This window comes from Mycobacterium sp. PDNC021, from assembly GCF_048282635.1.
Lineage (GTDB): Bacteria > Actinomycetota > Actinomycetes > Mycobacteriales > Mycobacteriaceae > Mycobacterium > Mycobacterium llatzerense.
In genome coordinates this window covers 2,227,530-2,282,765 of record NZ_CP182502.1, presented here as the reverse complement: position 1 = coordinate 2,282,765, position 55,236 = coordinate 2,227,530, and the positions used below count along the sequence as shown (strand labels likewise).

Annotated in this window: 57 protein-coding genes, 2 pseudogenes and 1 riboswitch (1 of these 60 cut by a window edge); of the genes and pseudogenes, 28 read left to right on the top strand and 31 right to left on the bottom strand. The window is 66.5% G+C overall.

All coding sequences use genetic code 11. The annotated features are described in order from the left end of the window. Nucleotides 1-31: 31 nt before the first annotated feature. Nucleotides 32-1,177 (bottom strand): acyl-CoA dehydrogenase family protein, encoded by a 1,146-nt coding sequence (locus ACNO8X_RS10720; RefSeq protein ID WP_418005263.1) that lies wholly within the window; start codon nt 1,175-1,177, stop codon nt 32-34. Between the two features lie 107 nt (nt 1,178-1,284). Here ACNO8X_RS10720 and ACNO8X_RS10715 point away from each other — a divergent pair, with 107 nt between their 5' ends. Next, a complete protein-coding gene (locus ACNO8X_RS10715; RefSeq protein ID WP_418005262.1) occupies nt 1,285-1,995 on the top strand; it encodes a TetR/AcrR family transcriptional regulator in 711 nt (236 codons plus the stop codon). Nucleotides 1,996-2,016: 21 nt separating this feature from the next. On the opposite strand, the gene ACNO8X_RS10710 is transcribed toward ACNO8X_RS10715, so the two are convergent. Together ACNO8X_RS10710 and ACNO8X_RS10705 are read right to left on the bottom strand one after the other, a co-directional pair. After that, nucleotides 2,017-3,144 carry a sensor histidine kinase gene (locus tag ACNO8X_RS10710; protein WP_418005261.1) on the bottom strand — a complete coding sequence of 376 codons (1,128 nt, stop codon included), beginning with the start codon at nt 3,142-3,144 and terminating at the stop codon, nt 2,017-2,019. Then, complete coding sequence (locus tag ACNO8X_RS10705; RefSeq protein WP_418005260.1) at nt 3,141-3,863, bottom strand: response regulator transcription factor; 723 nt, start codon at nt 3,861-3,863, stop codon at nt 3,141-3,143. Before ACNO8X_RS10705 ends, ACNO8X_RS10710 begins: the two co-directional genes overlap by 4 nt. Before the next feature lie 153 nt (nt 3,864-4,016). On the opposite strand from ACNO8X_RS10705, the gene ACNO8X_RS10700 reads away from it, so the two are divergent. Genes ACNO8X_RS10700 through ACNO8X_RS10690 form a run of 3 tightly spaced genes read left to right on the top strand, consistent with a single transcriptional unit; the run spans nt 4,017 to nt 5,222 of the window. After that, a complete protein-coding gene (locus ACNO8X_RS10700; RefSeq protein ID WP_418005259.1) occupies nt 4,017-4,475 on the top strand; it encodes a DM13 domain-containing protein in 459 nt (152 codons plus the stop codon). After that, nucleotides 4,475-4,972, top strand: a complete 498-nt coding sequence (locus tag ACNO8X_RS10695; RefSeq protein WP_418005258.1) for a DoxX family membrane protein — start codon at nt 4,475-4,477, stop codon at nt 4,970-4,972. Before ACNO8X_RS10700 ends, ACNO8X_RS10695 begins: the two co-directional genes overlap by 1 nt. A 1-nt stretch (nt 4,973) precedes the next feature. Further along, nucleotides 4,974-5,222: a hypothetical protein gene (locus ACNO8X_RS10690; RefSeq protein ID WP_418005257.1), complete on the top strand. Its 249-nt coding sequence runs from the start codon at nt 4,974-4,976 to the stop codon at nt 5,220-5,222. A gap of 12 nt (nt 5,223-5,234) precedes the next feature. Here ACNO8X_RS10690 and ACNO8X_RS10685 read toward each other — a convergent pair whose 3' ends face one another. Continuing rightward, a complete protein-coding gene (locus ACNO8X_RS10685) occupies nt 5,235-6,329 on the bottom strand; it encodes an NmrA family NAD(P)-binding protein (protein ID WP_418005256.1) in 1,095 nt (364 codons plus the stop codon). A 68-nt stretch (nt 6,330-6,397) separates the two neighbouring features. Next, complete coding sequence (locus ACNO8X_RS10680) at nt 6,398-6,838, bottom strand: MarR family winged helix-turn-helix transcriptional regulator (protein ID WP_418005255.1); 441 nt, start codon at nt 6,836-6,838, stop codon at nt 6,398-6,400. 138 nt (nt 6,839-6,976) lie between these two features. On the opposite strand from ACNO8X_RS10680, the gene ACNO8X_RS10675 reads away from it, so the two are divergent. Beyond that, nucleotides 6,977-8,215: an oxygenase MpaB family protein gene (locus ACNO8X_RS10675; protein WP_418005254.1), complete on the top strand. Its 1,239-nt coding sequence runs from the start codon at nt 6,977-6,979 to the stop codon at nt 8,213-8,215. 4 nt (nt 8,216-8,219) lie between these two features. On the opposite strand, the gene yhjD is transcribed toward ACNO8X_RS10675, so the two are convergent. From yhjD to ACNO8X_RS10660, 3 genes are all read right to left on the bottom strand, one after another. After that, nucleotides 8,220-9,242 (bottom strand): inner membrane protein YhjD, encoded by a 1,023-nt coding sequence (gene yhjD / locus ACNO8X_RS10670; RefSeq protein ID WP_418005253.1) that lies wholly within the window; start codon nt 9,240-9,242, stop codon nt 8,220-8,222. Between the two features lie 76 nt (nt 9,243-9,318). Beyond that, the gene (gene trpS, locus ACNO8X_RS10665) at nt 9,319-10,347 is read right to left on the bottom strand and encodes a tryptophan--tRNA ligase (RefSeq protein ID WP_133759829.1); all 1,029 of its coding nucleotides are present in this window, start codon (nt 10,345-10,347) and stop codon (nt 9,319-9,321) included. A gap of 75 nt (nt 10,348-10,422) precedes the next feature. Further along, nucleotides 10,423-11,139 carry a GntR family transcriptional regulator gene (locus ACNO8X_RS10660; RefSeq protein WP_418005252.1) on the bottom strand — a complete coding sequence of 239 codons (717 nt, stop codon included), beginning with the start codon at nt 11,137-11,139 and terminating at the stop codon, nt 10,423-10,425. A gap of 100 nt (nt 11,140-11,239) precedes the next feature. Between ACNO8X_RS10660 and ACNO8X_RS10655 the strand changes: the two genes are divergently transcribed. Genes ACNO8X_RS10655 through nagA form a run of 4 tightly spaced genes read left to right on the top strand, consistent with a single transcriptional unit; the run spans nt 11,240 to nt 15,748 of the window. Further along, nucleotides 11,240-12,640, top strand: coding sequence for a sugar porter family MFS transporter (locus ACNO8X_RS10655; RefSeq protein ID WP_418005251.1), 1,401 nt, complete (start codon nt 11,240-11,242; stop codon nt 12,638-12,640). Then, entirely contained in the window at nt 12,637-13,548 is a 912-nt protein-coding gene (locus ACNO8X_RS10650) for an N-acetylglucosamine kinase (RefSeq protein WP_418005250.1), read from the top strand. Before ACNO8X_RS10655 ends, ACNO8X_RS10650 begins: the two co-directional genes overlap by 4 nt. A gap of 29 nt (nt 13,549-13,577) precedes the next feature. After that, on the top strand, nt 13,578-14,585 hold the full coding sequence (locus ACNO8X_RS10645) for an SIS domain-containing protein (RefSeq protein WP_418005852.1): 1,008 nt from the start codon (nt 13,578-13,580) through the stop codon (nt 14,583-14,585). After that, complete coding sequence (nagA, locus tag ACNO8X_RS10640) at nt 14,582-15,748, top strand: N-acetylglucosamine-6-phosphate deacetylase (RefSeq protein WP_418005249.1); 1,167 nt, start codon at nt 14,582-14,584, stop codon at nt 15,746-15,748. The genes ACNO8X_RS10645 and nagA overlap by 4 nt, the downstream gene beginning before the upstream one ends. Here nagA and ACNO8X_RS10635 read toward each other — a convergent pair. After that, entirely contained in the window at nt 15,711-16,133 is a 423-nt protein-coding gene (locus ACNO8X_RS10635; RefSeq protein WP_418005248.1) for a MarR family winged helix-turn-helix transcriptional regulator, read from the bottom strand. The genes nagA and ACNO8X_RS10635 overlap by 38 nt on opposite strands. Nucleotides 16,134-16,184: 51 nt before the next feature. Here ACNO8X_RS10635 and ACNO8X_RS10630 point away from each other — a divergent pair. Next, a pseudogene (locus tag ACNO8X_RS10630) lies at nt 16,185-16,784 on the top strand (TIGR03086 family metal-binding protein). A 217-nt stretch (nt 16,785-17,001) separates the two neighbouring features. Continuing rightward, the gene (gene fdxA, locus ACNO8X_RS10625) at nt 17,002-17,343 is read left to right on the top strand and encodes a ferredoxin (RefSeq protein ID WP_418005247.1); all 342 of its coding nucleotides are present in this window, start codon (nt 17,002-17,004) and stop codon (nt 17,341-17,343) included. An 80-nt stretch (nt 17,344-17,423) separates the two neighbouring features. On the opposite strand, the gene ACNO8X_RS10620 is transcribed toward fdxA, so the two are convergent. Together ACNO8X_RS10620 and ACNO8X_RS10615 are read right to left on the bottom strand one after the other, a co-directional pair. Beyond that, a complete protein-coding gene (locus ACNO8X_RS10620) occupies nt 17,424-18,227 on the bottom strand; it encodes an exodeoxyribonuclease III (RefSeq protein ID WP_418005246.1) in 804 nt (267 codons plus the stop codon). Between the two features lie 78 nt (nt 18,228-18,305). Further along, on the bottom strand, nt 18,306-20,543 hold the full coding sequence (locus ACNO8X_RS10615; protein WP_418005245.1) for an NADP-dependent isocitrate dehydrogenase: 2,238 nt from the start codon (nt 20,541-20,543) through the stop codon (nt 18,306-18,308). Nucleotides 20,544-20,803: 260 nt separating this feature from the next. Beyond that, nucleotides 20,804-20,924, top strand: a riboswitch (SAM riboswitch). A gap of 119 nt (nt 20,925-21,043) precedes the next feature. Here ACNO8X_RS10615 and ACNO8X_RS10610 point away from each other — a divergent pair. The 3 genes from ACNO8X_RS10610 to ACNO8X_RS10600 are packed head-to-tail and all read left to right on the top strand — an operon-like array spanning nt 21,044 to nt 24,230. Continuing rightward, a complete protein-coding gene (locus ACNO8X_RS10610) occupies nt 21,044-22,381 on the top strand; it encodes a bifunctional o-acetylhomoserine/o-acetylserine sulfhydrylase (RefSeq protein ID WP_418005244.1) in 1,338 nt (445 codons plus the stop codon). Continuing rightward, nucleotides 22,378-23,517, top strand: coding sequence for a homoserine O-acetyltransferase MetX (gene metX, locus ACNO8X_RS10605; RefSeq protein WP_418005243.1), 1,140 nt, complete (start codon nt 22,378-22,380; stop codon nt 23,515-23,517). Before ACNO8X_RS10610 ends, metX begins: the two co-directional genes overlap by 4 nt. Next, nucleotides 23,514-24,230, top strand: a complete 717-nt coding sequence (locus tag ACNO8X_RS10600) for a class I SAM-dependent methyltransferase (RefSeq protein WP_260937742.1) — start codon at nt 23,514-23,516, stop codon at nt 24,228-24,230. Before metX ends, ACNO8X_RS10600 begins: the two co-directional genes overlap by 4 nt. Here the strand turns inward: ACNO8X_RS10600 and ACNO8X_RS10595 are convergent. Then, the gene (locus ACNO8X_RS10595) at nt 24,227-24,736 is read right to left on the bottom strand and encodes a winged helix-turn-helix transcriptional regulator (RefSeq protein WP_418005242.1); all 510 of its coding nucleotides are present in this window, start codon (nt 24,734-24,736) and stop codon (nt 24,227-24,229) included. The genes ACNO8X_RS10600 and ACNO8X_RS10595 overlap by 4 nt on opposite strands. An 82-nt stretch (nt 24,737-24,818) precedes the next feature. On the opposite strand from ACNO8X_RS10595, the gene ACNO8X_RS10590 reads away from it, so the two are divergent. Then, nucleotides 24,819-25,238 carry a nuclear transport factor 2 family protein gene (locus tag ACNO8X_RS10590; RefSeq protein WP_418005241.1) on the top strand — a complete coding sequence of 140 codons (420 nt, stop codon included), beginning with the start codon at nt 24,819-24,821 and terminating at the stop codon, nt 25,236-25,238. Here the strand turns inward: ACNO8X_RS10590 and ACNO8X_RS10585 are convergent. Further along, nucleotides 25,228-26,754 (bottom strand): FAD-dependent monooxygenase, encoded by a 1,527-nt coding sequence (locus ACNO8X_RS10585; RefSeq protein WP_418005240.1) that lies wholly within the window; start codon nt 26,752-26,754, stop codon nt 25,228-25,230. The two genes, ACNO8X_RS10590 and ACNO8X_RS10585, sit on opposite strands and share 11 nt — an antisense overlap. 2 nt (nt 26,755-26,756) lie before the next feature. Beyond that, nucleotides 26,757-27,392, bottom strand: coding sequence for a TetR family transcriptional regulator (locus ACNO8X_RS10580; protein ID WP_418005239.1), 636 nt, complete (start codon nt 27,390-27,392; stop codon nt 26,757-26,759). Nucleotides 27,393-27,513: 121 nt separating this feature from the next. Here ACNO8X_RS10580 and ACNO8X_RS10575 point away from each other — a divergent pair, with 121 nt between their 5' ends. The 6 genes from ACNO8X_RS10575 to ACNO8X_RS10550 all read left to right on the top strand — a co-directional run bounded on the left by ACNO8X_RS10575 (nt 27,514) and on the right by ACNO8X_RS10550 (nt 31,861). Next, the gene (locus ACNO8X_RS10575; RefSeq protein ID WP_418005238.1) at nt 27,514-28,122 is read left to right on the top strand and encodes a TetR family transcriptional regulator; all 609 of its coding nucleotides are present in this window, start codon (nt 27,514-27,516) and stop codon (nt 28,120-28,122) included. A gap of 130 nt (nt 28,123-28,252) precedes the next feature. Next, entirely contained in the window at nt 28,253-29,776 is a 1,524-nt protein-coding gene (locus ACNO8X_RS10570; protein WP_418005237.1) for a nitric oxide reductase activation protein NorD, read from the top strand. Beyond that, a complete protein-coding gene (locus ACNO8X_RS10565; protein WP_418005236.1) occupies nt 29,773-30,579 on the top strand; it encodes a CbbQ/NirQ/NorQ/GpvN family protein in 807 nt (268 codons plus the stop codon). The genes ACNO8X_RS10570 and ACNO8X_RS10565 overlap by 4 nt, the downstream gene beginning before the upstream one ends. Nucleotides 30,580-30,616: 37 nt before the next feature. Next, nucleotides 30,617-30,745, top strand: coding sequence for a hypothetical protein (locus ACNO8X_RS10560; protein WP_256370088.1), 129 nt, complete (start codon nt 30,617-30,619; stop codon nt 30,743-30,745). Next, nucleotides 30,742-31,431, top strand: a complete 690-nt coding sequence (locus tag ACNO8X_RS10555) for a hypothetical protein (RefSeq protein ID WP_418005235.1) — start codon at nt 30,742-30,744, stop codon at nt 31,429-31,431. Before ACNO8X_RS10560 ends, ACNO8X_RS10555 begins: the two co-directional genes overlap by 4 nt. 10 nt (nt 31,432-31,441) lie before the next feature. After that, a complete protein-coding gene (locus ACNO8X_RS10550) occupies nt 31,442-31,861 on the top strand; it encodes a hypothetical protein (protein ID WP_418005234.1) in 420 nt (139 codons plus the stop codon). Between the two features lie 5 nt (nt 31,862-31,866). Here the strand turns inward: ACNO8X_RS10550 and ACNO8X_RS10545 are convergent. The 5 genes and pseudogenes from ACNO8X_RS10545 to ACNO8X_RS10525 all read right to left on the bottom strand — a co-directional run. Next, nucleotides 31,867-32,442, bottom strand: a pseudogene (locus ACNO8X_RS10545) (alpha/beta hydrolase); the annotation flags it as partial. A gap of 12 nt (nt 32,443-32,454) precedes the next feature. Next, the gene (locus ACNO8X_RS10540; protein ID WP_418005233.1) at nt 32,455-32,814 is read right to left on the bottom strand and encodes a hypothetical protein; all 360 of its coding nucleotides are present in this window, start codon (nt 32,812-32,814) and stop codon (nt 32,455-32,457) included. 81 nt (nt 32,815-32,895) lie between these two features. After that, a complete protein-coding gene (locus ACNO8X_RS10535) occupies nt 32,896-33,270 on the bottom strand; it encodes a DoxX family protein (protein ID WP_418005232.1) in 375 nt (124 codons plus the stop codon). A gap of 158 nt (nt 33,271-33,428) precedes the next feature. Further along, nucleotides 33,429-33,722, bottom strand: a complete 294-nt coding sequence (locus tag ACNO8X_RS10530) for a DUF3017 domain-containing protein (RefSeq protein WP_043397716.1) — start codon at nt 33,720-33,722, stop codon at nt 33,429-33,431. After that, nucleotides 33,719-34,570 (bottom strand): bifunctional methylenetetrahydrofolate dehydrogenase/methenyltetrahydrofolate cyclohydrolase, encoded by an 852-nt coding sequence (locus ACNO8X_RS10525; RefSeq protein ID WP_133759810.1) that lies wholly within the window; start codon nt 34,568-34,570, stop codon nt 33,719-33,721. The genes ACNO8X_RS10530 and ACNO8X_RS10525 overlap by 4 nt, the downstream gene beginning before the upstream one ends. 70 nt (nt 34,571-34,640) lie before the next feature. On the opposite strand from ACNO8X_RS10525, the gene ACNO8X_RS10520 reads away from it, so the two are divergent. Both ACNO8X_RS10520 and ACNO8X_RS10515 read left to right on the top strand, forming a co-directional pair. Then, nucleotides 34,641-35,831 carry an NADH:flavin oxidoreductase gene (locus ACNO8X_RS10520; protein ID WP_418005231.1) on the top strand — a complete coding sequence of 397 codons (1,191 nt, stop codon included), beginning with the start codon at nt 34,641-34,643 and terminating at the stop codon, nt 35,829-35,831. A gap of 49 nt (nt 35,832-35,880) precedes the next feature. Then, nucleotides 35,881-38,580: an FHA domain-containing protein gene (locus tag ACNO8X_RS10515; protein WP_418005230.1), complete on the top strand. Its 2,700-nt coding sequence runs from the start codon at nt 35,881-35,883 to the stop codon at nt 38,578-38,580. A gap of 84 nt (nt 38,581-38,664) precedes the next feature. Here the strand turns inward: ACNO8X_RS10515 and ACNO8X_RS10510 are convergent, their stop codons facing one another. After that, entirely contained in the window at nt 38,665-39,234 is a 570-nt protein-coding gene (locus ACNO8X_RS10510) for a pentapeptide repeat-containing protein (protein WP_418005229.1), read from the bottom strand. Nucleotides 39,235-39,253: 19 nt separating this feature from the next. Between ACNO8X_RS10510 and ACNO8X_RS10505 the strand changes: the two genes are divergently transcribed. Next, nucleotides 39,254-40,027, top strand: coding sequence for a DUF1906 domain-containing protein (locus tag ACNO8X_RS10505; protein ID WP_418005228.1), 774 nt, complete (start codon nt 39,254-39,256; stop codon nt 40,025-40,027). Here the strand turns inward: ACNO8X_RS10505 and ACNO8X_RS10500 are convergent. The 5 genes from ACNO8X_RS10500 to ACNO8X_RS10480 form a co-directional block, all read right to left on the bottom strand. Continuing rightward, the gene (locus tag ACNO8X_RS10500) at nt 40,024-40,602 is read right to left on the bottom strand and encodes a GTP-binding protein (protein ID WP_418005227.1); all 579 of its coding nucleotides are present in this window, start codon (nt 40,600-40,602) and stop codon (nt 40,024-40,026) included. The two genes, ACNO8X_RS10505 and ACNO8X_RS10500, sit on opposite strands and share 4 nt — an antisense overlap. Further along, nucleotides 40,583-40,969: a DUF742 domain-containing protein gene (locus ACNO8X_RS10495; RefSeq protein ID WP_418005226.1), complete on the bottom strand. Its 387-nt coding sequence runs from the start codon at nt 40,967-40,969 to the stop codon at nt 40,583-40,585. The genes ACNO8X_RS10500 and ACNO8X_RS10495 overlap by 20 nt, the downstream gene beginning before the upstream one ends. A gap of 10 nt (nt 40,970-40,979) precedes the next feature. Continuing rightward, a complete protein-coding gene (locus ACNO8X_RS10490) occupies nt 40,980-41,405 on the bottom strand; it encodes a roadblock/LC7 domain-containing protein (RefSeq protein ID WP_043396642.1) in 426 nt (141 codons plus the stop codon). Continuing rightward, on the bottom strand, nt 41,405-44,107 hold the full coding sequence (locus ACNO8X_RS10485) for an ATP-binding protein (protein ID WP_418005225.1): 2,703 nt from the start codon (nt 44,105-44,107) through the stop codon (nt 41,405-41,407). The genes ACNO8X_RS10490 and ACNO8X_RS10485 overlap by 1 nt, the downstream gene beginning before the upstream one ends. A 227-nt stretch (nt 44,108-44,334) precedes the next feature. Continuing rightward, the gene (locus tag ACNO8X_RS10480; RefSeq protein ID WP_418005224.1) at nt 44,335-44,700 is read right to left on the bottom strand and encodes a DUF4345 domain-containing protein; all 366 of its coding nucleotides are present in this window, start codon (nt 44,698-44,700) and stop codon (nt 44,335-44,337) included. A gap of 84 nt (nt 44,701-44,784) precedes the next feature. Here ACNO8X_RS10480 and ACNO8X_RS10475 point away from each other — a divergent pair, with 84 nt between their 5' ends. Both ACNO8X_RS10475 and ACNO8X_RS10470 read left to right on the top strand, forming a co-directional pair. Then, a complete protein-coding gene (locus ACNO8X_RS10475; protein ID WP_418005223.1) occupies nt 44,785-45,408 on the top strand; it encodes a TetR/AcrR family transcriptional regulator in 624 nt (207 codons plus the stop codon). A gap of 10 nt (nt 45,409-45,418) precedes the next feature. Beyond that, nucleotides 45,419-45,883: a tRNA (cytidine(34)-2'-O)-methyltransferase gene (locus tag ACNO8X_RS10470; protein ID WP_418005222.1), complete on the top strand. Its 465-nt coding sequence runs from the start codon at nt 45,419-45,421 to the stop codon at nt 45,881-45,883. 18 nt (nt 45,884-45,901) lie between these two features. Here ACNO8X_RS10470 and ACNO8X_RS10465 read toward each other — a convergent pair whose 3' ends face one another. The 3 genes from ACNO8X_RS10465 to ACNO8X_RS10455 all read right to left on the bottom strand — a co-directional run bounded on the left by ACNO8X_RS10465 (nt 45,902) and on the right by ACNO8X_RS10455 (nt 51,652). Beyond that, on the bottom strand, nt 45,902-46,543 hold the full coding sequence (locus ACNO8X_RS10465) for a nitroreductase family protein (RefSeq protein WP_418005221.1): 642 nt from the start codon (nt 46,541-46,543) through the stop codon (nt 45,902-45,904). 45 nt (nt 46,544-46,588) lie between these two features. Then, entirely contained in the window at nt 46,589-48,142 is a 1,554-nt protein-coding gene (locus ACNO8X_RS10460) for a succinic semialdehyde dehydrogenase (RefSeq protein WP_418005220.1), read from the bottom strand. Nucleotides 48,143-48,352: 210 nt separating this feature from the next. After that, nucleotides 48,353-51,652, bottom strand: coding sequence for an error-prone DNA polymerase (locus tag ACNO8X_RS10455; protein ID WP_418005219.1), 3,300 nt, complete (start codon nt 51,650-51,652; stop codon nt 48,353-48,355). A gap of 108 nt (nt 51,653-51,760) precedes the next feature. Between ACNO8X_RS10455 and ACNO8X_RS10450 the strand changes: the two genes are divergently transcribed. Then, entirely contained in the window at nt 51,761-52,189 is a 429-nt protein-coding gene (locus ACNO8X_RS10450; RefSeq protein ID WP_418005218.1) for a BlaI/MecI/CopY family transcriptional regulator, read from the top strand. 22 nt (nt 52,190-52,211) lie between these two features. Here ACNO8X_RS10450 and ACNO8X_RS10445 read toward each other — a convergent pair whose 3' ends face one another. The 3 genes from ACNO8X_RS10445 to ACNO8X_RS10435 form a co-directional block, all read right to left on the bottom strand. Then, nucleotides 52,212-52,640 carry a nitroreductase/quinone reductase family protein gene (locus ACNO8X_RS10445; RefSeq protein ID WP_418005851.1) on the bottom strand — a complete coding sequence of 143 codons (429 nt, stop codon included), beginning with the start codon at nt 52,638-52,640 and terminating at the stop codon, nt 52,212-52,214. Between the two features lie 94 nt (nt 52,641-52,734). After that, nucleotides 52,735-53,061, bottom strand: a complete 327-nt coding sequence (locus ACNO8X_RS10440; protein WP_418005217.1) for a histone-like nucleoid-structuring protein Lsr2 — start codon at nt 53,059-53,061, stop codon at nt 52,735-52,737. 126 nt (nt 53,062-53,187) lie between these two features. Beyond that, nucleotides 53,188-54,429 (bottom strand): GNAT family N-acetyltransferase, encoded by a 1,242-nt coding sequence (locus tag ACNO8X_RS10435; RefSeq protein ID WP_418005216.1) that lies wholly within the window; start codon nt 54,427-54,429, stop codon nt 53,188-53,190. 150 nt (nt 54,430-54,579) lie between these two features. Between ACNO8X_RS10435 and ACNO8X_RS10430 the strand changes: the two genes are divergently transcribed. After that, nucleotides 54,580-55,236, top strand: the 5' portion of a protein-coding gene (locus ACNO8X_RS10430; RefSeq protein WP_418005215.1) for a helix-turn-helix domain-containing protein. The gene runs 177 nt beyond the window's last position; 657 of the gene's 834 nt are visible here — the first part of the coding sequence; the start codon lies at nt 54,580-54,582; its stop codon lies beyond the right edge, outside the window.

The window sequence follows — 55,236 nt, the reverse complement described above, 5'->3', positions numbered from 1 at the left end:
GCCTGTTGACGGACCAGCAGCGGCCAACGGATCACAGTGTCCGGGCGATGATCTCCTTCATGATCTCGTTGGTACCCGCGTAGATCTTCTGCACCCGGGCGTCGACCCACATGCGCGAAATCGGGTACTCGGTCATGTAGCCGTACCCTCCGAACAGCTGCAGGCACTCGTCAGCCACCGCGACGCCACGGTCGCTGATCCACCACTTGGCCATGGCGACCGTCTGAATATCCAACTCGCCCTTCAGGTGTCGACTGATGCAGCTGTCGACGAACACGCGCGCGATATGCGCCTCGGTGGCCACCTCGGCGAGTTTGAACTTGGTATTCTGGAACGCGAAAATCGGCTTGCCGAATGCCTCCCGCTCCTTGGTGTACGCGACGGTCTGCTCGACCGCCGATTCCATGCCGGCCACACCGGTGACGGCGATGATCAGCCGTTCCTGCGGCAACTGCTGCATCAGCTGAATGAACCCCTGGCCCTCTTCGCTGCCGAGCAGATTGGTGACCGGCACCCGCACGTCTTCGAAGAACAGCTCGGAGGTGTCCTGCCCCTTCTGACCGATCTTGCTCAGCGCCCGGCCGCGGCGGAAACCGGCCCGATCCGCCTCGACCAACACCAACGAAATGCCCGATGCCGCCGCGGAGGTATCGGTCTTGACCACGACGATGATCAGATCGGCCTGCTGGCCGTTGGTGATGAATGTCTTCGCGCCGTTGATCACGTACTCGTCACCGTCCCGCACGGCGCGAGCCTTGACGCTCTGCAGATCCGATCCGGTGCCGGGTTCTGTCATCGCAATGGCGCCGACCACCTCGCCGGAGGCCATCTTCGGCAGCCAGTGCTTCTTCTGCTCCTCGCTGCCGTAGGCCAGCAGGTAGTGGGCAACGATGCCGCTGTGCAAACTGCCACCCCAAGCGGAGTCACCGACGCGGGCTTGCTCTTCCATGAGCACCGCTTCATGGGCGAATGTGCCTCCCCCGCCGCCGTACTCCTCTGGGATCGACATGCACAGCAGACCCAGATCGCCGGCGATGTTCCACAGTTCGCGATCGACCTGGTGTTGTTCGGCGAACCGTTCAGCATTGGGCTGCAGTTCTTTCTCGCAGAAGTTGCGAGCGAGATCGCGCAGCGCGTCGAGGTCGTCATCGAGCCAGCTGGACCGGTAGTTGGACATTGTTCTCCCGAGAAAAGTCTATGGGTACATGCTGTACCCAGTGTTTGGGTACAGCATGTACCCAAACACTGACCATGACAAGGCCCGGCGACCGATACGCTGCTCGCGTGGCATCTGCGGACGGCAAAACGGACAGTTTGCACGCCCGGCGCACCGCGCGTCGGGGCGACAGTGGTGAGCAACGTCGACGCGAGATCATCACGGCTGCCATCGAAGCCATCGAGGAATGCGGTCCGACAGCCAGTACCGGGGATTTCGCCGCGCGCGCCGGTCTCAATCGCACCCACATCTATCGGCACTTCGCCAGCAAAGAGGAACTCGATCGCGAGATAACCCTCGCCTTGTACCGGGAACACAAGGCGCGAATCCGGGCTGGAATCCGCGAGCACGCCACGCCGCTCGAAGCGATCCGTGGACCGATCGTGCACCACGTCTCCTGGGCCCACGAGCACCCGAATCTGTTCCGATTCCTCGTCGCCCGGCGGTATGCCCGCACCATCAGTCCGGCCGGCGGCGATCAGAGTGGTTTCGCCTTCGAGATCGCCGCAGCCGGCCAGAATTACGTGCCCGCGTTCTACGAGCAGCGTGACGCCGCAGACGGTTTCATCGTGTCAGTGCACGGTCTGATCGACGCATCCATCCAATGGTGGCTTGATCACCCGCACGAGACACGGGATGAACTCATTGACCGACTCGTGACTCAGACCTGGTTGTTGTTACGGCAACGGCTCGATGAGGCCGGCGTCGAACTCGACCCGGCCATCTCGGCCGAGCCGGATCGGCGGGCGCGCAATCCGAAGTCGTCCATGTCTCGATAGGACCCAGCCGGCGCCTGACGATCAGGCCGTCGGCAGCGTCACGTCCAGCCGAAATCCCCCGGGCACGTGGGCCGCGGAAACCTGCCCGCCGTGCGCTTCGACGATGCCCCGCACGATGGCCAAACCGATCCCAGCGCCCGCGCCGCCGTCCTCCGGGGTGCGAGCCGCAGAACCGCGCCAGCCCATGTCGAACATCCGGCCGAGGTCGTGCGACTGCACGCCAGGGCCTTGATCGAGCACCGTGAGTACGATCCGGTCGCCGTCGAGGCGGTGCGCCGAGACCTGTATCTCGGAATTCTCCGGTGCGTGTCGAATGCTGTTGACCAATAGGTTCGCCACCACGCGGGAAAGCTCGCCGGGGTCGGCGTACAGCACCTGGTCGGTCATTTCCGCGTGCGTGATGGTGATGCCACGGGTGGCCGCGAGCGCCCGCATGTCGGAGACGACATCGGACACGAGGTCCAGGAGCACCACCGGTTCCTTGCTGAGCTTGAGCATGCCGCTCTGAATCTTGGACAACTCGAACAGCCCGTCGACCATGCCGTTGACCGCGTCCACCTGATCGCGGATCTGACGGATGTAATCAGCCGGCTCGTCGACCACGCCTTCCTCGAGCGCTTCGGCCATCGCCCGCATCCCGGCCAGCGGCGTCCGCAGATCATGCGAAACCCAGGCCACCAGCTGGCGACGTGACGCGTCGAGCTGCTCGACTTCGGCGCGTGCCGCGGCCAGCTGCGCGGATGACTGCGCCAGTTGACTGGACAGTTCGGCGAATTCCCTGGAGCCATCGACGTCAGCCGTGACGACTTCGCCGCTTCCCATTCGTTGCGCGGCATGCTGCAGTCGGGCCAGGGACCGGCGCAACCGGCGCAGCATGAACCCGGCGGCGAGGGCCGCCATCAGCGCGGAGATGGCCACCACGGACAGCAGCACCTGCAGATCATGCGGTGACAGGTACATCTCGACCGAGATCGCCACGGTGGACGCGACGATGGCGACGATCGTCGCGCCGATCAACACCGACACCTGCGTACCGACGGATCCCCGCCGGTTCAGCTGCATGGCAAGGACGGCCACACCCGTCGCCACCGCCGTGCAGATCAGGGCGGTCACCGCGATGACGACGAGATCCGCGGCGCCGACGATCATGACGACCTCCCCGACGGCGTGAAACGGTATCCCGTGCCCCACTCGGTGCGAAGATAGACGGGATCACGCGGATCGGCTTCGATCTTCTCGCGCAACCGCCGGATGTGCACGGTCACCGTCGACGCATCACCGGCACTCCAGCCCCACACGTCGCGCAGCATCTCGTCGCGGGAAATCACCCGGTCGGGGTTCTTGAGCAGAAAGAGCAAGAGTTCGTATTCGCGCCCGGTCAATTCGACATCGGCACCACCGCAGGTGATCCGGCGCATGGTCGGGTCGATGCGGAATCGGCCGACGACGAACGGCGCGAGCGGCGACTGCTGAGAGACCTTGTGCCGCAACAGTTTTGCAATACGTAGTTGCAGTTCGCGCAACGCGAATGGCTTCGCCAGATAGTCGTCGGCGCCGAGTTCGAGGCCATCGATTCGGTGCCCGCTCGCTCCGAGGGCGGTGAGCATGATCACCGGAACATCCGAGCGACTACGAATCTCGCGCAGCAGGTCGTCACCGGACAAGCCGGGCAGCATGCGATCGAGGACGAGCACGTCGGGCGTGGAACGTTGCACCGCTTCCCGCGCGGTCTCCCCGTCGGCGTATTCGTCTATCCGAAAACCTTTGGCGCGCAGGTACGCCGCCACCGCGGTACGCACCCGCCGGTCGTCTTCGACCAGCATGACGTGCGCTCCGCCGCCGTCGTCGGAAGTCACGGGCGCATCCATATCGCACCTCTCATGGTGTCGAGCCTAGACAGCCAATGGAGCGGTAGTTCGGTTCTTACGGTTCTGAAATGTTTGTCGAGCACGGCCCGCGCGCTCCCTAGCTTCATCTGCGACGGGGTGATCGGCACCCCAGCACAGTCGAAGGAGATCCACATGGTCATCAAGCCGATCGCGGCCGCAGCAGCTGCGGCGTTCGCTCTGACACTCACCGCGTGCGGTGCGAATGAGATGAAGTCGGCTGGTCCTTCCAGCCCCGCCAGTTCCGCAATGACCTCCGCGATGCCCTCCGCGATGAGCACCGCGAGCTCCGCCGCGCGCGTGGGCCACTTCACCGGCCTGAATGGCAAGCACGTCGGCGGCACGGCGACGGTCACCGGCTCGAATCTCGAGTTCGCCGACTTCTCCTCGGATGAGGGCCCGGACCTGCACGTGTATCTGACGAAGGGGTCCGCGGAGTCCGACGTCGCGGCAGGCAAGCAGGTCTCCGCCATCAAGTTCGACCAGGCGACGCAGTCGTTCTCGCTGTCCGGCATCGACACGATGGGCTACACCACCGTCGTGATCCACTGCGACAAGGCGAAGGCAGTCTTCGGCGCTGCCTCACTCATGTGATGTCTGATCTGATGACCACCCGCGCATTTACCACGCGCAACCGCGCCGACCTGGCCGCGTCGATACTCTTCGGCGCGGTCCGGGTCGGGCTGGGACTGCTGTGGCTCCACGAGGGCTACGTCAAGTTGCGCGCCCACTTCGGGCGCGCGGACATCCTGCTCGTCGTCGACGGGGCGTCGGCAAATTCGCGTGTGCCGGAATACTTTCGGTTCATCGCCGAGCACCTGCTCCGGCCGACTGCGGACCTGGCCGGTGTCATGACGCCGCTGACCGAGGTCGCGCTGGGCCTGGTCTTGGTACTGGGTGTGTGCACGACGCTGTCCGCCGTCGTATCGGCGGGATTGCTCGCGGTCTACTGGAGTTCCGATCAGCTCATCGCCCAGTATCCGATCATGGCGCTGTTGAGCGTGGGCGTGCTTGTCGGACAGGGATATTCCAACCGCTGGTCGATCATGACGCTGGTGCGCCGGCGATCGACCGCCGAGGAAAAGGGCTGACATGAAAGCGGTACTCGTCGGATCAGGGCTGGCTGCGGTGGCTGCCGTCGTGATGTTTCAAGCGCCGCCGGCATCAGCGTCGCCGTCGGCCGAAGGGGTGATCAACGACCTGCGCGCCGAGGGCTATCTGGTCCAGGTCAACCAGACACCCACGGCCCCGCTGACGGCCTGTTCGGTCGGCGGTGTCCGCAAGCTGGAAGGTGGTACACCGTCGGCCCTCGTCGACATCGTGTGCCCTGACGGCTGCTGAGGGCAGGGCTGATCAGAGCTTTCCGGTACGCAAGTCTTGACTGCTCTTCAGCACGGCCGCGTCCAGACTCCAGTTCTCGGGTTGCACCCGCTCCCAGAGGCTGCCCTTCCCTGCCTCCCTGCCCAGTTCGTCCTCACTCCGGAACCACTGTTCGGCGGTGCGAATCCGGTTCGGGTGGATTTCGTCCAACAGGGCGTAATCCCGCTTGACGATTCCGTCTTTCCACAGATTCCAAAATCCGGTGAAATTTTGGCGAAATGTCATGGTGCTCGGATCATTCGGGTCTGCGTTGTATCCGGCGGGGCTGTCGGCGACGCCGCCGAGCGGCCCCCGCCAGTAGGTGTCCACGTCGGTGTCGACGTATCGGGCAGGACGCCCGGTAACCGTTTCGAACGCCCGGGCAAGTTCGTGATACGACATGTGGTCGATGGCCACCTCGAGGTCCATGCCGCAGGACCGCTCGGTGTTGTCGAAGAGCCACCGGACGTAGTAGCCGCAATCTTCAAGTGAGACATGGGGCACCGCACCGTCGCCGAGCGGCACCCGCCAGGTGACCACACCGTCCTCCACACTGGGCGCCATGGGGGTCAAGGGCGAGATCGCCATCTCGATGTAGGGGCCCGAAGTGAAGATCGCCGCGCCCATCCGATCCGCATTGCTCTGATTCTGGAGCAGGACCCATTCGGCGATGCGCCCCTTGCCGTCGTAGTGGCCGACGCGGTAACTGGAGTTGTAGCCGGCCTTCTTGAGCCCGTAGTCGAGGTTTCCGTAGACGAAGAATTTGATGCCTTCTTCTACGGCGATCTCGTAGGCCCGGATCGCCCAGTACATCTCGGTCTTCTCACCGGTATTGAATCCGTCGATATTGATGAACGCACCATCACATCCGCGAAACCCTTCTCGCAGAACGGTTTCGTCGGTGAAGGTGCCTTCGAGCGCCGAGACGTTGCCGAGTTGGAGCAACGAGTTTGCCCGCGCACTCGTGGCGTCACGAGTGAGAAATCGAACGGAGTACTTCCCGTCGGCCACGAGGGCGCGGGCAACGGGGAGGCCCTGGGCCCCCGTCGCTCCGATCATGAAGATCTTCGAAGTGGCATGTGATGACATTGCAGCTCCTTCTATTGGTGTATATACAACATTTGGGGACATCGACGACGGCCGGCCCGAACCAGCCGCTAGCCGCCGGGTGACAGACCGACGCTGGTAGCGAGGGCCCGGACCGCCTTGACGCCGCCGACCCCCAGGAGGTCGGCGGCCTCGCTTTGCGCCCGTCGCCATTCCGGCATCACGGCCTCGATCTTCTTGCGGCCCGATGAGGTCAGCGCAACCTCACGCACCCCCTTGGCATTCGCGGATACCGCCTCCACCCAGCCGTGCTTCATCAACAGACCCAGGTTGCGACTGACGGTCGACCGTTCCAGCTGCAGCACCTCGCCGATTCGCGCCGGCGAGCAGGGGCCCGCCTTCCCCAGTGCCGCCATGAGATTGACTTGCGCGATGCTGACGCCATGGCCTTCAAGGGCATGGTCGTACAGGCTCGTCACCGCCCGGCCGAGCAGCCGGACGCGGACCGCCAAACAGTTGCCGGCGATCTCGTCGACTGAGGCACTGACCATGCCACCATTGTTGCATATACACCATTACTGAGCAATGAGCCGCTCGGCGAGCACGGTGATCACGAACTTGACGGGCGTCAACAGGATGCCTACGTTGCACTGAACCGCACCACCCCGGCAGCTCTCGACAGGAGGACCGTGCCTGCACCATCAGCATTCCGGTGGCCGGAGGCACGCGAGGCGGGCCCGCACGCCCGGATTCGCAACGCGCTCAAGCGATTCACCCGTTTCGACCTGTTCCCCGGCGACGAGATCGTCGACGGTTACGCCCGTCTGCTCACCACCGGCGACCCGGTTGCCGAGCGGTTCGTCGACGAGACCTTCCTGGGCGATCTCGGGCCCGAACAATCCCGGGCGCTGTTGAACAAGGCGCTCGATCTCGGCGTCGATCAGGTGCCGGAAGCGCCGGATTCCATGCGGCAACTCTTCGCCGAATTCGAAGTGATCCCCGACTGGGTCAACCCGGAACTGATCGAGCAGGGCGCCGCGGTCTGGCGCCGCTGGGGCTACACGTTGGGCGCCATCGGCAATGCGGGCACCCTCGACACCTATACCGAGGGCTCGTTGGCCGTGCCGCTGTCACTCTCAGGTGGCTACGCCGGCGCTTCAGCACTGAACCGCTATCTGGAGACCACCCGCTGGTGGATCGAGGTGTGCCGGCCCGGCGCGGCGCTCACCCCTGGATCACTGGGCCGACGCATCTCGATGCAGGTCCGGGTGATGCACGTCAGCGTCCGGCTCCGGGTAGCGGAAAACGCCGAATGGGACAGCGCCCGTTGGGGACTGCCGATCAGCCAGGCCGAAATGATGCTGACCCTGCTCGGCGGCAGTGTCGGCCCCGCGCTGGGTCTGTACTCGCTGGGCTACCTCACTTCGCCGCAGGAAATCCGCGCGGCCATGCATTTCAACCGCTACCTCGGCCACCTGGTCGGGGTGCAGTCCGAGGTGTTCCCCAAGACCGTCGCCGACGGGGTGCGGATGCTGTATCTGTTCGACGCCACCCGGTCGCATGACTCCGGCGCGGCCGGCACTGAACTGGTGGAGTCGTTCGTCCCGTCCTTCGCGCCGCGCCAGGACCAGACCGGGCTGCAGCGGTGGCGCGCCAAACTGCATCTGCACATCCAGTCCGGCTACACCCGACTGTTCATGCTGCCCTGGAACCGCAAGCAATTCCGACTGCCGTCGCCCTGGCTGGGGTTGACGCTGCTACTGGCCCGCGCGCCGTTCATCACCGTGCTGGAGATCGCCCGTCGGGTCAGCCCGGCAGTCGATGCGGCCTGGCAACGACGCTCTGTGAACGCCTGGGAGCGCTGGCAACGCTGGGCCTCAGAACACAAGCCCGAGCAGTTCATCGCCACGAATCCGCTGCGGCGCTGAGCACCTACCGGCGTCGGGTCAACCGCGAAAGACCAAGCCCACCAAGCAGACCCACGGCCGCACCAACCGCGACGCTGCCGGCGTCGACGCCTTCGCGCTCGCGGTAACGGGTGACGATCGTGGTCGGCCCCGGCGGCGCCACGGGGACCAGCGCCATCGTCTCCGGCGCCGTCGCCGCCCACGCCGTCGAGAACAGGATCAGCCGTGCCGTGATGTAGGCGAACACCATCAGACCCAGGACGGGGCCGAAGGTCGCGCCCGCCGGCCCGTGCATGACGGTCCGCAGGTAGATCGACGCGACCTGTTTGAAGAGCTCGAAGCCCACGGCGGCGATCAGGGCGGCACGGGCCGAGCTGCGGAAGTTGACCTTCTCGCGGGGCAGCCGGGCGATGATCCAGGTGAACATCAACCAGGCCACGAGAAACGACACCGCCAACGACGCCACCCGCAGCAGCACGCCGAGGCCTGGCACATGCCCGACGCCGAACCAGTGCAGGACCGTCGTCATCAACCCGGTGTCGCCGAGGGCGGTCAGCGCGATGGTGAGGACGATCGCCACGAACGCCGAGACCAATGCCAGCAGGTCCGACAGCTTGGTGCCCACCCAACCGTCAGGTTCGCTCTGCTGCTCCCACATCTCGGTAAGCGCCTTACGCAGATTGGCCATCCAGCCCAGACCGGCCCAGGCCGCCGTCGCCAGACCGATGACACCGACCGAGGTGCGCGATTTCACCGCGGAATCCATCAACCCGACCAGCTGATTTCCGAAGTCACCGGCGACCGCCGAGCGGATGTGCACCTCCAGCTCGGCCAGCAGGTCGGGGCGTGAGGCCAGCACGAAGCCACCCGCCGCAAAACCGACCATGAGCAGCGGGAACAGCGCGAACACCGTGAAGTACGTGATGCCGGCGGCATAGAAGTCGCCGTTGCACTCCTGGTAGCGGTCCTGGGCCCGCATGATCCGATCCAGCCACGGGTGCCGCTGGCGCAGTCGGTCGAGCAGGCCCGGCTGATCCGAGTCGGTCATTTCTGGCAAACCCCCTTGTTTGCCGGAAAGCCTAGTGCGCGACGCCGCCAGTGTCCTGGCGCGGCCGTCCGCGACGTCAGCGCAGCCGCGGCAGGAAGCCCAGGCGGTCGTTGACGCGCTGCAGCGTCTTGAACGCCACCTGCTCGGCGCGCTCGGCGCCGGCGGCCAGCACCGACTCCAGTTCGGCGGGGTCGGCCAGCAGCTCGTCGACCCGGTTCTTGATCGGGGTGACGTACTCGACGACGGCTTCCGCGGTTTCCTTCTTCAGGTCGCCGTAGCCGCGCCCTTCGTACCCGGCCACCAGCGCGTCGATGGCGGTGCCGGTGACCGCCGACTGGATGGTCAGCAGGTTGGAGATACCCGGCTTGGCCTCGGTGTCGAATCGGATCTCGCGCTCACTGTCGGTCACGGCCGAGCGAATCTTCTTGGCGCTCTTGGCCGGATCGTCGAGCAGGTTGATCAGCCCGGCGTCGGTGGCCGCCGATTTGCTCATCTTCGCGGTCGGGTCCTGCAGGTCGTAGATCTTGGCGGTGGCCTTGGGGATCATGGCCTCGGGCACCACGAAGGTGTCGGGGAAGCGCGCGTTGAACCGCTGGGCGAGGTCGCGGGCCAGTTCCAGGTGCTGACGCTGGTCCTCACCGACGGGCACCAGGTCGGTGTCGTAGAGCAGGATGTCGGCGGCCATGAGCACCGGATAGGTGAACAGGCCGATCGTGGTGGCGTCGGCGCCCTGCTTCTGCGACTTGTCCTTGAACTGCGTCATGCGCGACGCCTGACCGAAGCCGGTGAAGCAGCCCAGCAACCAGGCCAGCTGGGTGTGTTCGGCGACGTGGCTCTGCACGAACACCGTGCTGCGGGCGGGGTCGATGCCGAGCGCCAGGTACTGCGCCGCGGTCACCAGCGTCCGACGCCGAAGAGTCTCGGGGTCCTGAGGGACGGTGATGGCATGCAGGTCGACGACACAGAAGAACGCGTCGTAGCCGTCCTGCAGGTGGGCCCAGTTCTGCACCGCGCCCAGGGCATTACCCAGGTGAAGCGAGTCGGAGGTGGGCTGTGCCCCGGAAAAGACGACGCGCTTGTCCGCGCCTGCACCGCTGTTGCTCATGATGGCTTCGATTTTCGCACTGTTGTCATCCGGTTTTGTCCGGGGCTGGCCATGGGGCAAGCGGAGCCGGGGCGATCAGGCCCGCGCGACGAAGCGGAACCGGTCACCCCGGTACACCGAACGGGTCCATTCCACGACCTGCCCCGACTTGTCACGACTGGTCCGGTGGACCAGTAACAAGGGTTGCCCGGTCGCGATCTGCAGCAGCTCGGCCTGATCCGGCGTCGCCATCGCGGTCTCGACGGTGTCCTCCACCGAGTGCACCCCGCGGCCGTAACAGTCCCGCAGCGCCGCGTAGAGCGAGCCAGTCTCGGCCAGCCGCGTCTCCAGCCGCGGTAGCGCACCGGGTAGGTGGGCTGCCTCGATCGCCAGCGGTTCGCCGTCGACCAGACGCAACCGGGTCAAGAGCCGGATCCGCTCCCCCGCCGCGATCTCCAGATGTTCGGCGACGGCCTTGTCCGCTCGGACCTGCTCGAGCCCCAGAATCTGCGAAGAAGCCTGCATCCCTTCGGCTTTCAGATCATCGGTGAGTGACGACAGCTGCCGCACGTGGACGACCTTGGGTGGTGCGACGTAGTTCCCGCTGCCCTGTGTGCGGCGCAGTACCCCCTCGCCGGCCAGCTCGGCGAGCGCCTTGCGCAGTGTGGTGCGGGAGGTGCCGAGTTGTTCGGCGAGCTGACGCTCGGGTGGCAGCGACATCCCTCGGTCGAGTTCGGCGATCAGATCCGCGAGAGCCAACTTGACCTGGAAGTACCGCGGCGCAGCGGGGGTAGGAGCAGCTGCTTCAGACATCGGTTCAATTCACCTCTTGACGGCCTTATTGGTATATGCCAATCTAGCACCTACCAAATTGGTATAGACCAATTTCCACTCCAGCGATAGGACTCCGCGCGTGGGCACTACCGAGACTCGAAAAACGTCGAAGCTGGGCCAACTCGTGGGGGTCGCCGCAGCGAGCGTCGGCGTCATCTACGGATACGACCTGTCCAACATCGCCGGCGCCATGCTCTTCATCCCCAAGGAATTCGATCTCGACACCGCGGGCGTCCAGTGGATCACCACCATGGTGGTGATCGGCGAGATCGCCGGGGCCATCATCGGTGGCTGGCTGGCCAACAAGATCGGCCGCAAGAAGTCCATGGTGCTGGTCGCCACCACCTACGCCGCCTTCGCGTTGATGTGTGCGTTGTCGGTATCGGTGCCGATGCTGATGACGGCCCGCCTGCTACTCGGCCTGACGATCGGCATCTCGGTCGTCGTGGTGCCGGTGTTCGTCGCCGAATCAGCGCCCGCGAGCATTCGCGGATCACTGCTGGTGGCCTATCAAGTGGCCACGGTCATCGGCATCATCATCGGCTACCTCGCCGCCTACTCGCTGGCCGACTCCGGGAGCTGGCGCTGGATGCTCGGTCTGGCTTCGGTGCCGGCCCTGATGGTGGCCGTGGTCCTGATACGCATGCCGGACACCGCCCGGTGGTACATGCTCAAGGGCCGAGTCGACGAAGCGCGTCGCACGCTGGCGATGGTCGAGCCCGACGCCGACATCGACGCCGAAATCGACGAGATCGGCCGGGCGCTGCACGAAGAACGCGGTGGCACGTTCCGCGAGATGCTGCGACCGCCGTACCTGCGGGCCACGGTGTTCGTCGTCGTCCTCGGCTTCTTCATCCAGATCACCGGCATCAACGCCATCGTCTACTACAGCCCGAAGCTGTTCGAGGCCATGGGTTTCCACGGCAACTTCGCGCTGCTGGTCCTACCCGCCCTCGTGCAGGTGGCCGCTCTGATCGCCGTGTTCGTCTCACTGGTCCTGGTCGACCGGGTCGGCCGACGACCGATCCTGCTCGGTGGCATCGGCATGATGATCGCCGCCAACGCGCTGCTCATCGGGGTGTTCCTGGCCGGATCGAACTTCGGTGGGGCGCTGACCGCGCTCGGCTTCATCGGCGTGCTGCTGTTCACCGTCGGCTTCACCTTCGGGTTCGGCGCCCTGGTCTGGGTGTATGCCGGGGAGAGCTTCCCGTCGCAGCTGCGGTCGATGGGGTCCAGCGCGATGCTGACCTCCGACCTGGTAGGCAACGCCATCGTCGCCGGCTTCTTCCTGACCATGCTCCAAACTCTCGGCGGCTCCGGCACATTCATGGTGTTCGGTGTGCTCGCCCTGCTCGCCTTCGTCTTCGTGTACCGCTTCGCCCCGGAGACCAAGGGCCGTCAGCTCGAGGAGATCCGGCACTTCTGGGAGAACGGCGGCACCTGGCCGTCCGAGCAGGCTGACGCGGTGTCCGAGCGATGACCGTCGGCGCCGTAATTGGACTCGACATCGGCGGTTCCAAGACCCAGGCGGTCCGGGTGGAGAACGGCCACGTCGTCGCCGAGGCCCTGGCCGGCAGCGCCAACATCTCGTCGGTCGGTGCCGAAGAGGCGGGCCGCCAGCTGGATGTCATCCTGGACCGGTTGGGCACCAAGGGAATCCAGGCAGTGTGCGCGGGAGCGGCGGGGGTCGAGACGCCGGCCGGCGAAGCCCGGTTGCGCGACCTGCTGGCGCAGCGGCTGCGCTGCGCCCGCATCCGGGTGGTGCACGACAGCCAACTCATCCTCGCCGCGGCCGGCGTCCGCGACGGTATCGCCGTCATCTCCGGCACCGGATCTGTCGCCTTCGGCCGCCGAGGTGAGCAACAGAGCCGCGCCGGCGGCTGGGGCTACCTGCTCGGCGACGAAGGCAGCGGCTATTGGGTGGCGCGGGAAGCGGTGCGGCGCACCATGGCTCGGATCGATCGCGGCGCACCGGCCGACCGGCTGGGCCAGCAGTTGGCGGCCGACTGCGGGTTGCAGTTCCCGGGCCAGCTGCTGGACCACTTCTACGACCAACCCGACCGGCGCTACTGGGCCGGTCGGGCTCGCGTGGTCTTCGAACTGGCCGGCGGCGGTGACGCGGTGAGCCGTCAGATCATCAACGCAGCCGGAGCCGCCTTGGCCGAATTGGCCCTTGCCGTCGGCACCCGGCTGGATTTCACCGGGCCGGTGGTGCTCGCCGGCGGCTTGGCGGTCCACCAACCGGCCCTGCAGAAAGTGGTGCGGCAGCGCCTCACCGAGCAGCAGTTCACCGATGTGCGGGTCCTGGCCGTCGACCCGGTGCGCGGCGCCGTCGAACTCGCCCAACGACTACTACTGGATTGTGACCCCGACAAGGAGAAGAAGTGAGCCCCGATCAAACGTCCCACGGCCACCTGATGGCCGCCGAAATCGCGCAACAGCCGCAGGTCTGGCGCCGGCTGCTCGAAGAGGGCCGTGCCCCCATCCGCGCCGCCGCCGACCAGATCGCCGCGGCCGCACCGCGATTCGTGCTGTTCGTGGCGCGCGGCACCAGCGACCACGCCGCGCTGTACGCGAAGTACCTGGTCGAGATCAAACATGGCCTACCGGCTGGGCTGGTCTCCCCGTCGACGATGACGGTCTACGGCGCCCAACCCGACTTGCGCGACGTGCTGTACATCGCGGTGAGCCAATCTGGCGGGTCACCTGACCTGGTGCGCTCGGTCGAGGTGGCCCGCGCGCAGGGTGCGCTCACGGTCGCCGTCACCAACAACCCCGCGTCGGATCTGGCTGCGGCAGCGGCGATTCACATCGATGTGCTGGCCGGTGCCGAACGGTCGGTGGCCGCGACCAAGTCCTACACCGCCGAGTTGCTCGCACTGCAACTGCTGCTCGGCAGCAATGGCGATGGCGTCGACGCGCTGCCTAATCTCGGCGAGCAGGTGCTCGCCTCCGGCGACCTGGTGCGCGAGGTCGCGCAGCGCTACCGGTTCGCGCAACGGCTCATCACCACCGCCCGCGGCTACTCCTACCCCACCGCCCGCGAGGCCGCCCTCAAGCTGATGGAGACGTCTTACCTTTCCGCACAGGCATTTTCGGGTGCCGATCTGCTGCACGGACCACTCGCCACCGTCGACCCACAGGTGCCGGTGCTCGCGGTGGTTCCCGAGGGCGCCGGCGGGCAGGCCATGGCGCCAGTGCTGGAACGGCTGGCCGAGCGCAACGCCGATGTCTTCGGGGTCGGAGCCCCCGCGGCACTGTCTGGACTGGCCGGCGGTATCGCGCTCCCCAGCGGCGTCGGCGACGAGCTCTCCCCGCTGCTGGAAATCCTTCCACTGCAACAGCTTGCGCTGCATCTGGCGCTCGCCCGCGGCGGTGACCCCGACCAGCCACGGGGCCTGCGGAAGGTCACGGAGACGCTATGACACTGATCGCCGCGGGCGCGGTCGTGACCCCCGGCGGGGTGCACCGGCCGGGCTGGGTCGAGACGTCCGCGGGCCGGATCATCGACGTGGGGGCAGGCGTCCCACCCCGGCCGCCGGACCACGATTTCGCCGATGCGATCGTGGTGCCGGGCTTCGTCGACATTCACGTGCACGGTGGCGGGGGCGCGTCGTACACCGAGCCGGTGGCGGACGAAATCAGCCGTGCGGCAGCGTTTCACCGCCGCCACGGCACCACGACCACACTCGCCAGCCTTGTCACCGCGACGCCGGCCGAGTTGCTCACGCAAGTGCGCGCCCTCACCGCCGCGACCCGTGCCGGCGTCATCGCCGGTATTCACCTCGAAGGGCCGTGGCTCAGTGCGGCCCGCTGTGGCGCGCACGACGCCGGCCAGTTGCGTGACCCGGACCCCGTCGAGATCGACACACTGCTGGAGGCCGCCGACGGCGCCATCCGGATGGTCACGGTGGCGCCCGAACTACCCAGCGGCCTCAAGGCGGTCGAACGACTGACGGCAGCGGGAGTTGTTGTCGCCGTGGGTCATACCGATGCCAGCTATGACCAGACACGGGCCGCCATCGACCTGGGCGCCACGGTTGGGACGCACGTGTTCAACGCCATGCGGCCGCTGCACCATCGGGACCCGGGTCCGGCCATGGCCTTGCTGGAAGATCCCCGCGTCACTGTCGAGCTGATCGCCGACGGTGTCCACGTGCATGACGCCCTGTTCCGCCACGTTGTCGCATCGGCTGGTCCCGAACGGATCGCCCTGATCACCGACGCCATGGCCGCCGCCGGACTTCCGGACGGCTCCTTCCGGCTCGGGTCGCTCGACGTGGAAGTCGAGAATGCGGTGGCGCGGGTTCGGGGTCGGTCGACGATCGCGGGCAGTACCGCGACGATGGATCGCGTTTTTCGTGCCGCTGTACACAACCCCGGCGCCGACGCGGAGTTGATCGCCGCGGCTGCGATGACCGCAACGACGCCCGCCGAAGCGTTGGGATGGGCCAGGGTCGGGTGCCTGGCGCCCGGCCGGGCCGCCGATCTGGTGGTGCTGGACGCGGACCTGCGGGTGGCGTCCGTCATGACCGGTGGCGAGCTGGCGGTCATTCGGGCGTCGGTGCCAGACGTTGCAGCACCTTGAGGAAGACTCGGCGCTCCTCGGCGCTCAATTCGCCGAGCCAGTGCTCCTCGCCACGCTGAATGTCTGCCTGCACCGCGTCTTTGAGCCGGCGTCCGGCAGGCGTGATCGACAGCAGCCGGACCCGGCGGTCATCGGGGTCGGGGGTCCGCTCGATGTAGCCGCGGTCCTGCAGATCGTCGAGGGTGCGGATGATGCGGGTCTTGTCGGCCCCGATCGACTGAGCCAGCACGGCCTGTGAGCGCATCGGCGTCTCGTCGAGGGCCAGCAGCACGACGTAACCCCACATCGAGACGCCGTGCTCGTCCAAGACGGGCTGCTCAGCGGCCATCAGCTCGCGCAGCAGCGGTGCGAGCATCGCGGCGAGGTCGGGGCGCTTGGCTGACATCCGATCATCGTAGGCATTGCCATATCGTATGCGTATGCTTACGATCTGTTCATGCCTACTTTATCCGCCGATCTCCTCGGCGCCCATCGCGCCGCGATCCTCGCGTCGGTCAACGCGGTCAAGGCCATCGGCACTTCCGATCTGAAGCGGCCAACCCCCTGCGCTGCTTGGGATTTGGCCGACCTTCTCGCTCACATGACCGTCCAGCACCGCGGATTCTCGGCCGCCGTCCGCGGCGGTGGCTAGGACCTTGCAGTTTGGGATCCGGCGCCCGTTCGCGACACGCACGACCCCGTCGGCGACTACGGCGCGGCAGCCCACGATGTGCTGGATGCGTTCGCCGCCGCCGATCCCGACAGCCAGTTCGCGCTACCGGAACTCGGCACGTCGGTGCCCGCGGAGATGGCAATCGGCTTCCACCTGATCGACTACGTCGTGCATGGTTGGGACGTCGCCGCCAGTCTCGGCATCCCGTTCACGCCGCCCGACGACGTCGTCGCCGTAGCCCTCCCCGTGACCCTGGCCGTGCCCGACGGCGACTTCCGCAATATGCCCAATGCCCCGTTCGGACCGGCCCAGACCGGCTATAGCGCAACGGATTTCGATCGGCTGCTGCGCCATCTGGGCCGCGACCCGCTTTGGAGCGAGTAGCGCGTCAGCGAACCCGACGTCGGTCACGCGCCGCGATCGGCGTGTCGCGCCTCCTACCACACTTGCGATCTGACGCTGTCAGCTCCAGCTGACAATGTCCGCTTTGTTGACGATGCCAACCCAAGCTGTCCAGTAACAGATTGGGGACTTTCGGCCCTGGTATCAGTAACTTTCGACCACTGAGGTCACGTGCTACGTCATCGATACCGTGCGTTGTATGACTTACGTTATCGGACGAGAATGCGTTGATGTCGCAGACATGTCTTGCGTACAGGAGTGCCCGGTCGACTGCATCTACCAAGGCGATCGGGCGCTCTATATCAATCCGCGGGAATGCGTGGATTGCGGTGCCTGCAAGCTGATTTGCCGCGTCGATGCGATCTACTACGACGCCGATCTTCCCGAAGACCAGCTCGCGTACCTCGCCGACAATGCCGCATTCTTCGACGAGGTACTCCCGGGACGCGACGCACCGCTGGGCTCACCCGGCGGTGCCGGCACCATTGGTCGCATCGGAGTGGACACCCCGCTGGTATCGGCCCTGCCCGTTCGGAGCTAAGCCGACCAGAGCATCGTTGATATCGCAGACCGCATGGCCTGACTGTGGCCATCCGCGAGGTGGAACTCGACGGTGCCGATTCAGCTGTACTCGACCGTCACCGGCGCGTGGTCGGACCAGCGCAACGCATACGCTTCAGCCCGCTCCACGCGCGCCGCAACTGCTTTGGGCGCCAGCTTGGCGTTGGCCAGGTGGTAGTCGATGCGCCACCCGGCGTCGTTGTCGAAAGCCTTGCCGCGCCAGGACCACCAGCTGTACGGCCCGGCGACGTCGGGGTGCAGCTCGCGCACCACGTCGGTCCAGCCGGCAGACATCAACTCGGCCAGCCACTGCCGCTCGCTGGGCAGGAACCCGGACTTCTTGACGTTCGCCTTCCACGCCTTCAGATCCAGCTCGGTCGCGCAGATGTTCCAGTCGCCACAGATCACGACGTCGCGGCGCTTGCGGCTCAGCTCGGCCATGCGGGCGGCCAGCGCCACCATGAAGCGCTCCTTCTCCACCTGCTTGTCGGTCTCGGCCTCGCCCGTGGGCACGTAGACGCTGGCGACCGTGGCGCCGTCGGTGTCGGCCTCCAAATACCGCCCGTGCGCGACGAATTCACAGTCCGGGGTCAGCCCCACCCGGACCGCGGTGATCGGAGCGCGCGACAGCACCGCAACCCCGTTGCGGCCCTTCGCATGCGGCTCGGCCGACGCCAGCTGCCAACCGGCGTCCAGCGCCGGCGCCAGGGCCTGGGCGAGCTGTGCGTCGTCGGCCCGGGTTTCTTGCAGGCAGATGACATCGGACTTGGTCTCGGCCAGCCACGGCAGCAGCCCGAGGTTCTCCTCGGAACGTTCCTTGACCGCAGCGCGGATGCCGTTGACGTTGATGGTGGTGACGATCACGATGCAGAACCCTAACGTCCGGGTACGACAGTGCACCCGGGGCAAGAGCGCCCCGGGTGCACGTCGTTCGATTTGCGACTACTCCTGAGCGGAGGCCAGCGCCGCGTTGAAGGTGGTGCTCGGCCGCATCACGGCCGCCGTCTTCTCTGGGTCCGGCGCGTAGTAGCCACCGATATCGGCCGGGCTGCCTTGCGCCGCAGCCAGTTCCGCGACGATCTTCTCCTCGTTCTCGGCCAGCGTCTTGGCCAGCGGGGCGAACTTGGCGGCCAGCTCGGCGTCATCGGTCTGCCGCGCCAGCTCCTGCGCCCAGTACATGGCCAGGTAGAACTGGCTGCCCCGGTTGTCCAGCTCGCCGGTGCGCCGCGACGGACTCTTGTTCTCGTCCAACAGCTTTCCGGTCGCCTGGTCGAGCGTCTTGGCCAACAGCAGCGCCCGGGCGTCGTCGGTCTTGTTGCCCAGGTCCTCCAAGCTGGCGCCGAGGGCCAAGAACTCGCCCAGCGAGTCCCAGCGCAGGTGGTTCTCCTCGACCAACTGCTGCACGTGCTTGGGCGCCGAACCACCGGCACCGGTCTCGTACAGACCGCCGCCGGCCATCAGCGGCACGATCGACAGCATCTTGGCGCTGGTGCCCAGCTCCAGGATCGGGAAGAGGTCGGTGAGGTAGTCACGCAGGATGTTGCCGGTGGCGGCGATGGTGTCCTGCCCGCGCATCACCCGCTCGATGGTGTGCCGCATGGCCCGCTCCTGCGACATCACGGAGATGTCCAGGCCCTCGGTGTCGTGGTCCTTGAGGTAGGTCGCGACCTTCTTGCGCAGCTCGTTCTCGTGCGGACGTTCCTGGTCCAGCCAGAACACCACGGGCATACCAGAGTTGCGGGCCCGCGTGACAGCCAGCTTGACCCAGTCGCGGATCGGCGCATCTTTGACGACGGGCATGCGCCAGATGTCGCCTTCCTCGACGGCGGTGGTCAGCAGGACCTCGCCGCTGTCCACGTCGACGATGTTGGCGACGCCGTCCTCCGGGATCTCGAAGGTCTTGTCGTGGCTGCCGTATTCCTCGGCCTTCTGCGCCATGAGGCCGACGTTGGGGACCGTGCCCATGGTCGTCGGGTCGAACTGGCCGTGGGTCTTACAGAAGTTGATGATCTCTTGGTACATCCGGGAGAACGTCGACTCGGGGTTGACGGCCTTGGTGTCCTTGAGCTTTCCGTCGGCGCCGTACATCTTCCCGCCGAGCCGGATCATGGCCGGCATCGAGGCGTCGACGATCACGTCGGACGGCGAGTGGAAGTTCGAGATGCCGCGGGCCGAGTCGACCATGGCCAATTCCGGCCGGTGCTCATGGCACTTGTGCAGGTCGTCGACGATCTCGTCGTGCAGCGACTTGGGCAGCGTCGAAATCTTGTCGTACAGGTCGGAGAGCCCGTTGTTGACATTGACACCCAGCTCGTCAAACAGCTTCTGGTGCTTGGCGAATGCGTCCTTGTAGAAGATGCGCACGGCGTGACCGAACACGATCGGGTGGCTGACCTTCATCATGGTCGCCTTGACGTGCAGGGAGAACATGACGCCCGTCTTGTAGGCGTCGTCCATCTGCTCCTCGTAGAACTCGATGAGCGCCTTCTTGCTCATGTACATCGAGTCGATGACGTCGCCGGCGTCGAGCTTGACCAGCGGCTTGAGGTCAATCGTCTTGCCCGACTTGGTCTTCAAGACCATCTTGACATTGCGGGCCTTGTCCAGCGTCATGGACTGCTCGCCGTGGTAGAAGTCGCCGGTCTTCATGGTGGCGACGTGCGTGCGAGAGGCCTGCGACCACTTGCCCATGCTGTGCGGGTGCTTGCGGGCATATTCCTTGACGGCCTTCGGCGCGCGACGGTCCGAGTTGCCTTCGCGCAGTACCGGGTTCACCGCGCTTCCGAGACACTTGCCGTAGCGATCCTTGATCGCCTTCTCCTCGTCGGTCTTCGGGTCTCCCGGGTAGTCGGGCAGGTTGTAGCCCTTTTCCTTGAGCTCCTTGATCGCCGCGACGAGCTGCGGCACCGACGCACTGATGTTGGGCAGCTTGATGATGTTGGTGTCCGGGGACTGGGTCAGCCGGCCCAGCTCGCCCAGGTTGTCGGGGACCTTCTGCTCGTCGGTCAGGTATTCACTGAACTCGGCGAGGATGCGAGCCGCCACCGAGATATCACTGGTCTGGACATCGATGCCGGCGGCACCGGCGAAGGTGCGCACGACCGGCAGGAAGGCGTACGTCGCGAGCAGCGGCGCCTCGTCGGTCAATGTGTAGATGATGGATGGTTTCTCGCCACTCATGGTCACTCTCCCGGCGTCACGGACGGTACGTACGAAAATCTATGTCGAGTCCGGCGTCTGCACATGACTACGCGTTGGCACGACGGTTACGAAGTTACCGTGACCGGCACGACAAGCTTCCGGTGGTCCGGTCTGACGCACACAGATCTGGATCGATACCGACAGGCTGCGCGAACGCCGGCCGGCAGCGGCACGCGTCTCCCGCCCACCGGACGGGACCAGCTAGCAGTTGCCGAGCCACTTGCGATACCCTCGAAAGCGGTCATGAGTGCCAGCGTCAAGCCCCGGCTTGCTGGCCGGCAACCCTCCATCCGCGGTGGGGTGCCCCGGGAGACGACCAGGTTGAGCAGCCGCATACCGGCTGCGAGGCAAGCGCGGGTCCGCCACCACGGACCCGGATGACTGGGTGAGTGGAGGCATTCTATGTGTCGCTGTCCGTGATTCGCAGAGTTCGCGAACCCATTCGTCGTACCTAAAGACTCACAGGAGACACCCTTAACATGACCACTGAGGCCATCGACCCCACCGCAAGCTGGAGCTTCGAGACGAAGCAGATCCACGCAGGTCAGAGCCCCGATAGCGCTACCAATGCCCGTGCGTTGCCGATCTACCAGACGACGTCGTACACGTTCCGCGACACCGACCACGCCGCCGCGCTGTTCGGGTTGGCCGAGCCGGGCAACATCTACACCCGCATCATGAACCCGACCACCGACGTGGTCGAGCAGCGCGTCGCCGCGCTCGAGGGCGGCGTGGCCGCGCTGTTCGTGTCGTCCGGGCAGGCCGCCGCGACCTTCGCGATCCTGAACATCGCCGGTGCCGGCGACCACATCGTGGCCTCGCCGCGGCTCTACGGCGGTACCTACAACCTGCTGCACTACACGCTGCCGAAGCTCGGCCTCGAGGTCAGCTTCGTGGCCGACCCCGACGATCTGGACTCGTGGCGCGCCGCGGTGCAGCCGAACACCAAGGCCTTCTTCTCTGAGACCATCTCCAACCCGAAGATCGACATCCTGGACATCCCCGGCGTCTCGGGCGTCGCGCACGAAAACGGCGTGCCGCTGATCGTCGACAACACCGTCGCCACCCCGTACCTGATCCAGCCGCTGGCCCACGGCGCCGACATCGTCGTCCACTCGGCCACCAAGTACCTGGGCGGACATGGCTCGGCGATCGCCGGCGTCATCGTCGACGGTGGCACCTTCGACTGGACCAACGGCAAGTTCCCCGGCTTCACCGAGCCCGACCCGAGCTACCACGGCGTGGTGTTCGCCGACCTCGGCGCGCCGGCCTACGCACTCAAGGCGCGGGTGCAGCTGCTGCGCGATTTGGGCAGCGCCCTGGCACCCTTCAACGCCTTCCTCATCGCGCAGGGATTGGAAACGCTGTCGCTGCGCGTTGAACGCCATGTGTCCAACGCGCAGAAGGTCGCCGAGTACCTCGACGGCCGCCCCGACGTGCTCTCGGTGAACTACGCCGGCCTGCCGTCCTCCCCCTGGTACGAGCTGGGTCGCAAGCTGGCCCCCAAGGGCACCGGTGCGGTGCTGTCGTTCGAACTGACCGGAGGCATCGAGGCGGGCAAGGCGTTCGTGAACGCGCTGACGCTGCACAGCCACGTGGCGAACATCGGTGACGTCCGGTCGCTGGTCATCCACCCGGCGTCGACGACGCACCAGCAGCTGACGGCCGAGGAGCAGCTGGCCTCCGGTGTCACCCCGGGCCTGGTGCGTCTGGCTGTCGGCATCGAGGGCATCGAGGACATCCTCGCCGACCTGGAGCAGGGATTTGCTGCCGCCGGTTCGGTGGGGGGTGCCGACCGAAAGGCGGCCTTGGTGTGACGATTATCGACGTGCCCGTGTCTGACATATCCGCAGCGCCGCTGCTGCCTGCCGAAGGCGAGACCGGTGTGGTCAACATCGGCTCGCTGACGCTGGAGAGCGGCATCGTGCTGCCCGACGTGTCCATCGCGGTGCAGCGTTGGGGCGAGCTGTCCCCCGCCGCCGACAACGTGGTGATGGTGCTGCACGCGCTGACCGGTGACTCCCACGTCACCGGTCCGGCCGGGCCCGACCATCCGACCGGCGGCTGGTGGGACGGCGTCGCCGGCCCAGGTGCCCCGATCGACACCGACCGCTGGTGCGCCGTCGCCACCAACGTGCTCGGCGGCTGCCGCGGGTCCACGGGCCCCAGCTCGCTCGCGCCCGACGGAAAGCCCTGGGGCTCCAGGTTTCCCGCCATCACGGTGCGCGATCAGGTGAACGCCGATCTGGCTGCCCTGGCGGCCCTCGGCATCACCCAGGTGGCCGCCGTCGTCGGCGGCTCGATGGGCGGCGCGCGGGCGCTGGAATGGCTTGTGGGACATCCCGATACGGTGCGGGCCGGCCTGGTGCTGGCAGTCGGCGCCCGGGCCACCGCCGACCAGATCGGCACCCAGTGCGCACAGGTCGCGGCCATCAAATCCGACCCGAACTGGGCCGGCGGCGACTACTACCTGACGGGCCGCACCCCCGACGACGGCATCCAGATCGCCCGCCGGTTCGCGCATCTGACGTACCGCGGCGAGAAGGAACTCGACGACCGGTTCCGCAACACCGCGCAGAACCATGAAAAGAGTGCCGCCGACGGCCTTTACGCGGTCGAGAGCTACCTGGAGTACCAGGGCCGCAAGCTCGCCGCGCGATTCGACGCGGGCACCTACGTGGCACTGACGGATGCGCTGAGCAGTCACGATGTCGGGCGTGGACGAGGTGGCGTCGCGGCGGCCTTGTCCAAGTGCCCGGTGCCGGTGATCATCGGGGGCATCACCTCCGACCGGCTGTATCCCATTCGGCTGCAAGAGGAACTGGCCACGCTGCTGCCGGGTTGTCCGGGTCTCGAGGTCATCGAGTCCGACTACGGCCATGACGGTTTCCTGGTCGAGACCGACAAGGTGGGCCTGCTGATCCGCCAGACGCTCGACGTGGCCTCCCGGTGACGGGCGAACGCTCGCTGTCCTTCGGAGAGCAGGCTGCTGCCTACGAACGGGGACGCCCGTCGTATCCGCCGGAGTCCATCAACTGGCTGCTACCCACCGGCGCCGTCGACGTTCTCGACCTCGGCGCCGGTACCGGCAAGCTGACCGTCCGGCTGGCCGAACGCGGCCTGACGGTCACCGCCGTCGACCCCATCCCCGAGATGCTCGAGGTGCTCAGCGGGTCGCTGCCATCGGTGCCGGCCCTGCTCGGTACGGCCGAGGAAATCCCGTTGCCGGACAACAGTGTTGACGCGGTGCTCGTGGCGCAGGCCTGGCACTGGTTCGACCCGGAGCGGGCCGCAGCGGAAGTGGCTCGGGTGCTGCGGCCGGGCGGCCGGTTGGGTCTGATCTGGAACATCCGCGACGAGCGGCTGGGCTGGGTCAAAGAACTGAACCGCATCATCGGCTGCGAGCACGACCCGTCCGCGGATTCGCTGTGCGGCGGCTTCACCGACATCGAGACCCACCGGTTCGAGTGGACGAGTTACCTTACGCCGCAAGCGCTTCTGGACCTCGTCGCGTCCCGGAGCTACTGCATCACCTCACCCGCAGACGTGCGCCGGAAGGTGTTGGGTGAGGTGCGCGAGCTGCTGAATACGCATCCGGCACTGGCCAGCAGCACCGGCCTGGCGCTGCCATACGTCACCCACTGCGTGCGGGCGACGCTGGCCTAGGCGTCCGGTTCGCCGGGAGCCAGAAAACCTCCGATGACCGCGGTCCCCGGGCCGACGCGCGCACCAGGCCCGGGCACCGCGGTCGTCGACTGTGCCTCGAGTTCCCCACCGCATTCAGCGCACACGGCCTTTGCCGTTGTGACACAGCCGCATTCGTCGTGCACCAGCAGCGCCGGGGGTCCGCCATCCCCCGCTGCCCACTTGTCGCCCCAGGCGAGCAGGGTCACGATCACCGGATAGAGGTCCCGCCCCTTGTCGGTGAGTACGTACTCGAAACGCGGTGGCGCGCTCTGATATTGGCGCCGCTCCACGATCGCGTGCCGCTCCAGATCGTCGAGACGCGCGGCCAGGACGTTCGAGGCGATACCGAGATCACGGCGGATGTCCTCGAACCGCGCCAGCCCCGCGAACAAGTCCCGCAGCACCAGGGCAGTCCACCGTTGCCCCACCACGTCGAGCGCCCGCGCGATCGAGCAGGAGATGTCGCCAAAAGACTGCTTGGACATCGCACCAGCCTAGTCCATTGCTTTCTGCAATGGACTCTGTTTAGGTAGGTTGCAAATAGCAAGCGACCCACAGGGGGTTCTGATGACGACAAGCACAGATTCGGTCGCGACGTTCTGCGCGGCCACGCGCACCGGAGATGTCGACCGGTTCATCGCCGCGCTGGCTCCCGACGCGGAGCTGATCTCCCCGTTGTCGGGACGCATGGTGTTCCGCGGCCGGGACGACCTCCGCGTCCTGCTGACCGCGGTCTACTCCGGCATGCGAGACCTGGAGTGGGAGAACGTCATCGGCGACGGGCCCACGCGCGTCGCGGTGAGCCGCGGGCGCATCGCGGGCCTCACCATCACCGATGCCCTCGTGTTCGAACTCGACGACACCGGACTGATCCGGCGACTGCGCCCGCATCTGCGGCCCTGGCTCGCGGTGACGGTCTTCGCCTTGCTGCTCGGTCCCAAACTCGCCGCCTACCCCGGCGTCGCGCGCCGCGCACTCAGGCGCTGATCTCAGCCGGACCGAACCACCGCTCCAGGGCCGCACGTAGGTCCTCGGCATCCGCTGCGGCGAAAGCGTCTGCGGCCCAGGCGACATAGCCGTCGGGCCGGATCAGCATCGCGGCGGGTCCGTCGGCCATGTCGGCGACCACCATGTCGATGCGGCGGTCCCATGGTGCGGCGACTGCAGCCACCGCACCGCCGGCGAGGTCGAGCATCACGCCCCGACCATGGTGCAGCAGATCGGTGAGACGACGTCCGTCGTCCAGCGTCGCTTCCGGCACCATGTATCCGGTAAATCGGTGCGGGACGCCACCCATGTCGTAGCGAACGTCCGCGCCCGCCAGTAGTCCGGCCATATGGGCGGCCGTATCGGGCAGCTCGAATAGTTCACCCAGAAGCGTGCGCAAGGCGCGCACCTCGGGTCCGGGCGCGGTGAGCGCGATCTGGGCCAGCGAATGCATCATGACGCGCTCGCCGACCGGGTAGCGCTCGGATTCATAGGTGTCGAGTATGTCCGCTGGTGCCCAGCCATTGATGACGGCGGCCAGCTTCCAGCCCAGATTCAAGGTGTCCTGCAGACCGAGGTTCAGCCCAGGACCACCCATTGCCGAATGCACATGTGCGGCATCACCGATCAGCAGAATGCGGCCGGACCGGTAGGCGTCGGCCTGCCGGGTGTTCTGGCCGTCGATACGGCGCATCGCGAACGGACCGGGTCCGGTCGGCACTTCGAACGGCACGTCGACCCCGAGCACCCGGCGCAGGCTCCGCCGGAGTTCGTCATACGTCAACTCCCCCGGCGCATCCTCGGGCAGTGAACCGAACTCGAGGGTGCCCAGCATCGGCGGATCTCCGTGGGCCTCGAAGAAGATCACCATACCGGTGTCATAACGGTTGTGCCCAAAAGGAATCCGCCCGAATCCAGGCACATCGAACTCGCCGTCGGAGGTGCGTAACTCGTCGGCGATGCGCACGTGCGCCAACCGGGCCACCGTCGGCGACGTGTGTCCGGGAAAGCCGATACCCGACTGCTTACGGACGGTACTGCGGCCACCGTCGGCACCCACCAGCCAATCCGCTTCCAGCACATAGGCGCCGTCGGGCGCGGCCACATCGACGGTGACACCGTCAGTCCCGGCCGACAGCGCGGTCACGGCGTGTCCCCACCGCGCCTCGACCCCGAGAGTCTGGGCCCGCTCGTACAGCAACTGGACCAACCGGGGCTGCTTCATCAGCACGGCACGCATCGGATTACTCTCGACGCCAACAAAATCCAGCGGCAGGCCGGAGAACATCCAGCCGTAAGCGGGCTGCGGCGCGTTGGGATCGCCCGTGAATGCCTGGTAGAGGCCACGCATGTCGAGCTGCCGGATCACCTGTCCGACAAGGCCGTTGGCCTTGGGCTCATCGCCGGGCCCGGGCAGCGCGTCAAGGATGACCGGTTTGATGCCGGCGAGGGCGAGCTCGCAGGCCATCATCAGGCCGTTGGGTCCGGCGCCGGAGATCACGACGTCAGCGGGCATGCTCACTCCTTCGTGCTGTTCGGTTCGGGCAGTCCCGCGATGACGGCATCGAAACCCGCGCGCATCAGTTGGGTGATGGCGACCGGCGGATCGGCGTTCGCGTACGCCTCCATCGCGGTGTCGCCGATGGCGCGGACCACGGCCACCACCAGACGCGGGTACATGTCGTCAGGGCCGAGGCCGGTTCGCTCGGCGATGGCCACCACCCAGTCTTCGAAGAGGTCGTGTGGCACGGCGTTACGAACCTCGGTTCGCATCATCAGTTTTCGCACTTCGACCAGTTCTCGGCGGTCCGGAATCAGATCTGCACCCGTGATGTCGACCATGTCCGCTTCGAGCGTGCCCGTCACGGCCTCGATGATCGACGTCCACAGCGGTTCATCGGCCGGCCGCGACCGGAACACCGCGACACTGCGCCGCATCCGCTCGGCAATGCGGTAGGCCAGCGCCTCGTACTTGCCGGTGAAGTAGTTGTTGAAGGTCCGCAAGGACACCCCCGCCAGTGCCGCGATTTCCTCGCGAGTGACGGCATCCAGCCCACCGCGGTCGAACGCCAGCTGCAGCGCCGCGTCACTGAGTGCTCGGCGCGTGTCGAGCTTCTTTCGTTCGCGCAGACCAGTTTCAGCTGATTCGGTCATGGCACCACCATACGGACAATTTTGCATGTCGGGCAAGTTTGCCCAGCGGGCAATTTATTGTGAATATGGCTGACTGAAGTCATTGACTCTGGTCAGTAAAGCGAGTACAACTTGAGCCACCATGACCCGCACCACCGCCAAACCATCGCTGCGAGAAGCCAAACGGCTGGAAACCCGTCAGCGCGTGCTCGACGCCGCAGTCACCGAGTTCAAGCGGGCCGGAATGGCGAACGCCGACGTCGGAGCCATCATCAGCGCCGCGGGCGTCGCGCATGGCACGTTCTACTTCCACTTCCCCACCAAGGAACACGTGCTGTTCGAGCTCGAGCGCCAAGCCGAGGAGTCCGCCGGTCGCGAGCTCGCCAAGTTCCTACAGACCCCACACACCCTCGAAGCGGCGCTCACCGAGGTCGTCCGGGTCATCGTGGCCGTGGAGCAACGGCTCGGCCGACTGCTCTTCAAAGATGTACTGGCTCTGCACTTCTCGTCGAATCGCCCGCTGGACGACGAATGGACCGACCACCGGGTCATCGTGCTGGTGGTCCAGGAGATCGAACGGGCACGCCAGGCCGGCGAAGCCGACGCGGACGTCGACCCATTCCACAGCGCGGTCTACTTCCTGCTCAGCCTCTACGCCCTGCTGACCACCAGTCGCGGAGCGGACCAGATCCGTACCGCGCTGCTGGACAACTTCGTCAACACCGCACTGCGGGGTATCGCAGCCCGCTAACCGTAGGAGACATCCATGTGGCAGGAAATCGCCCGGCTCGCCATCGCATGGGGTGCCATGGCCGCCCTCATCGCGTTCTGGTACTGGATGTTCTCCAACATCGGGACCTTCTGAGTTACCCGGTCCGCAAGTGTCCCAGTCGATTACCGCCGCAGAACTCGAGCGGGCCTGCGCGGTGACCGCGGTCGCGCTGTCCGAACGACGACGGACCGGGGTGCGGCTGATCTCCGGCGAGCAGCGCCGCTTCGGGCTCAGCGCCAGCCAGACCGTCGTCCACGCCCCATACCCGGCGCCCGCACCCGACTGGTCGTTGCGGACCTACAGCTGCGGCATCGCCCTGCAGTGCGCACCCTCGAAAGACCGGATCGCGCAGTATCCGCTGCACCGGTTGTCCGCGCGAGAACTCGGTGCGCTCAAGCTGGTCGAGGGCGGGGTTGCGCTGGGCTGGGTGGCAGGCCGCTGGCCCGGTCTACTCCCGGAAGCGCGCCGGACGCTCTCCGGGCTGGAACCGGCCGACCCGGATCTCGATGCGAGCGAAATCCTCAGTCGAACAGACGCATTGGCACGCTCCGGGGTCCGGTTGGCGGACTACCCGGTGCTGGGCGCCCCGCCGCTCAGCGCGGCCGCCACCCGGACGCTGGCCAGCACGGTCCGGCGGACGCTCGGACGCATGCCGTGGACGTCATCGCGCTCGGACACCCAACGCCTGATGTCGATCCCGGTCGGCGGTGAAGGCGGTGTCCGCAATGCCAACCTCCCGCCGGCCAGCCGGCCCGAGGACGACGACCTGGACGTCCGGCCAGACCAGCGCGCCGGAATCCCCTACCCGGAATGGAATTCGTGGCGCGGGGCGTTCCTGCCCGACCACGTCGCCGTCCTGGAACGCCGGCAGACCCGGCACGAGCAGCGCGGCGGCGCGTCCCCGGACATCCGACGCTGGTTCGACGCCCCCACCCACCGCGCGATGACCAACCGGCTCGAGGACGGCAGCGATCTGGACGTCGACGCCTATGTCGCGGCCTACGCGGACGGCCGTGCGGGTTCACAGCAGGAGCCGAAGGTGTTCCGCGCCTTGCTGCCGAGTGTGCGCGACACCGTCACCGCCGTGCTGATGGACGGCAGCTCGTCGTTGGGTGTCCATCAGGGCCGGGTGTTCGACCTCGAATTGGCGTGCGCCGACGCACTTTCCCGGGCCATGACGGTCTCGCGGGAGCGCCACGGCATCTTCGTCTTCAGCGGCAACACCCGCCACCGCGTCGAGGTTCGGTGCCTGAAAGACTTCAGCGACAACCACTTTGCGTTGCCCAGCAAGTCCGGTCTGGTGACGGGCGGCTACACGCGGCTCGGCGCACCGATCCGGCACCTGACCAGCCGCCTGCTGACCCAACCCGCGGGGCGTCGCCTGCTCATCGTGATCGGCGACGGACTCATCTCCGATGAGGGCTACGAAGGCCGGTATGCGTGGGCCGACGTCGCGCATGCGGTCGGTGAGGCAGACGAGGCCGGCGTCGGCGTCTACTACCTGGGACTGGGACCGGTCCGGGTGGATCCGCTACCCGAGGTGTTCGGCTCCCGACGGTCCCGGCGGATCCGCCGTATCGAGGAACTCCCCCGCGTCCTGGCGCACGTGCACCGAGAGTTGGTTTCCGCATGAAGGATTGGGCTGCAACCGATTCGCCGTACCTACCGGCCGGCAACGAGGTGACCACTTTCCGCCAGGCGTATCAGCGGCGACTGCCGGTCATGCTCACCGGACCGACAGGCTGCGGCAAGACGCGATTCGTCGAGCACATGGGCACCATGCTGGGTCGCCCCGTGCTGACGATCAGTTGTCATGACGATCTGACGAGTTCGGACCTGGTCGGCCGGTTCGTCGTCGCCGGGGGCGATGTGATCTGGACCGACGGCCCGTTGACCCGCGCCGTCAAAGATGGCGCCATCTGCTATCTCGACGAAGTGGTTGAGGCGCGCCACGATTCATTGGCGATCCTGCACTCGCTCACCGATCACCGGCGGACCCTGTACCTGGATCGGGCCGGCGAGGTGGTCCCGGCGCCCGATTCGTTCCTGCTGGTCTGCTCGTACAACCCGGCCTACCGGCATTCGCTCAAGGACCTCAAGCCGTCGTTCCGGCAGCGGTTCGTCACCATCGCCATGAACTATCTGGCACCCGAACTCGAGGCCGACGTCCTGGTCGGAGAAACGGGCATCGACATCGGCGCCGCACAGCGGCTCGTGCAGTGCGCCAACAGTATTCGTCAGGCCGACGACGTCTTCCACTTCGAGCCACCGTCCACCCGCGTGCTGGTCACCGCAGCGCATCTGATCGCCGCAGGGGCCGACGAGATGTCGGCTGCCGAAGCCGCCGTGCTGGCCCCATTGAGCAGCGACGGCGCCATCGGGGATGGTCTGCGCGAGATCGCCGCGGCGTGCCTACAACCGGCGGTCATCCATTGATCGCGAACATCCCTGTCAGAAAAGGAGATTCACGTACATGAACGAGCAGGATCGTAAACGCAAGCGGGCACTGATCGTCTTCCAGCTGTTCGCGTACGGATGGCTGCTGGCGATGTTCCTGATCCAGTTGCACATGTCGATCGTCCGGGGCTGGTGGTCGCTGTGAGCGCGACGACGGTACCGACCGTCAGCTACGACCAGCACCACGACGAATCCCGGCTCGCGCAACGGCAAGCGGACCGCTGGCTGATCACCGGCACCCTGTTGATGGGGTCGATGTTCATCGGCTTCGTCGGGCTGCCGTTCTTCCTGCGCGGCGTCTGGCTGCAACGGCGTGCGCAAAAGGCGGGGCTGTCGGTGCGGCCGATCATAGTCACACTCATCGGCTATCTGGTGATCCTCGACGCCGCGCTCAACAGCATCGGGTGGTCACTGGACCTACTGGCCAACCACACCCTGCTGAACCGCACCATCATCACCGCGTGGGGCAACATGTTCGACGCCGGACACTTCTGGCACTACAACGAACTGTGGATCGGCGGAGCCGGCGCACCGGGCGAAAAGGCCTGGGAGGTCGCGCTGATCCTGACGGTGTTCACCATGCGTATCGCCGCCGGTATCGCGTTCCTGCAGATGAAGCGATGGGGCCACCAGTGGCTCATCATCACCTGCTGGTTCGGCATCGTCATCTGGATCGGCTACACGTTCAACATGACGATGTTCGCCGATATCCGTTATGCCGGAGTGGTTTTCCCGGTCGTCGGCTGGTGGCTGTACGACATCTTCTACATCACGCCGTTCCTGGCCATCCCGTATCTGCACACTGTCAACCGCGAAATCTTCAGCGACTGAAGGACATCGAATGAGCATCGCCGACACCGAGTCGCCCGAGACGGACGACACCCTGCCGCTGGGCACCACGCCCGTCTACGCCAACATGCACAAGTGGCTCAAGCGCGGCCTCTTCGTGTGCCTGTTCGGACTCGTCATCGAAGGTTCGTTCACCATGCCCGCACTGGCCGTCTGGTACGGCTGGCCGACGTTGTCGTTCAGAGAGATCTGCAGCGAACTGATGAAGGTGCGCTACTCCGACGACACCATGGAATGCAAGTTCCCCTATGAATTTTCGGGCGCGCCGTTCGGTGGACCCGCAGAAGCGACCGGGCAGAAAACCGCGCAGGACACCTGGGGCGTACAGCCGGTGCCCCACTATCACCGACTCGGCTTCCGGGAACTGGTGCAGATCCACGAGGACCGGTTGGCTCGCACGGGCGGCCACTAGCGGAGCTACAGGCTGCGCAACCGATGCAGCCGGTTCTCGACGGCCCGCAGTGTCACCCGCGCATGCGGCGCGAGCACGTCGTATCCGTGTGGCAGACCGGGGATGACGTGAAGTTCGGTGGACACCCCGGCCCCGAGCAGTCGGCTCGCGAACGCGACGTCCTCATCGCGCAGGATGTCGAGCCCGCCCACTTCGATGTAGGTGCGCGGCAACCCCGTCAGGTTCGTGGCCCGCGCCGGCGCCGCGTAGGGCGACACCCCGTCGCCCCCGAGTTCGGCTCCCAGTAGAGCGCCCCAGCCGGTCCGGTTGTCGTCATAGCCGAAGGTGATGTACTCGGCGGGCAGCTGTGGGTCCGGTTCATTGGTTCGGTCGTCGAGCATCGGGTAGATCAGCAACAGCTCGGCGATCGCCGGGCCATGACGATCGCGGGCCATCAGCGCCACTCCCGCCGTGAGCCCACCACCGGCGCTATCCCCCATCACCGCAATGCGATTCGGATCGACGCCGAGTTCGGCGCCATGCTCGGAGAGCCAACGTAGAGCGGCATAGCAATCCTCAACCGGCGTTGGGTCGGGATACTCGGGCGCAACCCGCTAGTCGACCAGCAGTATCGGCACTCCGGTCGCTTTGACGTAGGCCCGGGCCACGCTGTCGTAGATCGGCAACAGCGGCACGATCATCCCGCCGCCGTGTAGGAAAAGCACTGCACTGCCCGGGTTTTCGGCATCGGCAAGCTGGTACCACTGTGCCGGTAGGGCGTAACCATCCGTGGTGGCGATCGTGAGGTCGGCGCGGTCGACACCGGCTATCGGGTTCCACGCTGCGGCAGCGCCCGCCATTCCCGCAGTCAGGTTGCGTCGACGGGTTTCGACGTCACCGACCGGCGGTCCCGGTGCGGCCGTGGTGGGATTGCCGAGGGCGATCCCGATTTCGGGGTCTATCACGAAAGTCATTGGTAGCTCCTTCGCTCCGGACGACTACGCGATTTGGGCGTGTTCGGTAGCGCTCACCGCTACCAAACACGCCCAAATCACTCAGAATGCGTACTGTCCGAACCGGCCCCAGGCCACGAACAGCGCCAGGCCGAGCAGCACCACGTTGATCGCCACGTTGGGGTATTCCTTGCGGCGGCCATGGGTGACGATCGCGCCGACCATGGTCAGCGCCAAGCCGACGGCAGCCAGTGGGACCAGCACCGGAAGGATGTGGACCAGCGGCGGCACGATCAGGCCGATGGCTCCGGCGACCTCGGCGGCGCCGATCCCCCGGATGGCGTTCGCGTCGACGTCAGCGGCCCAGCCCTGGCCCGCAGCGACCAGCTTCTCCCTGGGAGTCACCAGTTTCAGCACGCCGCTTCCCACGAAGACGAAGGCCAGTACGCCGGCGACGATCCACAGTGCCGTGTTCATGTTGAGCTCCTCAGTTTGAAGGTTGACGGTCTTACCGACCTCACGGAACTAAGCGGACTATAGTCCGATTTATTTCCCCTCGTCCAACGCCGAGTGGCCACCTATTGCACGCTTTTCGCTAAAAGCCGTGCAATAGGTGGCCACTCGGACCTAGAAGATTAGGCAGTGCCCAGCGGGTTGATGGTCCATGCGACGTAGAGCATCACGGCACTGACGGAGGCCGTCGTCGCGACGTCGATGATCCGGCTGCGCACCACCAGCAGGCCAGCGCGGTCGTCGGTCAGCAGCAGCCGCATGGCGGCGGCGATACCGACACCGATCGCCATCACCAGCGCACCGCGGCGCCAGTAGCCGCCGATCACCAAGGCGAACGCCACCACGAAGAACACGCCCACCGACAGGATCGGCCATTGGCCGGCGAACACCTTGCGGGCGAATTCCTTTGCGGTCAAGACAGTTTCGCCTCTTCCGCCTCGACGACGTTGGCCAGCAGGAAGGCGCGGGTCAGCGGCCCGACGCCACCGGGATTCGGCGAGATGGCACCGGCCACCTCCCAGACGTCGGGGTGCACGTCACCGGCGAGCTTGCCGTCGACCCGGCTGACGCCCACGTCGACGACGGCCGCGCCCGGCTTGACCATGTCGGCGGTCAGCATGTGCGGCACGCCGACGGCGGCGATGATGATGTCGGCCTGCCGGGTCAGTGCCGGCAGGTCGCGAGTTCCGGTGTGGCACAACGTCACTGTCGCGTTCTCCGAACGCCGGGTGAGCAGCAGCCCCATCGGCCGGCCCACCGTGACGCCGCGGCCGATCACCACGACGTGCGCGCCGGCGATCGGCACCTCGAAGCGGCGCAGCAGGTGCACGATGCCGCGCGGCGTGCACGGCAGCGGCGCGGGCTCGTTCAGCACCAGCCGGCCCAGGTTGGTCGGGTGCAGTCCGTCAGCGTCCTTGTCGGGGTCGATGCGCTCCAGCGCGGCGTTCTCGTCGAGGTGCTTGGGCAGCGGCAACTGCACGATGTAGCCGGTGCACTCCGGGTTGGCGTTCAGCTCGTCGATGACGGCGTTCAGCTCGGCCTGGCTGATGTCGGCGGGCAGGTCCCGACGGATCGAGTTGATGCCGACCTTGGCGCAGTCGGCGTGCTTGCCGCGCACATAGGCGTGTGAGCCCGGGTCGTCGCCGACCAGCACGGTGCCCAGACCCGGTGTCCGGCCGGCAGCGGCCAGCGCCGCCACCCGCTTGGTCAGGTCAGTGAAGATCTCGTCGCGTGTGGCCTTGCCGTCCAGCGTGATTGCACCCACGACGAACATTGTGTCAGGCGCGGTGGAACCGGCGTTGACACCACCCGACACCACGTGGTCAGCTGCGTCGGTGAACACCCAGCCCAATGGGTCCACTGACGTTTTCAATGAAGCCAAACTCGGTCCGATCACGCTGCGCAACCGGATCATCAAGGCCGCGACGTTCGAAGCGTCCACCCCTGATGCCCTGGTCACCGACGATCTGATCCGCTACCACCAGCTGCCCGCGGCCGGCGGCGTCGGCATGACGACCGTCGCCTACTGTGCGGTGTCCCCCGGTGGCCGCACCGACGGCTGGCAGATCTGGATGCGGCCCGAGGCCATCCCCGGCCTGCGCAAGCTCACCGACACCATCCACGGTGAGGGTGCCGCGATCAGCGCGCAGATCGGCCATGCCGGGCCGGTTGCCAACTCACGCACCAACAAGGCCAAGGCCCTGGCGCCGGTGCGGTTCTTCAACCCGCTGTCGATGCGGTTCGCCCGCAAGGCCACCCGCCAGGACATCGACGACGTCATGGCCGCGCACGCGGGCGCCGCCAAGCTCGCGATCGAGGCCGGCTTCGACGCCGTCGAGGTGCACCTTGGCCACAACTACTTCGCCAGCTCGTTTCTGTCCCCGCTGATCAACAAGCGACGCGACGAGTTCGGCGGCTCGCTGGAGAACCGGGCCAAGGTGGCCCGCGGGACGGTCCAGGCCGTCAGAGAAGCCGTCGGCAACCAGATCGCCGTCATCGCCAAACTCAACATGAGCGACGGCGTCCGCGGCGGTATCCCGATGGAGGAGTCGCTGCAGACCGCCAAGTGGCTGGAAGAGGACGGCGCGCTGGACGCGCTGGAATTGACCGCCGGCAGCTCGCTGGTCAACCCGATGTACCTGTTCCGCGGCGACGCGCCCGTCAAGGAGTTCGCCGCGAACTTCAAGCCGCCGATCAGCTGGGGCATCCGGATGAGTGGCCACAAGTTCTTCCGCGAGTACCCCTACCGCGAGGCCTACCTGCTGCGTGACGCCCGCCAGTTCCGGGCCGAGCTGAAGATGCCGCTGATCCTGCTCGGCGGCATCACCAACCGCGAGACCATGGACCTGGCGATGGCGGAGGGATTCGAGTTCGTCGCGATGGGCCGTGCTCTGCTGGCCGAACCGGATCTGCTCAACCGGATTCAAGCGGACCGCAGCGTCAAATCGGGCTGCACACACTGCAATCTGTGTATGCCGACCATCTACAGCCACACCCACTGTGTGGTGACCGGGAAGCCGGACTGAACCGGCGGGTCCCCAGGAAAGTCGGCGGCAGCGGATAGAGTTGCCTCCGATGACTGGACCAGCCGCACTGCCAGCGCTCACTGTTCGCCATGACGCCGCCACTCGCACCTTCGCGCCGGGAAACGACGTCGTCGTCGGCCGCGATCTGCGCGCCGACTTCCGCGTCGCCCACCCGCTGATCTCGCGCGCGCACCTGATGCTGCGCTTCGATCACGGCCGCTGGGTCGCCGTCGACAACGGCAGCCTCAACGGGATGTACGTCAACGGGCAGCGTGTTCCTGCCGCCGATCTGCACAACGGCTCGGCACTCAACATCGGTAACCCCGACGGGCCGCTGCTGACCTTCGAGGTCGGCCAGCACCTGGGACCCGCAGGCACGCCGCCGACGACTTCCATGCCCGTCACTCCGGCGCCGACGACCAATCACCGCCCCAGCGCGACCTGGCCCAGCCAGCAGCCGTACACGCCGCCGTCGGCCGCGCAGCAGCGCTACCCGAGCGGTCCGCAGACCTCCAGCCCGTCGGGTCCGCAGCCGCAGTATCCGAGCGGGCCGCAGCAGCAATACGGCCAGCCCCAGCCGCCGCGCTACCCGACCGCACCGCAGCAATACGCACCGCCGTCCGCGCCGGTGTCGCGGCCCGCGCCGGCACAAATCGCGCCTCATGACGAGCCGAGCTCGCCGGCGACGCAGTTCGGGCCGACCGCCGTGGCGCGGCCCAGCGAGAACAACCTCGGCACGACGATGCTGAAGATCCTGCGGCCCGGCCGCAACGCCGAGGTGCCGGCCGGAGCCATCAAGATCGGTCGCGGCACCGACAACGACATCGTCATCCCCGACGTCCTGGCATCGCGCCACCACGCCACATTGGTCCCGTCGGCCGGCGGCGGCGCGCAGATCATCGACAACCGCAGCATCAACGGCACGTTCGTCAACGGCCAGCGGGTCGAGGAAGCGATGCTTCGCGACGGCGACACCGTCACCATCGGTAACGTCGACCTCGTCTACAGCGGCGGCACCCTGGCCCGTCGCACGGTCACCACAGCCGACACCCGCACCGGCGGTCTCGAGGTGCGCGGTCTGACGTGGACCATCGAGGGCAACAAGACCCTGCTGAACAACATCTCGCTGGACGCCCGCCCCGGCACGTTGACCGCGGTGATCGGCCCGTCCGGCGCCGGCAAGTCGACGTTCTCCAAGCAGGTGGCCGGCCTGACGCACCCGACGAGCGGCACCGTCACTTTCGAGGGCCACGACATCCACGCCGAGTACGCCTCGCTGCGGTCCCGAATCGGCATGGTGCCGCAGGACGACGTGGTGCACGGTCAGTTGACCGTCCGGCAAGCCCTGATGTACGCCGCAGAACTTCGGCTGCCGCCCGACACCACGAAAGAAGACCGCGAGCAGGTCGTCATGCAGGTGCTCGAAGAGCTCGAGATGACGAAGCACCTGGACACCCGGGTGGAGAAGCTTTCCGGCGGTCAGCGCAAGCGTGCTTCGGTCGCTCTCGAGCTGCTGACCGGGCCGTCGTTGCTGATCCTGGATGAGCCGACGTCAGGCCTGGACCCGGCGCTGGATCGCCAGGTGATGACGATGCTGCGGGACCTGGCCGATGCCGGTCGTGTGGTTTTGGTGGTCACGCACTCGCTGACCTACCTGGACGTCTGCGATCAGGTGCTGTTGTTGGCTCCCGGCGGCTTGACCGCGTTCTGCGGCACGCCGAGCCAGATCGGTCCGGAACTGGGCACCACCAACTGGGCCGACATCTTCTCGTCGGTCGCCGGAGATCCGGAGGCGGCCCACCAACAATTCCTGCAACGCTCCGGCCCGACGCCGCCGCAGCCAGCCGCGGCAGCCCCGGCTGATCTGGGTGCGCCGGCGAAGACATCGCTGGTGCGGCAGTTCTCCACCATCGCCCGCCGACAGGTGCGGTTGGTCGTGGCTGACCGCGCCTACACCGCGTTCCTGCTGTTCTTGCCGTTCATCATGGGTGTGCTGTCGCTGTCGGTGCCCGGTGGCGGCGCGAACAAGTCCAGTGTTGGCTTCGGTAAACCCCTCCCGGCCGGCCCACCTGATTTTGGCGCCGCGCCGAGCGAACCGGGCCAGATCCTGGTGATGATGAACGTCGGGGCGATCTTCATGGGCACCGCTCTGACCATTCGCGCTCTGATCGGTGAGCGGGCGATCTTCCGTCGGGAACAGGCCGTCGGCCTCTCGACCACCGCGTACCTGGCGGCCAAGATCGCGGTGTTCACCGCGTTCGCGGTCGTCCAGTCCTCCATCGTCGTGGCCATCACGATCATGGGCAAAGGCTGGGGTCCGGGCGCGGTGACCGGTGGTGCGGTGATACCCAGCCGCAACCTCGAGATGTTCATCGATATCTCGATGACGTGCGTGGCGGCGGCCATGACGGGTCTGGCGTTGTCCGGGTTGGCCAAATCTGCCGAGCAGATCATGCCGTTGCTGGTGGTGGCGGTCATGAGCCAGTTGGTGTTCTCCGGCGGCTTGATTCCGGTCACCGGCCGGGTGGTGCTCGATCAGTTGTCCTGGTTCACCCCGGCACGGTGGGGTTTCGCGTCATCGTCGTCGACCATCGATCTGACCAGATTGGTGCCCGAGCCGCTGCTGCCCAATGACAAGTTCTGGCATCACACCACCGGCTCCTGGTTGTTCGACATCGGCGCGTTGGTCGTGCTCTCGGCGTGCTATCTCGGCTTCGTGCGCTGGCGGATCCGCCTCAAAGCTGACTGAGTCCACCTCCGCCGAAACGGCATTCCAGCAGGCGGCTACTCGCACTTCTTCTGCTGGAATGCCGTTTCGGCGGTTAGGACGGGGTCAGGAAGACAAATCCAGGCCGTGGGCGACGGCGTAGGCGATGGCCTGGTCGACGTCGATGCGGGCGCCCCGTACCCGTGCAGTGGTCCAGAACGTCGCATCCATCCGGGCCGCCCGCAGATCAGCCTCCTCGAACTTCGCGTCCTGCACCCGCGCGCCACGTAGATCGGCGGCCCGCAGTACCGCTTTGCGCAGGTCGGTGCCGACCAGCGAGGCCTCGGACAGCCGACAGTCGGTCAGGTCCACCGCACGCAGGTCGCAGCCAGCCAGGACCGCCAGCCGCAGGTCGACCTCGATCATCGTGATCGGCCGCAGTGAGCACTCCGTGAACGTCGAGCCCAGCATGGTGCAGTGCCGGAAGGTGCTGTGCGCCAGCGAGGTCCGCCGGAACGTGCAGTTGCGGAACGCCGAGCCGGAATGCTCGGACTCGGTCAGGTTGACGCCACTGAAGTCGCAGTCGGTGAAAACCACCCGCTCGGTGCGCAGCCGGCTCAGATCCCCGTCGTATTCGTCGCGAAAGACGACTCCGGTGAATTCCGTGTCCTGCCAGTGCTCGTCGGGAACCGTCACGAGTTCGTACGATAGCCCGATGGCCGACCCGGCACGCCCTGCTGACCACCTGTCGAGACGTGGTTTCCTCACATTGACCGCCGCCGGACTGGCCGCGTCACTGAGCACCCCGATTGCCTTGGCCGACAACGGCAAACTCATCGACTTCACGCACCTGCAGGTGCCGGTGGACCAGGTCGTGGCCGCGGGCTACACCGGGGTCATCGTCTACGTGTCCGAGCTACGGCCGGGCGCGACGTTCGACTTCAAGCCCGTCAGCCGCGGCTACACCGACGCGCTGCGCGCGGCGGGTCTGCACGTGGTCAGCGTCTACCAGTACGGCAAGCCGGGTTGGGTGAACAGCCCGTCGGACTACACGCGCGGCTTCGACGGCGGCGTCGCCGACGCCCGCACCGCGCTGGGCCTGCACGCCGCGGCCGGTGGGCCGGACACCGCGCCGATCTTCTTCAGCGTCGATGAGGACATCTCCGCAGACACGTGGAAAAACGTTGCGCTGCAATGGTTCAAGGGCATCAATTCAGTGCTGGGCGTTGCGCGCACCGGCATCTACGGCGGCGCCCGGCAGGTCACCTGGGCGGCCGACGACGGCGTCATCGGCCGCTCCACCACCCCGGGGCATCGTTGGGCCTGGCAGACGCGGGCCTGGTCCGGCGGCGCCCGCGCGCCGATGGCGGTGCTGTATCAGGCGACAGTGGTGACGGCTTCGGACCCCGGCACGATGATCGGCGAGTATCACGTCGACGAGGACGACATCCTGGCCGCTGATTACGGCCAGTGGGACCTACCGCGTTAAGCCGGGGCGCCCAGACTGGTCAGTGCGTATTCGGTGACGGTGATCAGCGCGTCGCGTGCCGACTGCCGCTGCCGGGCATCGATGGTGACGACGGGGATGTGGTCGGCCAGGGCCAGCGCCTTGCGGACCGCGTGGCCGGGATGCCGTGGGGCGCCATCGAACTCGTTGACCGCGATGATGAACGGTAGACCGCGCGCCTCGAAGAAGTCGACGGCGGCGAAGCTGTCCTGCAGCCGGCGCACGTCGACCAGGATGATCGCGCCGATGGCGCCGCGCACCAGGTCGTCCCACATGAACCAGAACCGGCGCTGCCCCGGGGTGCCGAACAGGTAGAGCACCAGGTCGTCGGCGAGGGTGATGCGGCCGAAGTCCATGGCCACCGTGGTGGTGTTCTTGTTGGGAGTGCCGGCGAGTGCGTCGACCCCGGCCGAGGCGTTGGTGACGATGGCCTCGGTGCGCAGCGGCATGATCTCCGAGACCGCTCCGACGAACGTCGTCTTACCGGCACCGAACCCACCCGAGATGACGATCTTCGTCGACGCGGGGGCGTGCCGGTCAGAGTGCCCGTAGGCCACGCAGTGTCCTCCCAATCAAGTCACGCCGGTCGTCGATGCTCGTCGCTGTGCCGAGCGTGGCGTGTACTTGAAGATAACCCTGCGTGACGAGGTCGCCGATCAGCACACGCGCAACACCGAGTGGTATTGCTAACTTTGCCGCGACCTCGGCCACCGAGGGCCGGGTGGAACCGAGTTTGAGGATCTCGCCGCGCACATCGTTGCCGGGCCAGTGCGATGCGGAGGCGCCCGTCATCGGATAGATCGGCGCCTCCATGGGCAGCTCGATCTCAGCGGTGGTCCGGCCGGCGGTCAGTGTGTAGGGCCGCACCAGGCTGGGCTGCTCCGCAGTGAATGCAGCCTCCCAGGCGTCAGATGTCGGCTCCATGATGAATGTCCTACGACCTCATCCGATTTGTCGGCTCCGCCGACGTCCGGCGCGCGGATTGCACGACAGTGCCGACCCGTTCGACCAGAATCGCCATCTCGTAACCGATCTGGCCGATGTCGCATGACCGGGTCGCGAGCGTCGCGAGGTTGGAACCGTCACCGACGCGCATCAACAGCAGATAGCCGTGTTCCATCTCGACCACGGACTGCAGCACGTGCCCGCCGTCGAACAGCTGCGAAGCGCCGGTGGCCAGGCTGGCGAGCCCGGAGGCGACGGCCGCCAGCTGGTCGGCTCGCTCGGTCGGCATCCGCGAACTGGCGGCCATCAGCAGGCCGTCAGCGGACACCAGGATGGCGTGGGCCACCCCGGACACCTCGTCGGCGAATTTCGTCACCAGCCAGTCCAGTGACTCGCGCTGGGTCGTACGCGTCATCACCGGCCTCCCGTATCCCGGGACTGCGACCGGCCCGCATGCACGCCACCGAAATGTCCACTGATACTCGCCCGGACCGCGGCGGGGTCACGCAGCGGCAGCCCCTCGGTGGCCGGGTCGGCGTGGGCGTCCTCGTCGGGCGCACCGGGGATCAGCCGGGCACCGGGCTGACGGACCGGCAGGCCCGCCTCGGTGTGCTCGACGACCGGCGCATCCTGCGCGGCAGCCGCTGCCGACCAGCCCTGGTCCCACACCGTCTGCCAATCGAGGTCGGTGCTGTTGGCCAGTTGCGTGGGATCGTCGATCAGCCATTCCGAGAGCATCTTCTGGTAGATGGCGTCCTCACTTCCGGCGGTGCTCTGCTGGGGCGTCGGGGCGGGGCGAACCGGCGGCGGCGGGGCCTGCGCAGCGACGCGGACTGCCTGGGGTTCGGGAGCCGGCCGCACCGGCTCGGGTGCCTGAGGCTGCGTCTGCGCCCGGGCCGCGAAGAACGACGACGTGTCGGTCGGTGCCTGCGCGGTCCGCTCGACAGGCGATTCGGCAGGCGCGGCGATACCGCTGGCGCCGGGGTTGCGCTGCGGCAGGTTGATGCCACTGAGGTCACCGACGTCGGCGGGGGTGCCGAATCCGTTGCGCTGCTGGGGCTCCACGAACGCCGGTTCCACCGACGCGGCAGGCGGCGCCGGGGGCTGTGCGAAGGGCCGTTCGACGGCGCCGAACGTCGCGAAACCGCCGGTGTCCGGGCCGAGGCCCGGCAGGGCGGTCACGCCGGTCTCCGCGGTCGACGAGCCGTCCCAATAGGTGCCGAAGTCCGGGATCGCAGGCAGCCCGGCCAGCAGTTCGACGGGCACGTAGATGCCGGCCGTGGTGCCCGAATCCGGGTCGCCTTCGACCGTGTCGCGCAGCCGGACGACCAGACCGTGCTGGGTGGCCAGCCGGCCGACCACGAACAGGCCCATGTGCCGCGCGGTATAGGTGTTGACCTCGCCGCCTGAGCGCAGCCGGCTGTTGGCCATCCGGAGATCGGCTTCCGTCATACCCAGGCCGCCGTCGCTGACCTCGATCACGAGCGCACCGTTTTCTGCGTGCACGGCGGAAACCCGTACCTCCGAACTCGGCGGCGAATAGCGCAACGCGTTGTCCAGCAGCTCGGCCATCATGTGCACCAGGTCGCCGGCGATCGAGCCGTGGATCTCGGTGTCCGGGGAGGCGACGATGGCCACCCGGGTGTAGTCCTCGACCTCGGAGGCCGCTGCGTTGATCACCGTCGTCACGGGCACCGGCTCGCCCTGCTCATGCGGGACGTTCGTGCCGGCCAGCACCAGCAGGTTGGCGCCGTTGCGCCGCATCCGCGCGGCCAGGTGGTCCAGCCGGAACAGCTTGGCCAGGCGCTGTGGATCCTGTTCGTCGCGCTCCAGCTGATCGATGACCGTCAGCTGCTGGTCGATCAACGACCGACTGCGCCGGGAAAGCGTCTCGAACATGTCGCTGACCTGCAGCTGCAGCCTGGCCTGCTCACCGGCGAGCAGCACCGCCTGTTCGTGCAGTTCGTCGACCGCGTGCGCGACCTGACCGATCTCCTCGGTGCTCTGCACCGGCAGCGGCCGCACCGTCACGTCCGCGCCGGACCGAACCTCGTCGAGCTCACGGACCAGGTCCTCGTGGGCGACCTTGAGGGCGCTGTTGCGGAGCCGGCGCAGCGGCCGGATCAGCGTGCGCGCCATGTACAACACGATGAGCAGGGCCAGCACCATCACGGCGCCGACGATCACCGAGTCACGGATGGCTTCGGTGCGCTTGGCGGTGGCCTGATCGTCTACCGCTGAGATGACGGTCGCGGACGCGCTGTCGAGCATCCTCCCGGCGATCTCGCTGGTGGTCTGGATCGACTGGCTCAGGTCGGGATTGTTGACCAGCTGCACGTTCGGGTCGGACATCATGGACATCCGTTTGACCATTTCCTGGGCCAGCTTCAGCGCCTCGGGCGAGCCGACGCCCAGCACTTCGCTCATGCCGAACAACGTCGACGGTTCGGTGCCGGCCAGGGTGGTCATCGAACTGCGCAGTTCGTTGTCCGGCAGTTCGCCGCCGAGGGTGACGAGCAGCTGCTGCATCATCATCTGACCGCGGGCGCCGACGGCCCGGCTCAGGCCCTGCGTCTGGGCGCGAATCTTCACATCGTCGATGCGCACCGAACCGGTGATGGCGTCTTCGGCGGTCAGCAGGATCGGCGCGTACGAGGTGACGCGCTCGCGCAGCCCGATGCTGTTGGACGCGACCTTGTTGAGCAGCCCCTGGCCACCGTCGAGCAGCGTTTTGACGCCGGTACGGACGTCGGTCGCGACGTCGGTGTCCGTCAGCCGGTGCTGCAGACGACGTTTGCTCTCGTCATAGGCGCTCAGCGCCTGTTGTGCGTCGCCGCCGGTGGAGCTGGCCAGCATCGCCGCGTCGAACGTCGCCATGTAGTTCGCAATGGCCGGCACCATTTCGGCGCGATCGGCCGCGCGACGCAAATCTGCCGCGTCGGTCCAACCTGAATAGATACGCATTCCGCCGAACGTCCCGGCCAGCACCAAAGGCACAAAGGCGATGGCGAAAACTTTCCACGCGACCGGCCAATTCGACGGAGCGAAGCGGGACGGGCGTTTCGCGGGCGCGCGGGTGACTTGATCGGCTGCCGAAAACTGTTGCGCAGCAGTCATCGCGGCTCGGCTTTCCCGCCGGCCATCGGACCGCAATCAGCTAAAGGCACTTGGTTCATATTGGTGTTCCCCGCCGGATTTTCAGCCCACTCGGGCACGGGAAATCCGCCTGGCAATCTGTCGCAGTATGACAGCGATGAGCAGCTGTTTCCATGCTTCACATCCAACGAACAGCGTTCGTGACCGATGTGTTGCACAGTTGTGTGGTAGCGCGCGTTACCGGGTGACTACCGAATGTGTTTGAGCAACCGCCAGTTCACGACCGGGACAACGACCTCGACGGCGATCATCGCGAGAAAGAACACGTGGGGCGCGCCGGTCTGCAAGATCGCCAACAGTCTGGCCAGGCCACCGAAGAAGAACAGTCCACCGAGGACGTGCACCAGGGTCAGGCGCTGCGGCAAATCCGCTGCAGCCCAGACGAATCCCGCTCCGAAGCCGATGAACAGCACGCTGTAGAACCGCATCTCGCCGTCGATGGTGGCGTTGACCGGGCCTCCCCCGATAACCGATGCGGGGCCGACTACCAGGTGGACGAGCCCGATCGCCATGCACGCCACTCCGAACAGGCGCAACCACCATCGCGTCAACATGCCCACCACCCTTTATTAGACGGCATCTAATAAAAGATTAACGCCCTCGTTGGACCGTGGTCAACGGTCATTTACAGTTCCTAGATGGCACGGAGCCGGTTGACCCCCGACCAACGCCGAGACCAAATCCTCGATCTCGGCATGGCGGCGTTCTCGGTCACGCCTTTCGAGCAGGTATCGATGGAGGACATCGCGACACAGGCCGGGATCTCCCGAGCGCTCATCTACCACTACTTCCCCAGCAAGAAAGAGCTGTTCGCCGCGCTGTGGGCCCGAGCCCACGAGCAACTGTCCGACGGCTCGCATTTCACGCCCACCCGCACGGTGCGGGAGCAGGTTCGCGCCGCACTCGTGACCTATTACGCGTTCTACGAGCGCAATCTCACCCTGGTGATGATCGCCAACCGCAGCGCCATCGCCGCCGACCCGGTGGTGCGTGACCCCATCACCATGGAACTGAACGACCTACGCGACCGCATCGCGAACGCGCTGGACCTGGCCGAAAGCGGCCGTGACATGGTGACCGTCGCACTGTCCGGATGGCTCGCCCTGGTCCGCGAAGTTGCGCTGGAATGGCTTGGACTACAGCGCATTTCGCGAGAGTCGGCCGTGGACCTGTGCATGTCGGCACTCGATGGCCTGGTGGCACCACACGCCGATCTGAACCGGCCGCCCCGCGAACTCACCGGTCAGGCGCCCGCGCGGTAGCTTTCTCGCCGTGCTGAAAGTCTTGTTCTACTCACCCCGGATCGCGCCGAACACCGGCAATGCGATCCGGATGGTCGCAGCCACCGGCGCCGAGCTGCATCTGGTCGAGCCGCTGGGCTTCGACCTGTCCGAGCCGAAGCTGCGTCGTGCCGGGTTGGACTACCACGATCTGGCGTCGGTGACGGTCCACCCCGATCTGCCGGCCGCGTGGCAGGCACTCATGCCGGCCCGAGTGTTCGCCTTTACCGCGCATGCGAATTCGTCGTTCGCCGACGTGGCCTACCAGGGGAACGACGTGTTGATGTTCGGGCCCGAGCCCACCGGCCTGGACGCGCAGACCCTCGCCGATCCGCACATCACCGGACAGGTCCGGATCCCGATGATCCCGGGCCGGCGGTCGTTGAACCTGTCCAACGCCGCGGCCGTCGCGGTGTACGAGGCGTGGCGCCAGCTCGGCTTCGCTGAGGGTATTTAGCCGAGCTGACGCGTCAGCTCACCAGGTGTCCCAGTGCGCGAGCTGCTCGGCCGGCAGACGCTGGGCCTTCTTGAAATCGGTGCCCTTGGTGTAGGCGATCGGGAACAGTCCGCCCTGCGTGTAGCGCTCGAACGGGATGCCGAGGAGCTCGGCGGCCTGCCGCTCGCCGTCGCCGAGCAGGTGCAGTGTCGTCCAGGCCGAGCCCAGACCACGCGAGCGCAGGGCGAGCATGAAGCTCCATGCCGCCGGCAGCAGCGAGCCCCAGTACGACGCCTGCATGCCGGCTTCGGCACCGTCGGGCCGCCCCTCGAGGCACGGGATCATCAGCACGGGGGCCTTCTCGAAGTTCTCATTGAGGAACTCCGCCGAGCTCTTCACCGCGCCGGCCCGGTCGTCGCGCATGTCGCCGCGCTGCGGTGCTTCCATCGCCAGGTACGGGGTGCCGTTGGTGCGGTAGATGTCGGCCAGGGCCTTCTTCTTGGCCGCGTCCTCGACGAAGACGAACTGCCAGCCCTGGTTGTTGGAGCCGGTCGGCGCCTGCAGTGCCAGATCGAGGCACTCCATGATGACCTCGCGCGGTACGGGCTTGTCGAAGTCGAGTCGCTTGCGCACCGATCGGGTGGAGGTCAGCACTTCGTCAGCGGTGAGGTTCAGCGTCATAGCCGCACATTACCGCCACCCCGACGCCACCCCGTGGCGACGGTGTCAGTGCCGAGGCAGCTTGGTCACCGCACGCACGATCGGCACCAGCGACTTCTGCCACAACGACTTCGATAGGCCGAACGGCGGGTCGAGGTTGAGCACCTTGGACGTCGAAATCGTCTGGGACTCGGTGTATTTCAGCAGGCCCTCGGCGCCGTGCCGGCGACCCACACCCGAAATTCCCATGCCGCCCATGGGCGCACCGAGGCTGCCCCAGGCCAGGGCGTAGCCCTCGTCGACGTTGACCGTGCCGGACCGCAGGCGGGACGCGATCTGCTCGCCCTCCTCGATCGAGGCGGCCCACACGCTGGCGTTGAGCCCGTACTCGGTGTCGTTGGCCTTGGCGATGGCCTCATCGACGTCGGCGACCGGGTAGATCGACACCAGCGGACCGAAGGTCTCGTTGTTGGCGCACTCCATGTCGGAGCTCACGTCGGTGAGCACGGTCGGCTCGTAGAACAGCGGGCCGATGTCGGGGCGGGTATTGCCACCGGCAATCACCTTGGCGCCCTTGACCTTTGCGTCATCGACGTGGCCGGAGACGGTCTTGAGCTGGCCTTCGGAGATCAGGCTGCCCATGTCGACGGTGAAGTCGTACGCGGTCCCGAGCTGCATCTTGCGCACCTGGTCACCGAACTTGCGGGTGAACTCGTCGGCGATGTCCCGCTCGACGTAGATGCGCTCGATCGAGATGCACAGCTGGCCGGCGTTGGAGAAGCAGGCACGGGTGGCGGCCTTGGCCACCTTGTCGAGGTTGGCGCCGCGGGCGACGATCATGGCGTTCTTGCCACCGAGTTCGGCGGAGAACCCGATGAGGCGGCGGCCGGCGTGCTCGGCGAGGTGGCTGCCGGTGGCCGAGGAGCCGGTGAACATCAGGTAGTCACAGTTGTCGGCGATCGCGGTGCCGACCACCGAGCCTGGCCCGGGGACCACGGCGTAGAGCGCACGCGGCAGGCCGGCGCGGTACAGCAGTTCGGCGCAGGCCAGCGCGCAGTATGGAGTCTGGCTGTCCGGCTTGAGCACCACCGCGTTGCCCGCGAGCAGGGCCGGCACGGCGTCGGACACGGTCAGGGTCATCGGGTAGTTCCACGGCGAGATGACGCCGACGACGCCCTTGGGCTGGTAGGCGACGGTGGTGCGGTTCAGTCCCGGCAGCAGCGGCGCGACCCGGCGGGGCTTGAGCAGCTTGGCTGCAACCTTGGCGTAGTAGTCCGCGTTGGCGAACAGGTCGATGATCTCTTCCTGAGCCGCCCACCGCGCCTTGCCGGCCTCGGCCTGCAGCAGGTCCATCAGGAACTCACGGTTCTCGAGCACCAGGTCGCGGTAGCGCGCGATCACCGCGGCCCGCTCGGAGACCGGCCGCTTGACCCAATCACGCTGGGCGGCACGCGCTTTGGCGAACGCCTTTTCGGCATCTTCGGCGGTCGCGACCGGAATGGTGGCCAGCGGCTTGCCGGTGAAGACCTCGTCGATGGTGCGGGTCGGCCGGGCGTCGATGTCCTCAATGGCGGCCAGCTGGCGCAGACGATCGAAAACCTGCGCTGACGGTGCGGGCATACTGGCTCTCCTGAGTCGGTCGCGGATGCGCGGTAATTTTGCGGTACCGGCGGTCTCGGTAAGACTACGTGACAGCCTGCGGCTGCCATAGATCCAGCTTTTTACAAATCGGGCATTATGTCAATGAACTGGGCAAAATTACCCACTACGTCTGGTCGCTGGCCACTCATCAGGGTGATTTCTCTGCCCCCATGCCGTCGAGATTGACGATCATCGGAAGTCCCGGGATTTTGCTGTCACCCGCAGATCCAGCCGGCCCATCCGGTCCGCGATCACCGTGACCGCCCCGCTGGCGTTCTGCACGATGCCACGCACCAACAGCGCCGGCGCGGTCTGCGCCAGTTTCCGGTGCCGGGACCACACCCCCGGTGCGCACAGCACGTTGACCATGCCGGTCTCGTCCTCCAGGTTGATGAACGTCACCCCCTGCGCGGTGGCCGGACGCTGCCGGTGCGTCACCGCGCCGGCCACCACGATGCGGGTGCCGTCGGGCACCTCCAACAGCCGGTTGGCGGGCACCACGTCCAGTGCGTCGAGGTCCTCCCGCAGGAACTGGGTCGGATAGCTGTCCGGCGAGACGCCCGTGGCCCATACGTCGGCGGCCGCCAGTTCCAGTTCCGTCATGCCGGGCAGTGCCGGGATGCCTCCGGCCGACCCGATGCCCGGCAACCGGTCGGGCCGTTCCGCGGCTGCCGCCCCAGCCGCCCACAATCCCTCACGTCGGGTGATGCCGAAACAACCCAGCGCACCCGCGGTCGCCAGCGCCTCGGCTTGCGGCACCGACAGTCGCACCCGACCGGTCAGGTCGAGCAGAGAAGCGAACGGCCCGTTGGCTTTCCGGTCGTCGACGATGCGCTGTGCCAACTCGTCCCCGATATGCCGCACCGTCCCCAATCCCAGCCGTACCTCGATGCCGCGGTTCTCGCACGTCGCATACGCCAGGCTCGCGTTGACGTCCGGCCCGTGCACCAGCACCCCGTGTCGTCGCGCGTCGGCCACCAGCGACTGCGGCGAGTAGAAACCCATCGGCTGGGCCCGGAGCAATGCCGCACAGAACACCGCGGGGTGGTGCAGCTTGAACCACGACGAGGAGAACACCAGCGACGCGAAGCTCAGCGCGTGACTCTCCGGGAAGCCGAAATTGGCGAAGGCTTCGAGCTTTTCGTAGATCCGCTCAGCCGTCGGCCCGGTGATGCCGTGCAGTTCCCGCATGCCGTCGTAGAACCGACCGCGCAGTTGCCGCATCCGTTCGGTGGAGCGTTTGGATCCCATGGCCCGGCGCAGCTGATCGGCCTCGGCGGGGGTGAAGCCCGCGCAGTCGACGGCCAGTTGCATGAGCTGTTCCTGGAACAGCGGCACCCCCAGTGTCCTCGTCAGTGCCGCTTCCATGGACTTGTGCTCGCAGGTCGCGTCCTCCAGTCCGTTGTGCCGCCGGATGTACGGGTGCACCGAGCCGCCCTGGATCGGGCCGGGACGGATCAGCGCCACCTCGACCACCAGGTCGTAGAACTTCTTGGGCTTCAGCCGCGGCAGCGTGGCCATCTGCGCCCGGGACTCGACCTGGAACACTCCGACCGAGTCGGCCCGCTGCAGCATCTCGTATACCGCGGGCTCGGACAGGTCGAGCTTGGCCAGATCCACCTCGAGGCCCATCTGCTCCCTGGCCAGATCGATCATGTAGTGCAGCGCCGAGAGCATACCCAGCCCGAGCAGATCGAACTTCACCAAACCGATTGCCGCACAGTCATCTTTGTCCCACTGCAGCACGCTGCGGTTCTCCATCCGCGCCCATTCCACCGGACACACGTCGGCGATGGGCCGGTCGCAGATCACCATGCCGCCGGAGTGAATTCCCATGTGCCGCGGCAGATTCCTGATCTGCAGCGCCAGATCGATCACCGCCTCGGGAATGTCCTCGACGTCCGGGGACTCGGCCAGCCCGTTCCACCGGCTGATCTGCTTACTCCAGGCATCCTGTTGCCCCTGCGAAAAACCGAGCGCCCGCGCCATGTCCCGCACCGAGCTGCGGCCGCGGTAGGTGATGACGTTGGCCACCTGCGCGGCGTAGTCCCGGCCGTACTTCTCATAGACGAATTGGATGACGTTCTCGCGCAAGTCCGATTCGATGTCGATATCGATATCCGGCGGGCCGTCGCGCGCCGGGGACAGGAACCGCTCGAACAGCAACTCGTTGGCCACCGGGTCGACGTTCGTGATCCCCAGGGCGTAACAGACCGCCGAGTTGGCGGCCGATCCCCTACCCTGACACAAGATGTCACTGTTTCGGCAGAACTCGGTGATGCTGTGCACCACCAGGAAGTAGCCCGGAAACTCCAACTGCTCGATGATTTTGAGCTCGTGCTCGATCTGCCGGTACGCCTTCTCCCGCTCCGCATCCGGCTTCCAGCCGTAGCGACGAGCCGCCCCGTCCGCCACCAATTCACGCAGCCAACTGATCTCGGCGTGCCCTTCCGGCACGTCGAACGGCGGCAATTTCGGTGCGATCAAACGTAATTCGAATGCACACTGCTCCCCCAGCTCGGCAGCGTTCGTGACCGCACCCGGGTGGTGGGCGAACAGCCGGGCCATCTCCGCTCCGGACCGCAGGTGCGACCCGCCCAGCGGGGCCAGCCAGCCTTCGGCCTCGTCCATCGAGTTGCGGGCCCGGATGGCCCCCATCGCCATCGCCAGCTTCCCCCTCGACGGCGCGGCGAAATGCGCGGCGGTCGAGGCGATGACGTCGAGGCCGAACCGCGGCGCCAGCGCGGCCAGCGTGGCATTGCGTTCATCATCGAGTGGGTGTCCGTGGTGGGTCAGTTCGATGGTCACCCGGTCCTCGCCGAACCTGTCCACCAATTCGGCCAGCGCCTTGTCCGCTTCTTCCACACCACCAGACGACAACGCCTGGCGCACATGGCCTTTACGGCAGCCGGTGAGGATCTGCCAGTGTCCGCCGGAGGCATCGGTGAGGGTGTCCAGGTCGTAACTGAGCACCCCTTTCTCGCCACCGGCCAGATGCGCCCGGGCCAGTTCGCGGGACAGCCGCCGATACCCCTCGGGCCCGCGGGCCAGGACCAGCAGATGCGGACCGGGCGGGTCGGGCAACTCGGTGTGTGGAGTGTTGCTGAGCGACAGTTCGGCCCCGAAAACCGTCGACATATCGAGTTCTTTGGCGGCCTCGGCGAAACGCACGACACCGTAGAGCCCGTCGTGGTCAGTCAGTGCGATGGCCCGCAGATCCAGCCGGACGGCCTCCTCCACCAACTCCTCCGGAGTGCTGGCGCCATCGAGGAAGCTGTACGCGGAATGGGCGTGCAGCTCGGCGTACGGCACCGCCGTTCCCGGCCGGGCCGGGCGGTCCACCGGTTGATAGTCGCCGCGTTTGCGCGACCAGGCGGGGCTGTCGCCGCCGTCGGCCGGCGATTCCGGGGATGCGCCGGCCACCCGCGGTTTGCCCTCGAGCACCCGCTGCATCTCCGCCCAGCTCGGCGGCCCGTTGTGCCAACCCACCAGATCAGGATATTCGAAACTTTGTTCTAATGCCAGATGCGGAGATCTGCGGGAACTCCACCGGCTCTCGTGCGACTAGATCTCCGAGGCGTCGGAGAGGGACAGAAGATGACCAGGCTGAGGCACTTGGGCAATCTGGAACGCGAGGTGATGGATCACCTCTGGGGCGCGGACGCGCCGCAGACCGTTCGCGAGGTCCATCAAGCCATCTGCACGGAACGCAAGCTCGCGTACACCACCGTCATGACGGTGCTGCGCAGGCTCGCGGGCAAGGGCGTGGTCCGACAACTGCGCCATGATCGTGCACACCGCTACGTCGCATCGCGCAGTCGAGATCAGCTGGTGGCCGGCCTCATGGTCGACGCCCTCGGACAAGCTTCCGACCAGAGCGACAGACACGCGGCGCTGGTGCACTTCGTCACGCAGGTCGCGGCCGACGAGATCGATGTACTTCGCCGAGCCCTGGCCACGGTGAACCCGCGCGCTTCCGAAGCCGATGGTCCCGCAGTGCGGTTGGCGCCCCGGCTCACCGCCTGACTCGATCGGCGTTCGAATCCACTCAGTCGGTGAAGTCGATCCGGACTGACACCGGAGTGGTTTCCAGCGCCTTCACCACCCCGGCCCCAACCCGGCCGAATTTCCGGGCGCGCGCGACGACGTCGTCGTCCGGCCTGAATTCCGCGACCCCGCTGCGCCACCGATCTCCCTGCCGCACACGGACATTCGGATTGTCCACAATATTGCTGCCCCAACCGGACCGGGTACCGTGCTGACAGATCACCCATGCACCCTCGTTGTCGAACTGAACCGCAACAGGGACGCGACGCAACTGCCCGGTCTTACGACCAATGGTCTCCAGTTCCGTAGCCAACGCGGTGCGCACACCGAGTCTGCTCAACCCCTGCACAGCGGGGTTGAGCAGATAGCGACCGATCGCCCGTTCTCTGCGGAACTTTCGAAGCGTCTTGTCCGGGTTGGTATTCGTCATGCTGTCTCCGTCGCCGAAAAGCACACGACCACCTGACTGGTGACCTGAAGGTGAGCTTAGTATACCGATCGGTATACATCAAGTTCGTTGCCGCTCAGCTACTGGCCGACTCATATCGCTGCAGTAATTCTTGTGGCAGGCGCCCACGACTACCGACCTCATGGCCGTTCGTGCGCAGCCACTCACGCGCTCGCTGATGGCGTGTTCGCGACTCCTCAAAATGCTCGCCCCGACGGCTGGCCCTACTGGCAGCCCGGATGTACGGCTCGAAGCAGCGACGCATCAGCACCGCGTTCGCCTCCGACAGATCAATCGCGTAAGCGACCCCATCGAAGGAGAACTCGAGCGTCGTCGCCGCGTCGGAGCCGTCCAAATCGTCGGTCCATGTCGTCGAATACCGCTTCGCCACTGGAAGATTCACCTCCGAAACCACAGTGCCCGCAACTCTCCTCAGAAAGTAGCGGAGCAACCCGAGACCGGCTACGCGCTTTCGCCTCTTTCATTTCAGCTGAGCAAGTGCTATAAGCCCGAATCCCAAGATGCACCTTTAGAAGTCGTCGGGCACCCCAGGGGCGACGGGCCAACCGAACGCGACCGCGGTCCGGTGCACCGACCCCGGGGTGAACTCTTCGACAAACCCCGCGTTCGCCAGTGCCTGCAGACTCACCCCGCCGAGGTAGCTGGCACCGAGGTCACGCACCGAGACGGCGATATCGGCTGGCGCCGTGGTGCTTTCGCACTCGGCACCGTCAGGCCCGCCACGGAGATGCCACCGGCCGGCGTTCCACGGGCAGAACTCGTCGGTGACATCCAGCACCACGTCGACAGGGGCGGCATAGCTGCGCAACGTCAGTGCGCGACGCGCATCGACCAGCCTGACATACACGCCGTCCCTCGCTTCGCACGCCAGCGCACGCTGGTCGGCCACCAAGCTGCGGAGCGGCTCATCGACCGCAGCACCGTCGTGAGCGAAGGTCCTGACCAAATCCATATCCAGGAGGTAGCGCCAAATCTGTGCGTACGCACGATGATTGGTGGCCAGTACTTCTTGGACCTGGAGTTCACCGTTGGGCTGGCCGCGGTCCGTCCAGCTGTTTTTGGGCCGGTAGATGGCGAATCCGCTGGCGGTGCCGTCGGCCTCGCGATGCAGGAGGAAGCGAATCTTGCTGGCCTCCTTGCGCCTTTCCTCGCTGTCGTGGATCCAGTTGTCCCACCACGGGCGCGGCCGCTCCATCACGCCGGGCCGCTGCATCATGGCTCGCTGATGAATCTCAGGCGCGCTGGCCATCAATGTGTCGGCGTCGACGTGGGTGACCGAACCGTCGCCGAACTGGACGTCCGGGCGGAAGCCCAGTTCGCGTACCTTGCCGGAAAGCTCCGCAACCGGCACTGCCATCCCGTAGCCGAAGCGCCCGTAGATGGATGCCTCCGATGCGAACAGCATGGCCAGCGCCTCGGTACCCCGTGATCGGATGTCGTCGAGCTGGTGGCGCATCATCGCCGTGAGCAGCCCACGACGCCGATGGCTGGGCGACACCGTGACAGCGGTGACGGCGGCCACCGCTGCGGTCCCGCCGCCGGGCAGCACCACCTGCTTGCCGAAGTCTCCTGCAGTAGAAACCCAACGGCTGCCGTCGTGGAAGCCGAACATGCGGTCGTAGTCGGTGAAGGCGCGCATCAGGTCGATCTCGTCCTGCCGCGGATCCTGCAGGAACACCCCGTACGACGCGGCCATGAACGCATCGAAGTCGTCACTGTCGCTGACAGCGCGCAGCGTCAAATCAGTCATGTTCCAACGGATATCACACGGCCTCGTGGCAAGTCATCCGAATTTCCTTGCAGCAAACGAAGACTGAACGCCGCGGTCCAAGATCGGGAATTCGAGGAGCCGTGTCCCTGACACGGGCTGTCGCCAGGTGGCACAGTGTGGACTGTGGACGTGCACACATCTCGCGGGGACGGCTGGGAGCTCGCCTGGCGCCGACCGCGATCGGTTGGTGCCCGGGCTCAGTACTACGCCGGTTTCGCCGAGCAGCTCGACCAGCCTCGCCGGACCGTGGAGTGGGCCACCCCGTGTGCTCGAGTGGTGATGGTCTTCGACGCGGCCATGACAGTGACGACATCAATTCCGTCCGCCGCGGCCCACGTTGGGGCGTTCGTCGTCGGGCCGCGAGCAGAACCGGTGTTTGTCGACCAACATGGATCGTTCCGCGGCGTCGAGATCGGCCTCGCGGCGCAGGATGCTGCGTGCTTCCTCGGGACGGCGTTGGGTGACCTCGATGAACGAGTGGTACCCCTTGACAAGCTGATCGGCCGACGAGCCGACGAAATCCATGACCGGCTGGCCACGACACCGGACTGGGCCGACACCTTCGACGTCATCGACGGGTACTTTCAGCCGAGCGGCGACTCACCAGTGGATCGGAGACTCTGCTGGGCCTGGGACATGATCGAACGCAATCAGGGTCGGGTTCGCGTCGAATCAATCGCCGCGGAGATCGGTTGGAGCCGACGCCATTTCGCAGCCAAGTTCCACCGCGCCTTCGGCGTGACACCGAAGGTAGCGGCCCGCCTCTTTCGTTTCGAAAGCGCCACA

Coding starts and splice junctions, on each gene's coding strand:
- ACNO8X_RS10720 (WP_418005263.1), bottom strand. CDS start 1,177: ATGTCCAACTACCGGTCCAGCTGGCTCGATGACGACCTCGACGCGCTG.
- ACNO8X_RS10710 (WP_418005261.1), bottom strand. CDS start 3,144: ATGATCGTCGGCGCCGCGGATCTCGTCGTCATCGCGGTGACCGCCCTG.
- ACNO8X_RS10705 (WP_418005260.1), bottom strand. CDS start 3,863: ATGGATGCGCCCGTGACTTCCGACGACGGCGGCGGAGCGCACGTCATG.
- ACNO8X_RS10700 (WP_418005259.1), top strand. CDS start 4,017: ATGGTCATCAAGCCGATCGCGGCCGCAGCAGCTGCGGCGTTCGCTCTG.
- ACNO8X_RS10695 (WP_418005258.1), top strand. CDS start 4,475: ATGTCTGATCTGATGACCACCCGCGCATTTACCACGCGCAACCGCGCC.
- ACNO8X_RS10690 (WP_418005257.1), top strand. CDS start 4,974: ATGAAAGCGGTACTCGTCGGATCAGGGCTGGCTGCGGTGGCTGCCGTC.
- ACNO8X_RS10685 (WP_418005256.1), bottom strand. CDS start 6,329: ATGTCATCACATGCCACTTCGAAGATCTTCATGATCGGAGCGACGGGG.
- ACNO8X_RS10680 (WP_418005255.1), bottom strand. CDS start 6,838: ATGGTCAGTGCCTCAGTCGACGAGATCGCCGGCAACTGTTTGGCGGTC.
- yhjD (WP_418005253.1), bottom strand. CDS start 9,242: ATGACCGACTCGGATCAGCCGGGCCTGCTCGACCGACTGCGCCAGCGG.
- trpS (WP_133759829.1), bottom strand. CDS start 10,347: ATGAGCAACAGCGGTGCAGGCGCGGACAAGCGCGTCGTCTTTTCCGGG.
- ACNO8X_RS10660 (WP_418005252.1), bottom strand. CDS start 11,139: ATGTCTGAAGCAGCTGCTCCTACCCCCGCTGCGCCGCGGTACTTCCAG.
- ACNO8X_RS10650 (WP_418005250.1), top strand. CDS start 12,637: ATGACCGTCGGCGCCGTAATTGGACTCGACATCGGCGGTTCCAAGACC.
- ACNO8X_RS10645 (WP_418005852.1), top strand. CDS start 13,578: ATGGCCGCCGAAATCGCGCAACAGCCGCAGGTCTGGCGCCGGCTGCTC.
- nagA (WP_418005249.1), top strand. CDS start 14,582: ATGACACTGATCGCCGCGGGCGCGGTCGTGACCCCCGGCGGGGTGCAC.
- ACNO8X_RS10635 (WP_418005248.1), bottom strand. CDS start 16,133: ATGTCAGCCAAGCGCCCCGACCTCGCCGCGATGCTCGCACCGCTGCTG.
- fdxA (WP_418005247.1), top strand. CDS start 17,002: ATGACTTACGTTATCGGACGAGAATGCGTTGATGTCGCAGACATGTCT.
- ACNO8X_RS10615 (WP_418005245.1), bottom strand. CDS start 20,543: ATGAGTGGCGAGAAACCATCCATCATCTACACATTGACCGACGAGGCG.
- ACNO8X_RS10610 (WP_418005244.1), top strand. CDS start 21,044: ATGACCACTGAGGCCATCGACCCCACCGCAAGCTGGAGCTTCGAGACG.
- ACNO8X_RS10595 (WP_418005242.1), bottom strand. CDS start 24,736: ATGTCCAAGCAGTCTTTTGGCGACATCTCCTGCTCGATCGCGCGGGCG.
- ACNO8X_RS10590 (WP_418005241.1), top strand. CDS start 24,819: ATGACGACAAGCACAGATTCGGTCGCGACGTTCTGCGCGGCCACGCGC.
- ACNO8X_RS10585 (WP_418005240.1), bottom strand. CDS start 26,754: ATGCCCGCTGACGTCGTGATCTCCGGCGCCGGACCCAACGGCCTGATG.
- ACNO8X_RS10580 (WP_418005239.1), bottom strand. CDS start 27,392: ATGACCGAATCAGCTGAAACTGGTCTGCGCGAACGAAAGAAGCTCGAC.
- ACNO8X_RS10575 (WP_418005238.1), top strand. CDS start 27,514: ATGACCCGCACCACCGCCAAACCATCGCTGCGAGAAGCCAAACGGCTG.
- ACNO8X_RS10565 (WP_418005236.1), top strand. CDS start 29,773: ATGAAGGATTGGGCTGCAACCGATTCGCCGTACCTACCGGCCGGCAAC.
- ACNO8X_RS10560 (WP_256370088.1), top strand. CDS start 30,617: ATGAACGAGCAGGATCGTAAACGCAAGCGGGCACTGATCGTCTTCCAG.
- ACNO8X_RS10550 (WP_418005234.1), top strand. CDS start 31,442: ATGAGCATCGCCGACACCGAGTCGCCCGAGACGGACGACACCCTGCCG.
- ACNO8X_RS10540 (WP_418005233.1), bottom strand. CDS start 32,814: ATGACTTTCGTGATAGACCCCGAAATCGGGATCGCCCTCGGCAATCCC.
- ACNO8X_RS10535 (WP_418005232.1), bottom strand. CDS start 33,270: ATGAACACGGCACTGTGGATCGTCGCCGGCGTACTGGCCTTCGTCTTC.
- ACNO8X_RS10515 (WP_418005230.1), top strand. CDS start 35,881: ATGACTGGACCAGCCGCACTGCCAGCGCTCACTGTTCGCCATGACGCC.
- ACNO8X_RS10505 (WP_418005228.1), top strand. CDS start 39,254: ATGGCCGACCCGGCACGCCCTGCTGACCACCTGTCGAGACGTGGTTTC.
- ACNO8X_RS10495 (WP_418005226.1), bottom strand. CDS start 40,969: ATGGAGCCGACATCTGACGCCTGGGAGGCTGCATTCACTGCGGAGCAG.
- ACNO8X_RS10490 (WP_043396642.1), bottom strand. CDS start 41,405: ATGACGCGTACGACCCAGCGCGAGTCACTGGACTGGCTGGTGACGAAA.
- ACNO8X_RS10485 (WP_418005225.1), bottom strand. CDS start 44,107: ATGACTGCTGCGCAACAGTTTTCGGCAGCCGATCAAGTCACCCGCGCG.
- ACNO8X_RS10480 (WP_418005224.1), bottom strand. CDS start 44,700: ATGTTGACGCGATGGTGGTTGCGCCTGTTCGGAGTGGCGTGCATGGCG.
- ACNO8X_RS10475 (WP_418005223.1), top strand. CDS start 44,785: ATGGCACGGAGCCGGTTGACCCCCGACCAACGCCGAGACCAAATCCTC.
- ACNO8X_RS10465 (WP_418005221.1), bottom strand. CDS start 46,543: ATGACGCTGAACCTCACCGCTGACGAAGTGCTGACCTCCACCCGATCG.
- ACNO8X_RS10460 (WP_418005220.1), bottom strand. CDS start 48,142: ATGCCCGCACCGTCAGCGCAGGTTTTCGATCGTCTGCGCCAGCTGGCC.
- ACNO8X_RS10450 (WP_418005218.1), top strand. CDS start 51,761: ATGACCAGGCTGAGGCACTTGGGCAATCTGGAACGCGAGGTGATGGAT.
- ACNO8X_RS10445 (WP_418005851.1), bottom strand. CDS start 52,640: ATGACGAATACCAACCCGGACAAGACGCTTCGAAAGTTCCGCAGAGAA.
- ACNO8X_RS10435 (WP_418005216.1), bottom strand. CDS start 54,429: ATGACTGATTTGACGCTGCGCGCTGTCAGCGACAGTGACGACTTCGAT.